The following is a 57,115-nucleotide window of genomic DNA, read 5'->3' as shown; positions in this document are numbered from 1 at the left end:
GAGCACGACCAGCCGCTGGCCGAGGCCGTAGTACGCGCCGACCATCTCCGAGAGGACCGCACCGAGCACGGCGTACACCGCACCGAGGCGCAACGCGCCGACGATGCTCGGCAGCGCCGCCGGAAGCTCGATCTTCAGGAAGCGCTGGACGGGCGACATGGACAGCGACCTGGTCAGCTGCACGACGTCGTGGTCGATCCCGCGCAGCGCGGCGAGCGTCGACGTCAGCAGGACGAAGTACACGACGCTGCCGGCGACGAGCGCCTTCGGCGCGAAGCCGAGGCCGAACCAGAGGATGAAGATCGGCGCCAGCGCTGGCCGGGGCAGGCTGTTGGCGAGGGTCAGGAACGGAGTTGCGGCGCGTTCGAGCACCTCGGACCGCGAGAACACGACACCGGTCACGATGCCCAGGAAGCCACCGGCCGCGAGACCGGCGAGCGCGCCGGCGAACGTCGCGGTCACATCGGTCCAGAACTCCGCCTGCCCGAGCTGGCTGACGAGGCCCTTAGCGACCGCGTCGGGGGAGGAGACGAACAAGGGGTTGATGAGCCCTCGTCGGGATGCGAAGTACCAGCCGCCGATGAACGCGATCGCGACCGCGCAGCGGATCGCCCACACCTGCAGCCGGACCCGGGTCCGGCGCTTGCGCCGTTCGGCGAAGACCGCGAGTTCCATCGCGGAGAGGTCGGTACCGGACAACCCGGCGGCCTTCGCCTCCTCGCCGGCGGCTCCGTCCGAAACGATCGATCGGCTCATTGTTCCTCCCGGATTCCTGCGAGAACGAGAAGCATCGCTACTCCGCCGCCACCGGAGCGCGCACCAGGTCGATGTCGGCGGGGGTGGCCGTGTGCGGCCCGCCGTTGACGATCACGGTCTGCCCGGTCAGGTACGTCGCTGCGGCCGAACACAGGAACAGGCACACGGACGCGATGTCCTCCGGGCGGCCGAGCCGGTTCATGGCGACGAACCGGGCGACCCGGGCTTCGACGTCGTCGGCCGCGAACCGGGACGCCGCGGTGACCACCGCTCCGGGCTCCAGGCAGTTCACCCGCACGTTCAGATCCGACCATTCCCACGCCATGGTCCGGGTGAGCGACGCGAGCCCGGCCTTCGCGGCGGCGTACGCCCCGCGCAGCGGGTGCGCGTGACCGGCGGAGGCGGATCCGATGTTGACCACCGCGCCGCCGCCTCGGCGCCGGAACCCCGGCAGGCATGCGGTGGCCAGGTGGAACGCGCCGCTGAGATTGGCCTCGATCATGGCGTTCCACGCGTTGACCGACAACTCCTCGAGACGCGCGCCGAAGTTGCCGCCGGCGTTGTTGACGAGGATGTCCACCCGGCCGAAGCGATCTTCCGCCGCGGCGGCGATGTCGGCCGCGGTCTGCGGGTCGCGGATGTTGCCGGTGACCGCCACCGCGTCGCGTCCCAGCTCGCGCACGCGCGAGACCACGTCCTGCAGCGCGTCGGCGCGCCGGCCGTGGACGACCAGGTCGGCCCCGGACGCGGCGAACAGGTCGACGACCGCGCCGCCGATGCCGCCGGTCGCGCCGGTGACGATCGCCACCCGGCCGCGAAAGTCGAACTGCACGCCGCCGAACGGCGAAACCGCTTGCTGCGCAGCTGTCATCGTTTTCCCTCCGAAGGTCCGGTTCGGACCAGGCTCGCCACCGGGTGCTCTCCTGGCAACGGCCCGCGGGCTATCGGCGCGATAGTTCCGCGCAGCGCCGTTCTGTATTGACAGCCGCGCGTCGGGGCGCGGAGCATCACCGAACCGGCGTGGCACGGTCGGAAAGCGGTCGATCAGCCGCATTCGACGTACGCGGACTGTTCGATGGCGAACGCGTTCCCGAGAGGCACGAGACGCCGTCCCAGCCGCACCACGGTCCACCTCTCGACCCAGCGGAGTTGCAATGAGGCAGACCAGCACGGCGAATCCGAGGACGGAAGTCGCGGACCAGGCGGCGGATCACCGGCCTCCCAGCAGGCGCCCGGCCGGAGCGCCGATCGAATTCCGCCACGTCAGCCACAACTTCATCCACGGCCGTCGCGCGGTGCTGGTCCTGGAGGACTTCAACCTGGACATCGGCGCGTCGGAGTTCGTCAGCATCGTGGGCCCGTCGGGATGCGGGAAGACGACGGCCCTCTCCATGGCCGGGGGACTGGAGCGGCCGCGGGCCGGAACTGTTGCGCTGGACGGCGAACCGGTCAGCGGCACCTCCGACGACGTCGCCTTCATGTTCGCCCGCGACGCGCTCCTGACGTGGCGGCGGGTCCGCCGGAACGTCGAACTGGGCCTCGAAGTGCGCCACGTCCCGGCGGCGGAACGCAAACGGCGCGCCGACGAGTGGTTGCGCCGCGTGCGGCTGGAGGAGTTCGCCGACTCGGACGTGCTGCACCTGTCGCAAGGCATGCGCCAGCGGGTCGCGATCGCGCGCACGCTCGTGCAGAGCCCCCGGGTCGTGCTGATGGACGAGCCGTTCGCGGCGCTGGACGCCCAGACCCGCGCGAACCAGCAGCAGGAATTCATCAGGCTCTGGGAGGCGGAACGGCCCACGGTCGTCTTCGTCACCCACGACCTGGAAGAGGCGATCCTGCTCAGCGACCGGGTCGTGCTGATGGCCGCCCGCCCGGGCCGGATCGTCGCCGACATCCGGATCGACCTGGAACGGCCGCGCACGCAGGAGATGCGCACCTCGTCCCCGGAATTCGCCGAATACCTGGAAACGCTCTCGGCTCGCCTCCGGGAAGAGGTGGCCGCAGCCGAGGAACGCCGACGGGCGGACGAGGAGGCCTCCGCATGATCGAGCGCATCGTTGCCCCGGACGGCACCAGCCTGGCGTACCGGGTCGTGGGGAGCGGCCCGCGCCCGGTGGTGCTGGTGCACTCGCTCGCGCTCGACGGCTCGTGGTTCGAACCGCTCGCGGCGGAACTCGGGGACACGTTCAGCTGCGTCATCCCCGACCTCCGCGGCCACGGCGCCAGCGGGGGAGCCCCGGATTCGATCTCGCTGGACGTGCTCGCCGACGACATCGCGCTCATCGCCGAGCAGCTCGGCCTGACCCGGTACCCGGTCGTGGGGATCTCGCTCGGGGGCATGGTCGCGCAAGCACTCGCGCATCGCCACCCCGATGCCGTCGAGGCCGGGGTCCTCATCGCGACGGCCGGGGCGTACGACGACAACGCGCGGGCCGGATCTCGTTCGCGCGCGGACGCGGCCCGGGCACCAGGCGGGCTGGCCGCGCTCGCCGACATGACGATGACCCGCTGGTTCGGCGATCCCCAGCGGCCGGATCCGCTGATCACCCGGGCCCGGGACCAGTTCCTCGGCGGCGATCCCGCCATCCACGCCGCGTTCCTCGAGGCGATGACCGCCGTCGGCGACTTCGACGTGCCGCCGTCGGTGCCGACGCTGGTGATCGGTGGCACCGACGACGTGAGCACCCCGCGCACGGTCATCGAGAACCTGCACGCGCGCATCCCGCACTCGCGGCTGCGATTCGCGCCCGGCGGTCACCTCGCCGCCTTCACCCATCCCGTGCCCGTAGCGGCGTTGCTCCGGGAGTTCCTCGATTCCCCCGAGCCGTCCCCGCCGCACAACGACACCTCGAAGGATGCCCGCGTTGTCTGATTCCGCCCAGTCCCCGGAGGAGCTGCTCGATCACCTGCGGGCGGCGCAAACGCCCGCGCTGCTGATGCTCGTCGCGCACCTGACCGATGACCCGTCCGTGCTCCGCCCGCAATGGCGCCCGAACCCGGACCTGCTACCCGCGACCGGTCTCGACGCCGAGACGGACGCGGAGGCCCGGGCGTTCTGCCTGGCGACGCTCGAGCCGTACCTGCAGGACATCGCCGCGTGGCCGGTCGAGCCGTCCGCGGCAGTCCTCGAAGCGATCGCGGAATGGGCGCTCGACCGCTCCGCAGGAGAGGACGCCGCACTGCTGCGCGTCGCCTTCGTCCCACCGGGTACCGATCCCCGCGCTCCGAAGTGGACGAAGGACCGGCTCGCCCCGGATCGGCCGATGCGGGTGGCGATCGTCGGGGCCGGCCTGTCCGGCCTGATGGCCGGGCTGCGGATGAAGCAGGCCGGCGTGGACTTCACGATCATCGAGAAGAACGGCGACGTCGGCGGGACCTGGTACGAGAACAGCTATCCCGACTGCCGGATCGACGTGCACAGCCACATCTACACCTACTCCTTCTTCCCGCACGACTGGCCGTCGTACTTCTGCCGGCAGAACGTGATCTTCGACTACCTGCGGGCGTTCGCCGAGCAGAACGGGCTGCTCGAGCACATCCGGTTCGACACCGAGGTCGTCTCGGCGAGCTGGGACGACTCGCGGCACCTGTGGTCGGTCGCCACCACCGGGCCGGACGACCGCTCCCGGACCGAGGAATTCACCATCGTCGTGTCCGCGGTCGGACAGCTGAACCGCCCGATGATCCCGCGCATCGACGGACTGGACACCTTCGACGGTCCCGTGTTCCACACCGCGCAGTGGGACCACGACGTCGACCTCACCGGCAAGCGGGTGGCGATCATCGGCACCGGCGCGACCGGCGTCCAGGCGGCGCCGGCGATCGCGCGGTCCGCGGCGTCGCTGACGATCTTCCAGCGCAGCGCGCCGTACCTGCAGCCGACTCCCGAGCTCCGGCAGGAGATCCCCGACGACGAGCGCGCACTCCTGCGCGAGGTTCCGCTGTACCGCGCGTACTACCGCTTCTCGATATTCCTGCCGAGGGCCATCGGACGGCTCGCCGCCGCGACCGTCGACCCGGCGTACCCGCCCACCGAACGGGCCGTGTCGGCACCCAACGAGCGGCTGCGCGAACTTCTGACGGACTACCTGCTCGGCCAGGTCGAGGACCGGCCGGACCTCGCGGCGAAGATCGTCCCGGACTACCCGCCCGGCGCCAAGCGGATCGTCCGCGACGACGGGACCTGGATCGGCACGCTCAAGCAGGACCACGTCGAGCTGGTCACCGAACGCATCGCCCGCATCGACGGAAGCGGGATCCACACGGCCGACGGTCATTACGTCCCGGTGGACGTCATCGTCTTCGGAACCGGCTTCAACGCCTCGGACTTCCTGATGCCGATGCAGGTCACCGGGGAGGGCGGGGCGGACCTGCACGAGTCGTGGGGCGTCGACGCGTGCGCCTACCTGGGCCTGACCGTTCCGGGCTTCCCGAACCTGTTCTGCATGTACGGCCCCAACACCAACCTCCTGCTGCACGGAAACCTCGTGCTGTTCATCGAATGCCAGTCGGTGTACATCCTCAGCGCGATCGAGCGGTTGCTGGAGTCGGGCAAGTCCTCCTTGTCGCTGCGCCGCGACGTCTTCGAGAAGTACAAGGACGAAGTGGCCGAGGCGAGCGCGATGCGCGTGTGGGGATGGTCCAAAACGCACAGCTGGTACCAGAACGCGGAGGGCCGCTCCACCATCATGTGGCCGCTGTCGGCGCACCGGTACATCAGCAGCACCCAGGCAGTCGATCCCGAGCAGTACGAATTCCGCTGACCGCACCGTCCTAAGGAGACTTGTCTCGCCGTGATCACCGAGAAGAACACCGTCGTCAACGACCTCGAGACCCGATACCTCATCGGGGGCGAGGACCGGGGCAGCACCGTCGTCTTCCTCCACGACGGCGCGTGGGGCGCGTCCTCGGACGTCACCTGGGGGACGCTGTTGCCGCTCGCGGCGCAGACGCACCGCGTCATCGCGCCGGACCTGCTGGGCTTCGGCGGTTCGGCCAAGGCGGTGCGGCTGGACCAGTCGCCGTTCGGCTTCCGGTTGCGCCACGTGTACGCGCTGCTCGACCAGCTCGATGTGGACGGTCCGATCCACCTGGTCGGGAACTCCTTCGGCGGCTCGATCGCGCTCCGCGCGCTGCTGGACGACCGGTTGAGCGGGCGCCTCGCTTCGGTCACGTCGATCAGCGGTACCGGCGGCCCCTGGCGCAGCGCGGCGAGCGCCGAACTGGCCGGCTACGACGGCACCCGCGAGGACATGGCCCGGATCGTCCGGCTGCTGTGCGACGACTACCCGGGCATCGAGGACCAGGTCGACGCGCGGATGCGGTGGGCCGCGATGCCGGGCCACTACGCCGGGATGCTGGCGCCGCACGCGACACCGCCCGAGCCCTTGCGGACCGCGCGTCCGGCCGATCCGTACCCGGCGCCGTTCGCGGACGTCACGACCCCGGTCCTGCTCTTCGATTGCGCGGGTGATCCGCTGGTCGAACGCGGCTGGGTGAAGCACCTGGCCGACCGGTGCGCGGCGGTGACCGTCGCCCCCGTGCCCTACAAGCACGCGCCGAACATCAGCCATCCCGAGCAGACCTGGCGCCTCATCGCCGACTTCGTGAACGGAGCGTGAGACCGTGTTCGACGATCCCCACGACGCCGTCGCCGCCGCGGACGTCCCCCACGACCGGCTGTTCCGGCTCGACGGCAAGCGGTACGCCGTCCTGGGCGGTGCGGCCGGCATCGGCGAGCACGTCGCACGCACGCTCGCTTCCCGCGGCGCGCGGCTGCTGCTCGTCGACGTCGACGAGGACGCACTGGGCCGCCTCGCCGATGAACTCGACGCCGACCGGTTCGTCGCCGACGTCTCGTCCGAGGACGGTGCGCGGTCCCTGGCCGAGCACGCCGCCGGTGCACCGCTGCACGGATACGTCGACGTCATCGGCCAGATGCAGCGCAAACCGCTGCCGGCCTTCACGCTCGCCGAGTGGGAGAAGGACTTCCGGGTCAACCTGACGCACGCCTTCCTCGCCGCCCAGCACCTGGCTCCGATGCTGGCGCGACCCGGCTCGTCGATCGTCCACGTCTCGAGCATCAACGGCACGCGCGCGGGCAGCTACGCCGCGGGGTACGGCCCGGCGAAGGCGGCGCTCGAGGGATGGGTGCGTCAGCTGGCCGACGAGTACGGGCCGGAGGGGATCCGGGTCAACGCCGTCGCACCCGGGCTGTTCCTGTCGCCCCGCCTCCTCGCCGGAGCGCACGCCCGCACGATGATCGAGCAGTTCAGCGGCAAGACGATGCTCCGGCGGCTGGGCCAGCCGTACGAGGTCGCCGCGACCATCGCGTTCCTGCTCACCCCGGCCGCGGGCTACATCACCGGCGCCACGATCCCGATCGACGGCGGGGCGCGCGCGGTCGACGCGACCGGCCTCGACCTGCTCGCTCGCTGAGACCTAGGCCCGCCGGGATCGTCGGCATACGATGACCGGAATCGACGGCAGCGGCGCCGTCGACCCGGCGGGAGTAGGGGCCGAGCGTGAGATTCGAGCAGTTGCGCTACCTCGAAGCAGCACTTCGCACCGGCTCCTTCCGCCAAGCGGCCCACGAGCTCGGCGTCTCCCAGCCGACCATCACCAACCAGGTGCAGCGGCTCGAAGAAGACCTCGGCGTCGTCCTGGTCATGCGCGGGGCGCACGGCGTGCGCCCGACGGATGCCGCCGAGCGGATCCTGCCGCACGTGAAGTCGGCGATCCGGGCCGAGGACCTGCTCCGCCAGGAAGCCAGCGCGATCGACGGCCTGAAGATCGGCAAGGTGCGCCTCGGCACGGTGGCCATCGGGAGCATGCGGGTGCTGCCGCACGTGGTCCGCGAGTTGCACGAAGGGCATCCGAACATCCGGTTCGAGGTCACCGAAGGCGGGACCTACGTCGTGCGCGACGGAGTCCTGGACGGGAAGCTCGACATCGGCCTGATCACCCGGATCCCGCTGCCCGGCGAGCCGCCGGACGACGAACGACTGCACCACATCGACCTGATGACCGGACGGCTGGTCCTGTGCGTGCCCGACTCGCACCCGCTGGCGCGCGCCGAGACCTTCGACATCGACGACCTGGCCGGCGAACCGCTGATCTTCTTCCGGGAGGGCAGCATCCTGCGGAAGGCGTTCGAAGAGCTCGTCACCGGCATCGACGCGCGCATCGTGTACACCACCGACGGAGCGGAGACCGCGCAGCGGATGGTCCGGGCCGGGGTGGGGATCTCGATCGCGAACACGCTCGCGCCGTCGACGGCCAGCGGCAACGGCGTGACGCTGATCCCGATCAACAAGCCGTGGGCCCAGACGACGCTGTCCGCGATCGTGCGGCTCGGGGAAGTGCGCGGACGGATCGTCGAGACCTTGCTGCGCCAGATCCGGTCGTCCAAGACCTCGGTCGGGCAGGCGTAGCGCGGACAGGCTGCTGCGGTGATAGCTGCCGGCTTCTTCTGCCGCGGCGGCCCGTTCCCTAGAGTCCGAGGGCATGAAAGCCGTGCACATCAAGGATCTCGACGGCCCGTCCACCGTCGCCGTCGTCGACGTCGACCCGCCTTCGCGCAAGGATGACGAGGTGCTCATCGACGTTCACGCGGCGGGGGTGTCCTTTCCCGAGGTGCTCCAGACGCGGGGGTTGTACCAGGTCAAACCGGAGCTTCCGTTCATCCCGGGTGCCGAGGTGGCCGGCGTGGTCGTGGACGCGCCCGCGGGAGCGCCGGTGCGCGCGGGCGACCGGGTCGCCGCCCTGCCGTTCCTGGGCGCCTTCGCCGAGCAGGTCGCCTGCCCCGTGGACGCGACGTTCCCCATCCCGGACGCGTTGGCCTTCGAGCAAGCTGCCGCGATTCCGTTCAACTACCTGACGGCGCATTTCGCGCTGTGCCGGCGCGGCCGCATGTCGGCCGGGGAGACGGTGCTGGTGCACGGTGCCGCCGGAGGCGTCGGCAGCGCGGTGATCCAGGTCGCGAAGGCCTTCGGGGCGGGCTCGGTGATCGGCGTGGTGTCGACGCCGGAGAAGGGCAAGGTCGCGCTCGGGGCCGGGGCGGACCAGTACTTGCTGGCCGACGGTTTCAAGGATGCGGTGCGGGAAGCGACCGGCGGGCGCGGCGTCGACCTGGTCGCGGATACCGTCGGCGGCGACCGCTTCACCGACTCGTTGCGCTGCCTCGCCGCCGACGGCCGGATGCTGGTGATCGGGTTCACGGCCGGATCGATCCCGGAGGTGAAGGTCAACCGCCTGCTGCTGAACAACCTGGACGTCATCGGCGTCGGCTGGGGCGCCTACGCCAAGACGCGACCCGGCTACCTGCGCGGCCAGTGGACCGAGATCCTGCCGAAGCTCGAATCCGGCGCCCTCGCGCCCCCGATCGGCGGCAGCTACGCGGTCGACGACGTCCGGGACGCGCTGGAGGCCATCGAGAGCCGACGGGCATTGGGCAAACTGGTCCTCCGCCTGCGGGGGTAGCCGCTCCGCCTGCCGCCGGAGCACCGTTCTCAGGTCGCTTCGAGCCGTTCCCATTCGTCTTGGGTGAGCAGCCGGGACCGGGTGAGGAAGCGGACACCGTCGGGTGCTTCGAGGGAGAAGCCGCTGCCCCGGCCGGGCACGAGGTCGATGGTGAGGTGCGTGTGCTTCCAGTACTCGAACTGCGGTCTCGACATCCACACCGGGACTGCTTCGCCGTCCACGGTGAGATCGCCGAGGTGCACGTCGGCGTCGCTGGTGGCGAATTCGCCCGCCGGGTAGCACATGGGCGCGCTGCCATCGCAGCATCCGCCGGACTGGTGGAACATCACCGGCCCGTGCCGCGCCCGGAGGCGGCGGATCTGCTCCGCCGCCTCCGGGGTCACCGCGACCCGCTCGCTGCCCATCAGAAGAAGCCCAGCGCGTTGTCGGAGTAGCTGACCAGCATGTTCTTGGTCTGCTGGTAGTGGTCCAGCATCATCTTGTGGGTTTCGCGCCCGATGCCGGACTGCTTGTAGCCGCCGAACGCGGCGTGGGCGGGGTAGGCGTGGTAGTTGTTCACCCACACCCGGCCGGCCTGGATGTCGCGGCCGGCGCGGTAGGCGGTGTTGCCGTCGCGGGACCACACCCCGGCGCCGAGGCCGTAGAGGGTGTCGTTGGCGATCTTCATGGCGTCGTCGTAGTCGTCGAAGCTGGTGACGGAGACGACCGGGCCGAAGATCTCCTCCTGGAAGATCCGCTGCTTGTTGTGGCCCGCGAACACCGTCGGCGCCACGTAGTAGCCGCCGGCCAGGTCGCCTTCGAGCTCGACCCGGTGACCGCCGGTGAGGACCTCCGCGCCTTCCTGCTCGCCGATGTCGATGTAGGAGAGGATCTTCTCCAGCTGGTCGTTGCTGGCCTGGGCGCCGATCTGGGTTTCGGTGTCCAGCGGGTTGCCCTGCTTGATCTTCTTCGTGCGTTCCAGCGCGTCGGCCAGGAATCCGTCGTAGATGCCGGACTGGATCAGCGCCCGCGACGGGCACGTGCACACCTCGCCCTGGTTGAGGGCGAAGAGCGTGAAGCCCTCCAACGCCTTGTCGTAGAAGGAATCGTTGGCCGCCGCGACGTCGTCGAAGAAGATGTTCGGGCTCTTCCCGCCGAGCTCGACGGTCACCGGGATGATGTTCGCGCTGGCGTACTGCAGGATCAACCGGCCGGTGGTCGTCTCACCGGTGAAGGCGACCTTGCGCACCCGCGAGCTGGAGGCCAGCGGCTTGCCCGCCTCCACGCCGAAGCCGTTGACCACGTTGAGGACGCCCGCGGGCAGCAGGTCGGCGATGAGGTCGACCAGGACGTGGATCGATGCCGGTGTCTGCTCGGCGGGCTTGAGCACCACGGCGTTTCCCGCCGCCAGCGCCGGTGCCAGCTTCCAGGTCGCCATCAGCAGCGGGAAGTTCCACGGGATGATCTGGGCGACGACGCCCAGCGGCTCGTGGAAGTGGTAGGCCACGGTGTCGTCGTCGATCTGCGAGATCGCCCCCTCCTGACTCCGCAGGGCCCCGGCGAAGTAGCGGAAGTGGTCGATCGCCAGCGGGATGTCGGCCGCCAGCGTCTCGCGGACCGGCTTGCCGTTGTCCCAGCTCTCGGCGACCGCGAGCTTCTCGAGGTTGGCCTCCATGCGGTCGGCGATCTTGAGCAGGATCCCCGACCGCTCCGCCGCCGAGGTCCGCCCCCACGCGGGCGCGGCGCCCTCGGCAGCGTCCAAGGCGCGTTCCACGTCGTCGGCCGTGCCGCGGGCGATCTCGGTGAACACCTGGCCCGTCACCGGCGTGGGGTTCTCGAAGTAACCACCACCGGCCGGCGCCACGTGCTCGCCGCCGATGAAGTGGTCGTAACGCGAACGGAACTCGACCGCGGAACCCGTCGTCCCCGGAGCTGCATACAGAACCATCGTTCGCCTCTCGTGTGCTGGTACGGCCCTTGCACGAGCAGTGACCTGGGCCACTCGGACCTCTGGTGCGGCCAGAAACTAGGAGCTGCAACGTTGCGGCGACGTTGCACCCGGGAGAACTGGAAGCCGGCGGCACTTGCCTGTAACCGGCGTCACCCCGCACCATGGGCAGTCCAGCGGCGAAACCCGTGCGATTCCGACACGTCCCAGCAGGTGAATGAACACTAGCCACGGCACATCGGTCGATCCGCTCGAGCGCGCCCGGCTGCTCGAGCGGGTGCACGCTGCCGTCCTGTCCGGTGACGAGTCCCCGCACGAGCCGCGGCCGGTCATCGTCGAGTCCTGGCGGCGCTCGCTGGAGGCCCGGATCGACCCCGATCTCAGGGAGCCGCCGCTGTCGTTCGCCGCCGGCAGGCTCGCCGACATCCGCCGGGAGCACCCGTTGGCGCGCTGGGTGCCGATGCTGCGCCAGACGTTGCTGGACGCGGCCGACAGCACCAGCCACGTCATGATCATCACCGATGCCGACGGCAACATCCTCTGGCGGGAAGGCGACCCCCAGGTCTGCCGCGACGCAGACCGCGTTCTGCTCGCCGAGGGCACCAGGTGGGCCGAGAGCGCGATCGGGACCAACGCCATGGGCACCACGCTCGCCACCGGCGCTCCCGTCCAGATCCACTCCGCCGAGCACCTCGTGCGGACCTACCACTCCTGGACCTGTGCGGCGTGCCCCGTCCGCGACCCCGAGACGGGTGCGCTGCTCGGGGCGGTCGACCTCAGCGGGCCGCTGCACACCATGCACCCGGCGCTGCTCGCGCTCGTGACCGCCGGGGCGCGGCTGGTGGAGGGCGAACTCCGCTGGCGCCTGCACGCCTCCGATGACCTCTTCCGCGAACGCAACGCCCACTACCTCAGCGAATCCGGCAGGGGAGCGGCGCTGCTGAGCCCCAGCGGCCGGATCGTCGCGAGCGCGTCTACGACGCAGTTCGTTCCGGGGCAGCGCGTCGGCCTCGACGACAGCGGGATCGTCCGCCTCGACAACGGCGAACACGCCGAGGTCGAACCGCTGGAGGGCGGTTACCTCCTGCGCGTTCCTCAGAGCCGAGCCAACCGGCGCCCGCAGCTGTCGTTGCAGTTGCTGGGCGACGGCATTCCCATGGCCACAGTGGACGGTGTGCGGCACGAGTTGAGCCTGCGGCACGCGGAGATCCTCGCGCTGCTCGCGATGCATCCGGGCGGCCTGAACGCGGAGCGGCTGGCGCTGCTCCTGCACGGGGAGCAGGGCAACCCCACCACGGTCCGGGTCGAGATCCACCGCATCCGCAACGCGCTCGGCCAGGACGTGGTCAAGACCAGGCCGTACCGGATCGCCGCCGATCTCGACAGCGACCTGGACGCCCTCCGCGAGGCGTTGAGCCGGGGTGATGCCGAATCCGCCCTCGACCACGCCGGACTGCTGCTGCCGCGCTCGGAATCCACCGCGATCCGTGCCGAGCGCGACGAACTCCTCGCGTCGTTGCGGGGGTTGGCGCTGGCGGCGAGGAGTCCGGAACTGCTCTGGCGTTTCGCCAACACCGATGCGGGGCGCGACGATCTGGAAGTGCTGGAAAAGGCACGCGACCTGACGGCACCAGACGCCCCACAACGAAAAGTCCTCGAAATCCGGCTGCGCCGACTATCGGAAGAAGAGGCGTAGCGGAGCCGCCCGACCGGACACGCCAGGGGGTCTCACAGCCGAGCCCACTGCACCGGTACGGCGAAGCTCGGAGGACGAGGTTGCGATGGCTGTGGTGGGCACAGTTCGGTTGCGGGCCGTTGGCAGGGGTCCTAACCTGCGCCGATGGTCGTGCAACGATTGCAGGCGGCGGCACTCTTCCTCGGCCCGGTCATCTTCGCTGCATCGCCGTTCTTCTGGGTCGACGGTCATTACGGCGTGAACGGCGGGATGTTGATCGCCCTTTCCATGGTTCCCTGGGTGTACGGGCTGATCGGGGAATACGAACGGTTGCGCGAACGCATCCCCCTCGCGGCCGGGCTGTGGTTGTTGCTGTTGTTGATCGGGATGTTCGGCAGCATCGCATTCGGGCTGCAGGGCTTCTTCGAAGGCGTATTCGGCTTCCACGATCAGGTGGCCCTGGCGCGCTTCGGCGACTACCCGCCGCAGAGCCTTCTGGTGCTGTGGCTACCGGGCCCGACCTTCCCGCTGGCCCTCCTGGTGTTCGGCGTACTCCTCTTCTGGACCCGAATGTCCCCGCCGTGGGTCGCCGTCCTGATCTGCCTCGCCGCTGTCGTCTTTCCGCTGGGCCGAGTTCTTCGCCTCGAATGGGTCGCCTACGTCGTCGACCTGCTGGTGATCGTTCCGTTCGCCCAACTCGCTTGGAGCGCTTGGCATCGGACGCCAGCCGGATCCACGACGTCTTAGAGGGCGGCGTTGCTCGCGCAGGCCTGCGGCGCGGTGTGGTGTGGTTATCAGCCGTGTTCCGGGGGATTTTCGTCCCGCCGGGCCGGCTCGTGTTCGTCGGCGTCGACGAGCTTCGCGAGGACCTGTTCCGCTCGTTCTCGGCGGTGGATCAGGCTGTCGGTTCGCAGGTCCTTGCTCAGGGCCACGCACATCAGCACCATGACGAGTGCGAATGGCACCGAGGCGAGGAACGTCAGGTTCTGGATCCCCTCCAGGGCGTGATCCCCGCCGGACATGAGCATGATCGCCGCGACGGATCCGGTGGCCACGCCCCAGAACACGATCATCCATTTCCTCGGTGAGATCGTGCCCCGCTGGGAGAACTTGCCCATCACGAGTGAAGCCGAGTCCGCCCCGGTGATGAAGAAGATCGCCACCAGGACGATGACCAGCACGGTGATGACCGTCGGGATCGGCAGCGCTCGGATGACGGTGAAGATCTGCACTTCCTCCCCGCCGGAACCGGCCACGTCGACGGCACCGCTGCGCTGCAGGTCGATCGCGGTGCCGCCGAAGATCGCGAACCAGGCCACGCTGACCGCGCTGGGCACCAGGAGCACGCCGCCGATGAACTGCCGGATCGTGCGCCCCCGGCTGATCCGGGCCAGGAACGTACCGACGAACGGCGCCCAGGAGATCCACCACGCCCAGTAGAAGATGGTCCAAGATGAAAGCCATTCATCAAGGGCCTCGCTGCCGGTGGCCCCGGAGCGCGCGGCCATCTCCGCGAAGTCGCTGACGTAGCTGCCGATCGACGTCGGGATCAGGCTCAGGATGAACACCGACGGCCCGGTGATCAGCACGAACAGCGCCAGCAGCGCTGCGAGGGCCACGTTGATGCCGGACAGCCATTGGATTCCCCGGGCAACCCCGGAGGCGGCGGACGCGACGAAGCAGATCGTCAGGACGCCGATGATCAGCACCATCACCGGGGTGCTGACGGCGTCGATCCATCCCGCGCTCCGCATCCCGCTGCTGATCTGCAGCGTGCCGATGCCCAGCGAGGCCGCCGAACCGAACAGCGTCGCGAGCAGCGCGAGGATGTCGATCACTTTTCCCAGCGGCTTGACCGCACCCCGCCGCCCCAGCAGAGGAACGAACGTGGAACTGATCACCTGACGTCGACCGCGGCGGAAGGTGCCGTACGCGATCGTCAAGCCGACGACCGCGTAGATCGCCCACGGATGCAACGTCCAGTGGAACAGCGTTGTCGCGAACGACGTCCGCACAGCGGCTTGGCTCAGCGGCGGGACCGTTTCCGGTGGGGGCTGCACGTAGTGCGCCAGCGGTTCGGCGACGCCGAAGAACATGAGGCCGATGCCCATGCCTGCGATGAACATCATCGCGATCCACGACAGCGTGTGGAACTCCGGCTGCTCGTCGTCACCGCCCAGCGGGATCGCCCCGTAGCGGCTCAACGCGAGCCAAACGACGAAGACCACGAACCCCGTCGCAGCCAGCGCGAACCCCCACCCGATGTCGTCCACCGCCCAGCGCAGCCCGGCTTCGGCGAACGCGCCGAGGGTAGCCGGCGAGGCGATACCCCAACCCAGGAAGAACAGAACCAGCAGTGCAGTGACGCCGAAGATGACGCGGTCGGTCGGCGATCGGGTGGCCTCGGGAGACGGGCTCGCCGCTTGCTCCGCCATGGACGCACCTCGCATTTCCCGAGTTCAACCTGGTCACATGGTCATGTCGCCCATCGCGGTCGGCAACTAGATGGCCGATCCCGCGAAGCCGGCGCCCGTCGCCTCAAGGCCGCCCACGACCAGGGGACACCACGCCGGTTCGAGTGATGCTGAGCCGCCGCCGGCGGTGACACGGCGTTGAGAACGTCGATCAGACGGTTGAGAACTGATGTCGGATCGAGAGCTGGCGGCGGGCGAACTGCTTGCCGGAGAAGAGATCGAACTTCGACTCGAAGTCGCCGTGGTCAGTCGGGTTGGGCTGGGAGGATTCCGGCCGCTGTCTTGGTGATCGCTTGGAGGGCGTGTGCGATCGTTGGATTGTCCCGGGCGCCCATCCTGGTGACTGCCAGGATTCGGCGCGCGGGTGCCGGTTCGCCGTGGAGCGGGATGCGGGCGACCGGCCAATGGCTGTGCAGGCGTGCCAGCCGGGGCACCAGGATGACGCCGAACCCGTGGGCGACGAGTGCGGTTCCGGTGTCCCATTCGTCGGCGTAGTGCGCGACGTTCGGGCTGAAACCCGCTGCCATGCATGCGGTTGTCACCAGCTGGTGGTAGGTGCTGTCCGGCCGGCCCAAGATCCACGGCTCGTTCGCCGCGTCGGCGAGTGTCACCGCCGGGCGGTCGGTCAGCGGGTGGCCGAGTGGCGTGACCAGGTCGAGCGGATCGTCGAGCAGCGGCTGCTGGTCGAACCGCGCGTCCGACAGCGGCGGGGTGTCTGCTGTGACGATCACCAGCGCCAGGTCCGCGTCTCCGGCGAGCAGCAGGTCGAAGCACCGGGCGGGCTCGGCCTCGATCAGCCGCACCTTCAGGTTCGGGAAGTCGTCGCGCAGTTCGGCGGCGGCCGGCGGCAGCAGATGCGTTGCTGCGGTGGAGAAACCGCACAGGGTGAACGGGCCACCAGGTTCGTCGGCGAGAGCGGCCATTTCCGCCTTGGCGCGCTCCCACTGGGCGTGCAGCAGTTCCGCGTGGTGCAGCAGCGCATGAGCGGCGGAGGTCAGCCGGATCCGGCGGCCTTGCGGAACCACCAGCTCCACGCCGAGTTCCGCGGACAGCTGGCGCAGTTGGTAGGACACCGCCGACGGCGTGTAGTGCAGCGCCTGGGCCGCGGCGGTGACGGTGCCGTGCTTGGCGACGAGCTGCAGCACCCGAAGTCGACTGTCAATCATGCAAAGAGTTTGCACGATCTGCTGCATGAACATTTGATTGTCCGGACCGGCTGTGGCGCTCCACGCTGGTGGGCACAGAAGGCCACCTCGGCCGGAATTCTCGAGGAGCGCCATGCATCCGACGGATCCCTTGCTCCAGCCGTTCACCATCAAGCAGCTCACCTTGCGCAACCGCGTGGTCAGCACCTCGCACGAACCCGCCTTCGCCGATGACGGCCTGCCCAAGGACCGCTACCGGCTGTACCACTTGGAGAAGGCGCGCGGCGGAGTCGGGCTGACCATGATCGGCGGCTCCGCGGTCGTCGCCCCCGACAGCCCGCCGGCCTTCGGCAACCTGCTGCTCTACCGCGACGAGGTCGTGCCGTGGCTGCGTCGGCTCGGCGACGACGTGCACGCCGCCGGCGCGGCGGCCATGTGCCAGATCACCCACCTGGGGCGGCGCACGAGCAATTACGCGGGGGACTGGCTGCCGGTGCTGTCCGCGTCCCCGGTGCGCGAACCCGCGCATCGCGCGTTCCCCAAGTCCGCCGAGCCGTGGGACCTGGACCGGATCGTGCGGGACTACGCCGACGCGGCGGCTCGCTGCGAAGCCGGCGGCCTCGACGGCGTCGAGATCCAGGCGTACGGGCACTTCCTGGACAGCTTCCTGTCGCCGACGACGAACCACCGCACGGACTCCTACGGCGGGAGCCTGGCCAACCGGATGTCGTTCCCGCGCCGGGTGATCCGGGCGGTGCGGGCGGCGGTCGGGCCCGGCTTCATCGTCGGCATCCGGATGATGATGGACGAGGTCCGGCCGGGCGGGCTGACCGTCGACGACGCCCTGGCGGCGGCGCGCTGCTTCCTCGACGACGGCATCGACCTCATCAGCACCATCCGCGGCTCGATCGAAAGCGATGCCGCGCTGGCCCGGACCATCCCGTCCATGGGCACGCCGTCGGCGCCGTTCCTCGAATTCAGCGCCGAGATCAAGCGGCGGCTCCAGGTCCCGGTGATGCACGCCGCCCGCATCGCCGACGTCGCGACCGCACGCCACGCCGTGCGGGACGGCCTGCTCGACCTGGTCGGCATGACCCGGGCCCAGATCGCCGATCCGCACCTGGTCGCCAAGGTCGCGGCGGGAGCGGAGGACCGCATCCGGCCGTGCGTCGGGGCCAGCTACTGCCTCGACGCGATCTACGACTCCGGCGACACCAAGTGCATCCACAACCCCGCCACCGGTCGGGAGCAACAGCTCCCGCACACCATCACGCCCGCGTCGGAGCGGAAGAAGGCGGTGGTCGTGGGCGGTGGTCCTGCGGGGCTGGAGGCGGCTCGGGTGCTGGGTGAACGAGGGCACGAGGTGGTGCTGTTCGAAGCGAACGACGTGCCGGGCGGGCAGGTCCGCATCGCGGCCGCGAACCCCCGCCGGCGGGACCTGATCGGCATCGTCGACTGGCGCGTCGAGGAATGCAAGCTGCACGGCGTCGACTTCCGGTTCGGCGTGCTGGCCGAGGCAGCGGAAGTGCGCGCGGAACACCCCGACGTCGTGGTCATCGCCACCGGTGGCACGCCGAACGCGACGTTGCTGGAAGGCGACGAGGTGGCCGATACCTGGGACGTTCTCACCGGTGCTCTGCGTCCCGGAGGCCGGGTGCTGGTCTACGACGACAACGGCGCGTACCCGGGCATGGACGCCGTCGAGGTGCTGGCCCGCCGAGGGGCATCGGTCGAGTACGTGACCCCGGAACGCATGCTCGCGCCGGACGTCGGCAGCATGAATTCGCCGGCATATCTGCAAGTCTTCGCCGAGTACGCGGTGCGCGTCACGCTGGCTCACCGGCTGCGATCGGTGCGCCGCACACCGGACGGGCGCCTCACCGCGACGCTGGGCAGCGAGTACGCCGAGGTGGAGGCCGAGCGGACCGTCGACCACGTGGTGGTCGAGAACGGGACGTTGCCCAACGACGAGCTCTACCAAGAGCTGCTCGCCGATTCGACCAACCTCGGCGAGGTGGACCACCGTGCGCTGCTGGCCCTCGCGCCGCAGCAGGTCGCCCGGAACCAGGCGGGGCACTACCGGCTGTTCCGGATCGGCGATGCCGTGACCAGCCGCAACATCCACGCGGCCGTCTTCGACGCGCTGCGGCTATGCCTGCCCATGTGAACACGAGGAGCGCGGAAGTGACTGCACTGGGAACCATCGAAGCGTCCGAACTCGTCGCCCGGCGGCCGGTCGGCCACAGCCTGGAAGCAGCGTTCTACGCCGGCCGGGAATTCTTCGACCTCGACATCGCGGCGATCTTCGCGAAGCACTGGATCTTCGTGGCCACCGAGGCCGAACTGCCCGAGCCGGGCGACTACCTCACCACGACGCTCGGCGACTACTCGATCGTCGTGTTGCGCGATGATGACGAGAACATCCGGTCGTTCCACAACGTCTGCCGCCACCGCGGCGCCCGCATTCTGGACCGGCCGAGCGGATCAGTCGGGAACATCGTCTGCGGCTACCACAAGTGGACCTACGGCACCGACGGCGCGCTGCGGCACGCGCCGTCCCAACCGCCCGGCTTCGACCCCACCTGCTTCGGGCTCAAGCCCATCCACGCCCGCAGCGTCGCCGGTCTCGTCTTCGTCTGCCTCGCCGACGAACCGCCGAGCGACTTCGCCGACGTGGCCGCGCGCATCGAACCGTACCTGGCGCCGCATCGCCTGCACGAAGCCAAGGTCGCGGCGCAGGTCGACCTGGTGGAGCAAGGCAACTGGAAGCTGGTGATGGAGAACAACCGGGAGTGCTACCACTGCGACGGCCACCCCGAGCTGCTGCGCACGTTCTTCCCCACCTACGGCTACTCCGAAGAGGATCTGCCGGCGCGGCTGCTCCCGGCGCACGAGCGCTACCTGCGAGTCGATGCCGAACTGCGGCAGACCTACAAAGACCTCGGCCTGCCCTACCAGCTCATCGAGGAGCTGGACACCCGCGCGACCGGGTTCCGGATCCAGCGAGATCCGCTCGACCTCGCCGGGGAATCCTTCACCACAGACGGCAAAGCCGCGTGCCGGCGCCTGCTCGGCGACGTCCCGACACCACGGCTCGGGCACCTGTCGCTGCACCTGCAACCCAACTCCTGGTTCCACGTCGTCAGCGACCACGCCGTCACCTTCTCGGCGCTGCCGATCGCCCCGGACCGGACGTTGGTGCGCACCACCTGGCTGGTGGCCCCGGATGCCGTGGAAGGCGTGGACTACGACTTGGAGACGCTGCTCAAGGTCTGGACGGCCACCAACGAGCAGGATGCGCAGCTGGTCGCCCGCGCCCAGCAGGGGATCAGCAGTCCGGCGTACGAGCCCGGCCCGTACGCCCCGACCGAGTACCAGGTCGAGGCCTTCTGCAACTGGTACATCAACCGCCTCCGCGAGCACCTGCGATGACCGGCGTGCGAACCCTCCGGACCGGGCGCGACTGGGCGGACGCGGCGGACCAGCGGCTGGTCTGCAAGCAGGTCCAGCAGCTGACCGCCGACGTGAAGACGTTCGTCCTCGCGCCCGTCGAGCCCGGGCTGTTCCACCACGACCCGGGCCAGTACATCACCATCACGGTGTCGGTCGACGGGCTGGAGGTCGTCCGGTGCTACACGCTGTCGTCGCCGCCCTCCCGCCCGCACCTCGTGGCGATCACCGTGAAGCGCGTGCCGGGCGGGCAGGTCTCCAACTGGCTGCACGACCACCTGGTGCCCGGTGCGGTCCTCCACGCACGAGGCCCGTTCGGCGAGTTCTCGATGCACCGGCGCCCGGCGTCGAAGTACCTGTTCCTCTCCGCGGGGAGTGGCGTGACGCCGCTGATGTCGATGACCAGGACGCTCCACGACCTGGCCAGCCCGGCGGACGTGGTCTTCGTGCACAGCGCGCGCACCCCGGACGACATCATCTTCCGGCGAGAACTGGACTTCATCGAAGCCACCTCGGAGCGCATCCGGGTGACGCACGTCTGCGAGGACGACGGGGCGGAAGAGCGCTGGGCGGGCCGGCGCGGTCGACTGGACATCGACATGCTGCGGAGCATCGCCCCGGACTTCCTGGACCGCGAGGCGTTCACCTGCGGCCCGGCCGGCTACATGACCGCCGTGCGGCTGATGCTCGCGGAAGCCGGTTTCGCCATGGACCACTACCACGAGGAGAGCTTCACCATCGACGCCCCGGTCCCCGAAACATCCGGTGGCGAAGGGAGGTTCGAGGTGAGGCTCGCCCGCAGCGGCCGGACCGTCGAGTGCGATGGGGACACATCGGTCCTGGACGCCGCGGCAAGCTCCGGCATCACCCTGCCGTCGTCCTGCGGACAAGGAATGTGCGGCACCTGCAAAGCAACGCTGCTCAAGGGTTCGGTGGACATGCGGCACAACGGCGGTATCCGCCCCCGGGACCGAGCGGAGAACAAGATCCTCCTGTGCTGTGCGAAGCCACTGGAAGACCTGGTGATCGACGCCTGAGCCCCTTCCGTTCGAGTGCGATTTCGGGGTTTACCAGTGTGTGTGACGGGACAGGGCGGTGTGGCGATGGGGAAGGTGGATCTTGCGGAAAGGAGGCGAAGGTTGAAGTTCGGGAAGGCCGTTGCGGTGGTGGCCGGTGGAACCGTGGCGGCCGGAGCGCTGTTCATCGGTGTGTCGCTGGCGATGGAGCAGCCGAGTACCAGCCGGTCGACCGTCGTCAAAGTCGAGCTGACACCGACGGAGCTGCGGTGCCCGCCGACGGAGCCGCCCAACGCGACGGCGGGGAAGCCCTCGGTGTTCATGCGGCTGTGCGGGGTTCCGATGAATTCCGAGGGCATCCGGCGTCTTGTCGTCCCGCCGTCCGAGGGTGGCTAGGCGAGAGCGAAAACAATTGCAGGATGTTGGTCGGTCGTCGAGCCGCGCTTCGATTGGCAGGGCTTGCTCTGGTGCCCGATGGTGGGAGCGGAACCCGCGGCTGCGGGCGTCTGCAGGGTGAAGTGGGGGGAGCGACATGCCGAAGTACTTGGTGCAGGGCAGCTACACCGCCGGGGGTACGAAGGGGGTGCTCGCCGAGGGCGGAACCGGGCGGCGGGAGGCTGTCGAAAGGGTCGTCGGGTCGTGCGGCGGAACGCTCGAGTCGTTCTACTTCGCGTTCGGAGCCGACGATGTCTACATCGTTGTCGACATGCCCGACGACGTCTCCATGGTTGCCATGGCCATGGCGGTGCGGGCTGCTGGGGCCGTGACGTCCAGGGTGGTGCCGCTCCTCCGCCCCGAGGACGTCGACGAGGCTGCGCGGAAGACTGTCGACTACCGCGCCCCCGGCGCCTGAGCGCGGCTGATGCCGTTGATGGTTCCGTGACCGCTGTCGGTCCGGTGTGGCACGTGCCGTCTTTTGGGTATCTACCGGCGATCCCGGTGTTCGGGGACATCGCTGCAGGCGCCGAGCTCGTGAAGGACGTGCGATCTCTTGACGAACGGCCGTGGTGAGCGATCCGAAGAACGCTCACCACGGTCTCATGGGGTAATCGAGCGTCCGAAACTCGAACGCAGTTTCGTGGCATACCTGCGCAATGCGGTGTTCATGCGACAGGCAATCGCCGTGTCCCGCGATCAATTCCACGCTTCCTGTCGCCCTTGTTCGAACCGCCGTCGGCTGGCGCCGGGCGCGAAGTTCTCGATGTTGCCGAGAATCACGGGCACGAGTGTGGTGGGGCGTTCGCTCCAACGCGGCCTCGTGATGTCGATCTCGCCGACGCAGCGCATGCCGTACTTGTCGAGGTAGGCCCGGATCGCATCCTGCGCCTCGCGCCCGCCCGCGAGTTCGGGCAGTTCGTCCAGGAAACCTTCGTCGTCGACGTCCTGCAGGAAGGCCACCACTTCCGGATGCGGGCGGATCGCATCCGCAACGTCCAAGAGCGCGAGACCCATTTCCGAAGTGACGTTGTTGGGGACGGACTGCGTGAGCGTGTCGGCCGCGTTCTCCTCACCCAACCACGTGCGCAGCTGCTTGTTGAGCCACCACGTCGCGTCCATCGCCGCCACGATCACCTGGAGGCTCTGCGGGGCGAACAAGAGCCGCTTCAGTTCCTGGAGGTCCTCCAGGATGAAGTCGAACAGGTCCGGTCCGGAATATGCCTGGATCTCACGTTCGACGGCGGCCAGGGACGCCTGGCTGCGCGCGATCAGCTCGTCGACGATGGCCGGATCGGTTTCGATCGGAGCCGGCTCGCCACCAGCGGACGGACCGCCGGTACCGTCCTCCGAGGGCGCCGGGATGAAGTCGCCGCGGTCGAGAACGGTCTGCAGCGCGTCCCTGATCAGCGGATCGGACGTCCCCAGGGCCTCCAGGAGTCCGTCGCGGGTGGCCGGCGATGCCAGGCCCTCGGTGACATCGACGAACAGCCTCCCGCCGGCCTCGGACATGGGCCGTGGCGTGGTCAACTGCCAGACGGACAGGCCCAGGGGCTTCATCGGGTCGGTCATCATCTGCTGATGACCGACGGAGACGTAGACGTGGTTGTCACTGTCCCCGGCCGCCGGGATGGGGAACAGCGTGGTGATCGGCCGGCTCTGGACGATCTGGAAGCCACCGTCGACCAGGCACCACTCGATGTCCTGGGGACGGCCGAAGTGCGCCTCGATCCGCCGACCCAGCTGCGCGAGCAGCACTACCTGCGCATCGGTCAGCGCCGGCTGCTGCTGCAACTCCGGCTCGATCGCCTGCTGCCGCGTCCCGCCTTCTGGCGAAGCGTGGATGGCCAACTGCTTGGTGGCGACCGTCTTGTCGACGACTTCGCCGTCCCGCACCTTGTAGACGTCCGCGTTCACCAGACCGGAGACCAGGGCCTCGCCAAGGCCGAAGCCGGCGTCGACGCTGGTGATCTTCCGGTTCGACGTAATGGGGTCGGCCGTGAACAGGATGCCGGATGCGTCCGGCGAGACCATCTGCTGCACGACCACGGCCATGTGGACCTTGCGATGGTCGAAACCGTTGCGCAGGCGGTAGGTCACGGCTCGCTCGGTGAAAAGCGAGGCCCAGCACGACCTGATGTGCTCGAGGATCGCCGCAGGCCCCACGACGTTCAAGTACGTGTCCTGCTGGCCCGCGAAGGAGGCCGTCGGCAAGTCTTCGGCCGTCGCACTGGATCGGACGGCGTAGGCGGCTTCCTCGTTCAGACGGGCGAGCGGGCGAATGATCACGCGGCCAGATCGTCGGGGATGGGGATCCCTTCAACAGCACCGCGGATCTCCGCGCTGAGCGCGCTGATCGCGTCCCGGTCGTCCGGGTCCAGGCGCGACAGCCGATCAAGCCGATCTTCGAGCGACGGCGCGGCTGCCATGACCCGCCGAAAAGCGTCCGTCGTCACGCAGTAGCCGTCCGGCACGTGGATGCCTTCGATCCGCGAAAGTTCCCCCAGGTGCGCGCCCTTGCCCCCGACGACCGCGACCTGGCTCTGATCGATCTCCTGGAAATCCAGCACGTAGCGACCGAGTGAGAAGGACATCGCCGTATCAACCACTACTTCTCCCATGTGCGTCGATTGCGGCCGTCAACGGCCCAGGTGAGCGCGAAGGTCGTCATTTCGGCCAGTTGTGCCGCGCAGTCCGGCGGCACGCCCCGCGGGCACGCATATGCCGCGAATCCCTGATTTCCGCAGGTCCTGGCTTCGGCTGGAGATTCTGCAGCACGACCCGGGTCTTGCCGCAAGGCCCCCAGCGCGCTATATGTTGAAAGGGGCGGGGAGCCGATGCTCTTTCTGCCGTTTCCGTCCGATGTGCACGGACAACCACCTCGCAAAGCCAAAGCCGAACGGCGCGTTCTGCTGTCCCGCCCGGCTGGATGGCGGACGCCGAGCGCTGTTGGAGCTGGGGGAGCGAGCCGTGCGAGAGGACGCGGCGGAGGTGCTCAGCCTCGGATGCACCCTCGAGTCCGGCGTCGCCGACCGCCTCCGGATGAGCTGGGCGTGCCTGTCGTCGACGCCGCACCCAAGTGATCTGGGCGCCGCTGCGTTCTCATCGTGGTGGGCGCACTGATGGGCCCCGAGACACGAGACGTCCGGCTGACCCGCTGAGCATTCCGCGGTCCGCGGGCTGATATCCCGATTTCGCGATTGGTTCCGGCGTCTTCGAAAAATGCGGAGACCGGGTTCGATAATTTCCAATGGTTCTCTCGGAATGGGCGATCTAGGGTGATGTCGTGCGACAAACGATGGAATGGGCATGCTGAGCGGGGCTCTCGCGGGAATCAAGGTTCTGGACCTGTCCCGAATCCTGGCCGGCCCGTGGTGCACCCAGAACCTGGCCGATCTCGGCGCCGAGGTGATCAAGATCGAGAACCCGGACGGAGGCGACGACACCCGGGGCTGGGGGCCGCCGTACTTGCCGGACACCGCGGTTGCGGACGGGTTCTCCGGCTACTACATCTGCTGCAACCGGGGGAAGCGGTCGATCGCGATCAACTTCGCCGAGCCGGCTGGTGCGGCGCTCGTTCGCGAGTTGGCCGCCGAGGCCGATGTCGTCGTCGAGAACTACAAGCCCGGAACCCTCGACCGGTACGGCCTGGGGTATGCCGCGCTGCGGGAGATCAACCCGAAGCTGATCCACCTGGCCATCACCGGCTTCGGTGTCAGCGGGCCGATGGCGGGAAAGCCTGGTTACGACTACGTCTTCCAGGGCATGGGCGGCCTGATGAGCTACACCGGGCCGGCCGACGGCACGCCCGGAGCCGGGCCGTGCAGGACCGGGGTGGCGGTGGTCGACCTGATGTCCGGGATGTATGCGACCAGCGCGATCCTGGCCGCTCTCCTGCAGCGCACGACGACCGGTGCGGGGCAGTCGATCGACATCGCGCTGCTCGACGTCGCGGTGGCGATGAACGCGAACCAGGCGTCGAACTACCTGGTGTCGGACAAGATTCCGCAGCGCATCGGAAACGCCCACCCGAACTGCGCGCCGTACGACGTGTTCGCCTGCGCCGATGGTCACCTGATCCTCGCGATCGGCAACGATGCGCAGTTCCGGCGGTTCTGCGCCACGGCCGGGCTGGCCGAGCTCGCGGCCGATGAGCGGTACGCGACGAATGCCGCCCGCATCGACAACCTGTCCGAGCTGCGTCCGGTCGTGGCCGCCGCGATGGCGTCCCGGAGCCGCCAGGAGTGGTGCCGCGTGCTCGACGAGGCCGGGGTTCCCTGGGGCGCGATCAACACGCTGGACGACGTCTTCCGCGATGCCCAGGTGGTGCACCGGGGCATGCGGATCGAGGCCGAGCATCCCACGCTGGGTGTCGTGCCGATGGTGCGCAACCCACTGCTGGCCGGGGACCAGAAGGCCGAACACCGACCGCCGCCGGCGAAGGGTGAGCATTCGGTGGAAGTCCTCAGTGGACTCGGCCTCGGGGGCGACGAGATCGCGGCTCTGGTGCGCAAGGGCGTCGTCCATTCCGGTTGATGGCGGGTTCTTCGTTGCGGCACCACCAATCCCGCACGCCCGCTGTGGCGTGCCGGTCACAGGCAGAACTGAACCCCGGACTTGGGAGTAGCTTTGGCGGACAGCAGGACTTCCGAACACACCACGACGACCCTGGATGGCGACGGCATCGCAACGGTCACGATCACCGATGCGAAGGTGTTGAACATCCTTAACAGCGCGGTCATCAAGGACGTCACGGCGGCGATCGAGGCGCTCGCAGCCCGCGACGACGTCCGGGTGCTGGTGCTGCGTGGTACGGGCGACCGGGCGTTCATCGGCGGCGCCGATATCGGCGAGATGGTCACGCTGAACCGGAGCAGCGCCGCTGAGTTCATCACAGGTCTCAAGGGCATGTGCGATGCGGTGCGCGACTTCCCGGCGCCGGTGATCGCCCGGCTCGCCGGCTACACCCTGGGTGGCGGCCTTGAAGTGGCGGCCGCCTGCGACCTGCGAATCGGCAGCAGCGATGCGCATTTCGGCATGCCCGAGGTCGCGGTCGGCATTCCGTCGGTGATCCACGCCGCGCTGCTGCCACGGCTGGTGGGCAACGGCCGCGCCACCTGGCTGACCCTCACCGGCGACCAGATCGATGCGCCCACCGCGCTGTCCTGGGGCTTGGTGCACGAGATCTGCGACCTACCCGAGCTGGATGCCGCGGTAGCGCGCAACGCGAAGCGTCTCGCCGAACTGGGCCCGGCCGCGCTGCGCCAGCAGAAGCGGTTGCTGCGCTCGTGGGAGGACCTGCCGGTCGACGAGGCCGTAGCGGCCAGCATCCCGGAATTCGCGGCAGCCTTCGACACCGGTGAACCGCAGCGGTTCATGGCCGAATTCCTGAACCGGAAGCGCTCCCGGTGATCGCGGTTCGATGAGCGGGGAATCGGGCCCGCCCCGGTCGCGGCTCTGAGGGGGGCGATCGCGGAACGAACCGATGATCAAGATCGAAGATGTGCTGCCCTCCTCTCGGAGCGGGGTGGGCAGCGGGGTTGCAGCCACCCGCGCAGTCGCCGACGGCGCGCGGCCGGGACGCCGTGCGACGTTGTGACGGCCGTCTCGTCGGGTCCTCGCCTGGGCTTTGGGCCGTGGTAATTTCGCCGGGTCGATACCGCAGGTGAGGGGCCGCGCGCGCGACCGGTGTGGAGGTGGCGGATTGGGCGGCGGCATGCGGTACGAACTGACCGATCTCCGGCTGTTCCGCGCCATCGCGGAGGCGGAAAGCCTGTCGACCGGTGCGTCGGCGGTGTTCATCACGGCGTCCTCGGCCAGCTACCGGCTGAAGAACCTCGAACACGCGATGGGCACCGCGTTGTTCACCAGGACGGCGCGCGGGATGCGGTTGACCCCGGCCGGTGAGGTGCTGCTGACGCACGTCCGGGAGTTGCTGGCCGGCGTGGACCGGATGCACGGGGACGTGTCCCGGTTCTCGCAGGGGCTCAAGGGCAGCGTGCGGCTGTGGGCCAACAGCAGTTCCCTCAACGGCTTCATCCTGCCCAGCGTCAGCCGATTCCTGCTGGCTCACCCCGACGTCAACCTGGATCTGGAGGAGCGGCTGAGCGGTGCGATCGCGGAAGGCGTGGCCACCGGCGAGGTCGATGTCGGTGTGCTGGCCGGGGAAGTCTCCGACAGCCGCGTTCGGTCGATGCGGTACGCGGTGGACGAGCTGGTGGTGGTCACGCCGATCGACCACCCGCTGGCCCGCCAGCCGGAGATCCGATTCGGCGCGGCGCTGGAGTTCGACTTCATCTGCATGAGCCGGACCAGCAGCAACTACCTGTTCCTGGCCGAGGTCGCGAAGCGGGACCGGCAGACGCTGAACGCACGGTTGCACGTCCACTCGTTCAACGCCGTGCTGCACCTGGTGGAGACGGGCGTCGGGGTGTCGCTGGTGCCGCTGAGCGTGGCCCGGCCGATGGCCGAAAGCGGCCGGGTGGCCGCGCTGCGCATCCTGGAGCCGTGGGCTGCCCGGGAGTTGCACCTGGTCACCTCGGTGGACGCCGCGCTGCCGAGCTTCACGGCGGCGTTCGTGGACTTCCTGCTCACCGACCCCCGGGTGGTGGCGACCCGACAGGCGGCCCAGCCCGGCGCGTGAGTGCCTTCGACATCCACGAATCCTGGGTTCGAATATTTCAAGTCGATTTCCGGGGTCGTTGGGAATAGTATTTCATTTCGTTCGGTAGTGCGCATCGGTGAATCGGATGTCGCGTGCCCCGTGGACCACAAGGTTATTGGAAGTCATGGAATTAAATCGCAACGGAGCGGCGGTCGTAGGCGTCGATGACTATTTCCAGCGGAGTCTCGAAGCCGGAAAGTTCGTGATTCCGCGCTGCGAGGACTGCGGCCGGCCCCATTTCTACCCGCGCATCCTGTGCCCGCACTGCGGCTCGGCGAACCTGCGGTGGGTCGAGCCGTCGGGTCGCGGCACGGTGCACTCCACCACCGTGGTGCATCGCCGGAACGACGAGACCTACAACGTCGCGCTGGTGGACCTCGACGAAGGTCCGCGCCTGATGACCAACGTGACGGGCATCGAGCCGGCCGCGGTCCGGATCGGGATGCCGGTCGTCGCAGTGGTCGGCAAGGCGGCCGGAGCCGGCCCGCTGCTGACCTTCGAACCGGGGGAGGAGCGGTGATGGCCAACTCCTCGATCGCCGTGCTCGGCACCGGAATGGCCGGGCTCGGGCACGCGGGCACCCGCAGCGAGCAGGACATCATCGCGCAGGCCGCGTCGACGGCGGTGGCGGCCAGCGGGCTGCGGATGGAGCAGATCGACGGCATCATCACGGCCAGCCTGACCTCTCCGTGGTGGGTCATGCGGATGGCGGAGTACCTCGGCATCCGCCCGCGCTTCTCCGACAGCACCATGTTCGGCGGCTCGTCGTTCATCGCCGCGCTGAAGATCGCCCAGCTGGCCATCGCCGCGGGCGAATGCGACAACCTGCTGATCTGCTACGGCGCCACTCCGCGCAGTGCGCCGAGCAGCACCGCGGTCAACCAGATGCGCGCCGCGCTGGACCCGCAGCCGTACGAGCACCCGTACCAGCCGTTCAACCCGCCGACCAGCTACGCCCTCGCCGCCGCACGGCACATGCACGAATACGGCACGACGCGTGAACAGCTCGCGAAGGTCGCCGTAGCGGCGCGCAAGTGGGCGCAGCTGAACCCCGCTGCGTTCAAACGCGATCCGCTCACCGTCGACGACGTGGTGAACGCCAAGATGGTCTCGGAGCCGCTGACCGTCCGGGACTGCTGCCTGGTCACCGACGGCGCGGGCGCGTTCGTGGTGACCCGTGCCGACCGAGCCCGAGACCTGCACCCGGCCCCGGTGCACGTGCTCGGCACCGGACATGCTCACTGGCACCGGCAGATCTCCAGCATGCCGGAGCTCACCGTGACCCCGGCGGTCGATTCCGGCCGCGCCGCCTTCGCCCAGGCGGGCCTGACCCCGGCGGACATCGACGTCGTCGAGCTCTACGACGCGTTCACCATCACGCCGATCCTGTTCCTGGAAGACCTGGGTTTCTGCGCGAAGGGGGAGGGCGGCGCGTTCGTCTCGGACGGCCGCATCGAGCCCGGCGGCGGCCTGCCGATGAACACCAACGGCGGCGGCCTGTCCTTCGCGCATCCGGGGATGTACAGCATTTTCCTGGTCATCGAGGCGGTCGAGCAGCTGCGCGGTGCGGCGGGAGCGCGGCAAGTGCCGGAAGCGCGGACCGCTTTGGTGCACGGCAATGGCGGGGTCTTCTCCAGCGAGGCGACCGCGATCCTGTCCACGGCGTCCCCGGCGGAGGTCCGGTCGTGATCAACAAGTTCGTCGAGTCCATCGATCAGGCGGTGGCCGGCATCGCCGACGGATCCACCGTCCTGGTCAGCGGTTTCGGTGTGGCCGGCCAGCCGGTGGAACTGCTGGAGGCGCTGGCCGAGCAGGGCGCCGCTGAGCTCACCGTGGTGTGCAACAACAGCGGCACCGGGGAGGAAGGGCTGGCCCGGCTGATCAAGCTCGGCCGGGTTCGCAAGCTGATCGCGTCCTACCCCAGCGGCACCGGATCCCACGTCTTCGCGGAGGCGTTCGCGGCGGGCCGCATCGAGTACGAATGCGTGCCGCAGGGCACGCTGGCGGAGAGACTGCGCGCCGCCGGCGCGGGCCTAGGCGGTTTCTTCACGCCGACCGGCTACGGGACCGCTTTGGCCGACGGCAAGGAAACCCGGGTCATCGATGGCCGGGGCCACGTCTTCGAAGTGCCGCTGCACGGCGATGTCGCGCTGGTGAAGGCCGAACGCGCCGACCGGTGGGGAAACCTCACCTACCGCAAGACGGGCCGGAACTTCGGGCCGCTGATGTGCATGGCCGCCGCCACGGCGATCGTGCAGGCCGACCGGTCCTGCGAGCTCGGTGCGATGGACCCGGAATCGGTGGTCACGCCGGGCATCTTCGTGCAGCGGGTGGTCGTCGCGGATGGGAGGACCGCATGATCGAGAAGCGGAGTCGATCGGAGATGGCGCGGGCGGTCGCGCGGGACATCCCCTCCGGTTCGTACGTGAACCTCGGGATCGGGCTGCCGGTACTCGCCCTGGAGCACTGGACGCCCGCCGACGAGGTCGTCGTGCACAGCGAGAACGGCATCCTCGGCATGCGCGCCCTGACGCCCGGCGAGGAGCCCGATCCGGACCTCACCAACGCCGCGAAGGCACCGGTGGGCATGCTGCCGGGCGGTTCGTTCTTCCACCACGCCGACTCGTTCGCCATGATGCGCGGCGGACATCTCGACTACTGCGTCCTCGGGGCCTACCAGGTGTCTGCTTCCGGTGACCTGGCGAACTGGTCGCTGGGAGACACCGGCCGGGCCGATGCCGTCGGCGGTGCGATGGATCTCGCGGCCGGCGCCAAGCGGGTGCACGTCGTGATGGAACACCTCACCAAGGACGAACGACCACGCCTGGTGGCGCAGTGCTCGCTGCCGCTGACCGGCGCGGGAGTGGTCGACCGGGTCTACACCGACCTGGCCACGGTGGACGTGACGATGGACGGCTTCGTGGTGCGCGAAATGGTTCCCGGGCTCACCCGCGCGCAACTGCAGGACCGCACCGGTGCCCCGCTGTGCTTCGAGCTGGAGGAGAAGCATGTCTGACAACACGGAACTGGCGGCTTTTCGGGCCGAGGTGCGGGACTTCATAGCCGCCGAGCTGCCCGCGGACCTGCGCCGCAAAGTCATCGAGCACCGGCGCCTGGAGAAGCAGGACTTCCTGCGCTGGCAAGGAATCCTGCAAGCGCGCGGTTGGGCCGCGCCGAACTGGCCGGTGTCCCACGGCGGGGCAGGATGGACTCCGGCTCAGCGGCAGATCTTCGACGAGGAAGCCGCCATTGCCGGGGCGCCCGAAACGCCGCCGTTCGGCCTGCGCATGGTCGGCCCGGTGCTGCTGAAGTACGGCACGCCGCAGCAGCGAGAACGCTACCTGCCCAGGATCCTGACCGGCGAGGACTGGTGGTGCCAGGGCTATTCGGAACCAGGTTCGGGCTCCGATCTGGCGTCGCTGAAGCTGCGCGCGGACCGGGACGGCGACCACTTCGTCCTCAACGGACAGAAGACCTGGACCACCTACGCGCAGTACGCGGACATGATGTTCTGCCTGGCCCGCACCGACAGCGGCGGCAAACCGCAGGAGGGCATCTCGTTCCTGCTCGTCGACATGCGTTCGCCGGGCGTCACGGTGCGGCCGATCCGCACCATCGACGGTGACACCGAGATCAACGACGTGTTCTTCGACGACGTCCGGGTGCCGGTGGACAACCTCGTCGGTGAGCTCGGCGGCGGCTGGACCTGTGCGAAGTTCCTGCTGGCGCAGGAACGCTTCGGCGCCGCACGGGTGGGCCGGGCCAAGCGTGAACTCGCGATCCTCCAGCGGATCGCCGCGCAGCGGGTCGTCGACGGGGTGCCGCTGAGCACGGACCCGGTGTTCGCCGCGAGACTGGCGCGGCTGGAGATCGACGGGCTCGCCTTGCAGGAGACGAACCTGCGGCTGACCGAACGGGTGCTGGCCGACGGAGGGCTGGGCATCGAGGCGTCGGTGCTGCGGCTTCTCGGCGCGGACCTGGCGCAGCGGATCACCGAGCAGCAGGTCGAGGTGGCCGGGGTGCACGGCATCCGGTACCCGGACGGCGCTTTCTCGCTGGACGGCGCCGGAGTCGGCCCGGACTGGGCGGAGCCGCTCGCCGGCTTCCACCTGAACCTGCGCAAGATCTCGATCTACGGCGGGACCAACGAGATCCAGCGCAACATCATCGCCAAGATCCTGCTGGACCAGCGCGAAGGCAGCTGGCAGCACGTGGACCTGCAAGACGAGCAGCGGGCGATCGCCGAGGCCGTCGGCAGCTACCTGGACCGCGAGTACCCGCCGCCGCCGCGGACCACGCTCGAACCCGCGCACTGGAAGTCCTTCGCCGAAATGGGCTTGCTGGGCTTGGCCGCCGAGGATTCCGGCGCGGATGCGAGCACGACGGCCGTAGTCCTGGCGGAGTTCGGCAGCCGGCTGGTCGACGAACCGTACGTGAGCACGGCGGTGCTGGGCGCACGGTTGCTCGCCAGCGGCCTCCCCGGGCAGCGCGCCTGCGACGAAATCCTGCCCGAGGTGGTTGCGGGCGAGCGCATCGTCGCTCTCGCCCACGGCGAGGCGCAGACGGATCACAACCCGCACAGCGTCGAGACCCGAGCGGTGCGCACCGGCGACGGTTGGTCGCTGACCGGGCAGAAGATCGTCGTGATCGACGGCGGCCGAGCCGACCACTTCATCGTCTCGGCCCGCACCTCGGGCGAGGCGGCGGCCGAGGCCGGCATCTCGCTGTTCCTCGTCGACCGCGACCAGACCGGGCTGGACCTCCGCGACTACCCGACCATCGATGGCCGCCGCGGGACCGACCTGCGGTTCGCCGACCTCCACCTGCCGGAGACGGCCCTGATCGGAGCTCCCGATCAGGCCTTCCCGGTGCTGGACGAGGCGCTCGACGCCGCGACCGCCGCGCTGTGCGCGGAAGCGGTCGGGGTCATGAGCGCCGTCCTGGACCTCACCACCCAGTACATCCGGGACCGTCGCCAGTTCGGCTCCAGGCTCGCGGACTTCCAGGTCATCCGGCACCGGTGGGTGGACATGCTGCTGGCGCTGGAACAGGCCCGATCGCTGGCCTGGCTGGCGGCCCGCCACGTCGACGATGCCGACCAGGCGGTGCGTGCCCGGATGGTCTCCGCGGCCAAGGTCGGCTGCGTCGAAGCCGGGCGCCTCCTGCGGCAGCAGGGCATCCAGCTGCACGGAGCCATCGGCATGACCGACGAGCTCGCGCTCGGCCACTACGTCAAGCGCCTGTTCGCCATCGAGCACACCTTCGGCGGCGTTCGCCACCACCTGACCAGATTCGCGGAGAACTCATGACCACCGCCACCTACCAGCGGCGCAACGACGTCGCGGTCCTCCTCCTCGACAACCCGCCGGTCAACGGCCTCGGCGACACCGTCCGAAAAGGACTGTTCGAAGGCATCGCCCGGGCGGTCGCCGACCCGGCGGTGCGGGCCGTGGTGCTCGCCGGGCGCGGCCGCGGCTTCTCCGGCGGCGCCGACGTCCGCCAGTTCAACACCCCCGCGGCGAATGCCGAACCGAAGCTGCGCCAGGTCATCGCCGCGATCGAAGAGTCCGCCAAACCGGTCATCGCGGCGATCCACGGCATGGCGCTGGGCGGCGGGCTGGAGCTGGCACTGGGCTGCCACTACCGCGTGGTGACCGCGGACGCGACCCTCGGGCTGCCCGAGGTCAACCTCGGCCTGGTGCCCGGCGGCGGTGGCACCCAGCGGTTGCCCCGGCTCATCGGGGTCGCCGCCGCGCTGGACATGATCCAGCACGCCCGCACGGTGGACGGGGCCAAGGCGGTGGCACTCGGCCTGGCCGATGCGACCTTCGACGGCGACCCGGTGGATGGCGGCGTCGAATTCGCCCGCACGGTGCTCGACGCGCCGAGCCACCCGGTGATCGGCCGACGCGCCCCAGCAGCCGCCGAAGTCGACTTCGCCGCAGCCCGCGCAGCTGTCTCCCCGCGAGCCCGCAACGCCGACGCGCAGCGCGGCGCCATCGACTGCGTCGAACACGCCACCGAACTGCCCCTGACCGACGGCCTGGACCGGGAGCGAGCGGTCTTCGAACGGCTGGTCGGCGAGCCGACGTCGAAAGCCCTGCGCCACCTGTTCTTCGCCGAACGCAAGGCGGCCAAGGCACCCGGTCCGGGCAACCGCCCGGTCAAGTCGGTGGCCGTGATCGGTGCGGGGACAATGGGCGGCGGAATCGCGATGGCGTTCGCCAACGCCGGATACCCGGTCACCGTCTTCGAACGCGAGCAAGCGCCGCTGGATCGTGGGCTGGCTCTGATCCGCCGCAACTACGAGATCACCGCGAACAAGGGGAAGCTCAGCCAGGACGAGATCACCCAACGGCTGGCGCGCATCAAGCCCACGCTGGACATGCCCGACGTCGCCGACGCCGACCTCGTGATCGAGGCGGTGTTCGAGGAAATGCCCATCAAGAAGGCGGTTTTCCAGCAACTGGACGCGGTGTGCAAGCCGGGGGCGATCCTGGCGACGAACACCTCCCGGCTGGACATCGACGAGATCGCCGCCGCGACCAGCAGGCCGCAGGACGTGATCGGGCTGCACTTCTTCAGCCCGGCCAACGTGATGCGGCTGCTCGAGGTGGTCCGCGGTGCCCGGACGGCCGACGAGGTGATCGACACCAGCATGCGGATCGCCGCCGACATCGGGAAGATCCCGGTGCTGGTCAAGGTGTGCGAGGGTTTCGTCGGCAACCGGATGCTCACCGGCTACTGGCGCGAAGCCTGGTTCCTGCTCGAAGAAGGCGCCTCGCCGCAGCAGATCGACCAGGCCATGAAGGACTTCGGCATGGCCATGGGGCCGCTGACGATGTCCGACCTCGTGGGACTGGACATCAACTGGGCCGCCCGCAAGCGCCTCGCCCCGACTCGCCCCGAGCACCTGCGCTACTCGGCGGTGCCCGACCGCATCTGCGAGCAGGGCAGGTTCGGGCAGAAGACCAACGCCGGCTTCTACCGCTACGAACCGGGCGACCGCACACCGATCCCGGACCCAGCGGTCGAGGAGATCGTCGAGCAGTGCGCACGGGAAGCCGGCATTGAGCGCCGCGAGATCTCCACCGAGGAGATCGTGGACCGCTGCGTGCTCGCGCTGATCAACGAGGGCGCACGGATCGTCGAAGAGGGAATCGTGCAGCGCGCCTCGGACGTCGATGTCGTGTACGTCCAAGGCTACGGATTCCCGGCCTGGCGCGGCGGCCCGATGCACCACGCCCGAACCACCGGTTTGGACGTCACCCTGGCCAAGATCAAGGCGCTGCACGCCGCACATGGCGAGCTCTGGGCACCTGCTCCGCTGCTGGAACACGCCGTGGCCGAAGGCCGCACCAGTCTCTGACCCCGGTCTCACTGAGGTTTTCCAGCCTCGTTTTGCGTGGCGGTGCGGGTGGCGGAACCTCAGAGGCTCCCTGGACTGTGGGTGCCCTGACTTATGTATGTCCATACACGGCGTCAGGGCCGTCCTCGCCAGAAAGCCTCTGAGAACCCGCGGCGGTGCCGGTGTCGTAGGTGGGTTATGCGCCTGCGGCGCATGCGGCACCCCATCGACATGCAGCTTTGCGGCCCGCGGCTGCGGGCCGACCAGGATGAAAAACGCTCATTGCTGGACGAAGGAGTCCGCATGTCCACACGTTCGCTCGATACCGGGAAGTCGGAAGACACCTCCGGCGTCGCGGCTCCGATCGACTCCGCCGCGCGATCCAGGATGGCCCGCCGGGCCGGAATCGCGGCCTTCGTCGGAACCACCATCGAGATCTTCGACTTCTACATCTACAGCACTGCATCCGCGCTCGTGCTGGGCGCGCTGTTCTTCCCGACGGTCTCGCCGGCCATCGGCACGCTGGTCGCCTTCGCCACCATCTGGGTCGGGTTCATCGCTCGCCCCTTGGGCGGCGTCATCTTCGGCCACTTCGGCGACCGGCTCGGCCGCAAGAAGATGCTGATGATCACCCTGACCATGATGGGGATCGCCACCACCCTGGTCGGCCTGCTGCCGACCTACGGCCAGATCGGCATCGCCGCACCGCTGCTGCTGGTCACCGTGCGGATGCTGCAGGGCATCGCGATCGGCGGCGAATGGGGCGGCGCGGTGCTGATCGCCACCGAGCACGCGCCCAAGAAGAAGAGCATCCTCTTCGGCGCGTTCGCCCAACAGGGCTCGCCGGTCGGGAACCTGCTGGGCACGTTGGCGTTCATCGCCATCACCCAGCTTCCCGAGGAGCAGTTCACCTCGTGGGGCTGGCGGATCCCGTTCCTGTTCTCCGCGGTGCTGGTCATCGTCGGCATCGTGATCCGCACCCGGCTGGAGGAGTCGCCGGAGATGGAGAGCCTCCGCCGGTCCAGCGCGGTCGTGCGGCTGCCGCTGGCGGAAGTGCTCCGGTCCACGCCGAAGGTCGTCGTGCTCGGCATCCTGGCCGGCGCGATCGGCATGGCTTCCTCGTACGTCAAGACGACCTTCGCGCTGTCCTGGGCCACCGAGGACATCGGCTTCTCCCGGTCCACCTTCCTGATGGTCATCATGATCGCGCTGATCGCGCAGGTGCTGGCCCAGCCCTTCGGCGCAGTGCTGGCCACCAGGTTCGACACCCGGAAGGCGATCGTCTGGATCCTGGTGCCGGAGATCTTCCTGATGCCGCTGATGTTCTACCTGATCGGCACGGGGTCTACCGCACTGGCCATCGTGGGCATGGTGCTGGCGACCTTCCCGCACTCGATGTTCTACGCGACCCTGGCCGGAATCCTCTCCAACGCCTTTCCCGCCCGGACCCGCTACACCGGCATCTCGGTCTGCTACCAGATGTCCACCACGGTCTTCGCGGGCACCGCGCCGTTCCTGTGCCAGTACCTGCTCACCACGACGGGCTCGATCACTTCGGTGGTGGCGCTGACGATCGGCTACGTCGTGCTGTCGCTGGTCTGCTCCCTGGCCCTCCTGAACCGGACTCCCACACCGCACGGTTCGAGCAACATCGTGGGATGCGAGGTCCAGTAGCATGGGGATCCACCTGGCAGGCGTCGGCCTGCTGCTCGTTTCGTTCGTGCTCGCCACCGTCCTGCCGCTCAACCTCGGGGCGCTCGCGCTGGTGGCGACGTTCGTAGTGGGCCTGCTGGTTTCGGGAACGGACGCGGACACGATCTTCGCTCAGTTCCCGGGCAATCTGTTCGTGGTGCTCGTAGGTGTGACGTTCCTGTTCAACGTCGCCAGTGCGAACGGCACGATCGACTGGCTGGTCGCCGCGACCGCACGGCTGGTGCGAGGACGAGTCCTCGTCGTCCCGTGGATGATGTTCCTGCTCGCCGCCCTGTTCTCAGCGATCGGAGCCCTGTACGCGGTGCCGATCGTCGCCCCGATCGCGCTCGACTTCGCGCGGCGCAACCGGATCCCGATCCTGTTGATGGGGCTGATGGTGATGCACGGGTGGGCGGCGGGCGCCCTGTCGCCGATCAGCGTCTACGGGATTCTCATCGGCGAGCTCTTGGCCTCGAACCAGCTCTCGATCGACCGCGGTGGCATGTTCGCCATCGGGGCCTGCGCGAACGTCGTCATCGCGCTCGTCGTGTTCGGTGTCCATGCCGCGCGCAGGTCGCTGCGAGTTCCCGTGGGGCAAGGTGCGGCGGCGCGACCTGTTGATGGCGAGCCTGCCGACACGGAGAACGAGGGCGGCGGCCCCCGATCCTCCGTCACGACCGCCCTCACTTTGTTGGCGATCGCACTGCTCGTCGTGGCGAGCGTGTTCTTCCGGACCGACATCGGGCTGCTCGCCGTCTCGCTCGCCGTTCTGCTCGGCCTGCTTCGTCCGGCCGACCAGAAGAAAGCGCTGTCCGACGTCCCGTGGTCGGTCGTCATGCTGGTGTGCGGGATCGTCACGTACATCGGTCTGCTGAAGCACCTCGGCACGCTGGACCTGGTCGGCGAGCTCGCAGACCAGGCTGCCGCACCGGCTATCGCGGTCCTGCTGATCTGCTACATGGCTGCTGTCGTGTCCGCCTTCGCGTCCTCGACCGGAGTCATCGCCGCAGTGGTGCCGATCCTGATCCCCGTCCTGGCGGACTCGGGCATCGGTGCCACCGTCGCGGCGGCCGCGGTCGGGGTCTCAGCGACGATCGTCGACGTCAGCCCCCTGTCCATCAACGGTGCGATCGTCATGGCCGCGAGCCCGGAAGCCGAACGCACGACGATCTTCCGCTCCCTCCTCGGCTACGGCGGGGCGATGGCCGTGTTCGGCCCCCTGCTCATCTGGGCCGTCACGGTCCTCCCCAGCTGACCCCGCCACAGAATGAAAGGAGACGTCCATGGGAATCCTCGACGTCCAGCAGCGTGACAACGTCCTGCATGTCGTCTTCGACCGCCCGGAGAAGCTCAACGCGATGCGCCGGGAGGACATCGACGCCGTGCCCGCCCTGATCGCCGGAGCCTCGGACATCCGCGCGATCGTGTTCCGGGGAGCCGGTGAGCGGGCGTTCAGCGCCGGCGTGGACGTCAGGGAGTTCCTGTCCCTAACGACTCCCGACAGCGCGCGGGACTTCATCTCCGCGCTGCGCGACATGCTGGCAAGCGTCCGCCGGGCACCCGTCACGACCATCTGCGCCATTGACGGCTACTGCATCGGCGGTGCCCTGGAGCTGGCTGTCGCCTGCGACGTGCGTCTGGTGACGACGCGGTCCAGCTTCGGCCTGCCGGAGATCAAGCTGGGCATCCCGTCGGTCATCGACGCCGGCCTCCTGCAGCAGTACGTGGGTCTCGGCCACGCGAAGGAGATGATCCTGACCGGCGATCTTTACCCGGCCACCGCACCGCAGCTCGCCGGTCTCTGCAACCGGCTCGTCGAGCCGAGCGGGTTGGAGGAGGTGCTCGAAACCTTCCTGGCGAAGGTCACGTGCCACACCACAACGGTGCTGGCGTCGCAGAAGCGACTCTTCGAGACGTGGCAGAACACGACCACGGACGTGGGCATCGATGTGAGCGTCGGTGAGTTCGCCGGTACCTTCGCCGCCGCCGACACGATGGAAGCGCTGACTCGGTACGGAGCCGAGCTGGGAATCGAGCGCGAGTCGGCTGGCCAGTGATGGCCCGCGACATCCCCAGTAGCGCGAGAACAGGAGAGGACACCCTCGGATGACCAAGCCTCTGGAAGGGATGCTCGTAGTCAGCCTGGAGCAGGCCGTCGCCGCGCCGTTGGCGACGTGCCGGCTTGCCGACGCGGGCGCTCGTGTGATCAAGATCGAGCGCACATCGGGAGATTTCGCCCGGGGATACGACCGTGCGGTCCAGGGCGAGAGCGCCTACTTCGTCTGGCTCAACCGCGGCAAGGAGTCGATCTGCCTGGATTTCACCCGGGAAGAGGACGCTGCCCTGCTGCGAGCCATGATCAGCCGCGCCGATGTCTTCGTGCAGAACCTCGGTCCCGGTGCAGCGGCCCGCGCCGGCCTCGAAGCGGAATCACTGGTCGAGGCGAATCCCCGGCTCGTCGCCTGCACCATCTCCGGCTACGGCCGGACCGGGCCCTACGCGCAGATGAAGGCCTACGACCTGCTGATCCAGGCGGAGTCCGGGCTGGCATCGGTCACGGGAACGCCCGAAGCGCCAGGCCGGGTCGGGGTGTCCGCATGCGACATCGCCGCGGGACTCTCCGCCCACGCCGGGATCGTGGAGGCGCTGCTGAGGCGCGCGACTACGGGCTCCGGGGGCGTTGTGGACGTCTCGATGTTCGCGGCGATGGCAGAGTGGATGGCCGTCCCACTGCTGCATTGGGAGCACCAGCACACGATCTGGCCACGGGTGGGCCTCAACCACCCGATCATCGCCCCGTACGGGGCGTATCCCACCGCTGGCGAGGGGATGGTGCTGGTGGGCATCCAGAACGACGTCCAGTGGCGGCGGTTCGCGGAGCGGCTGCTCGACCGGCCAGAGCTCGCCGGCGACGAGCGGTACGCCACGAACGTCGAGCGGGTCGCCCACCGGGCCGAGATCGACGGTCTTGTCGAAGGCTTTCTCGCGCCGCTCACCGCCGACGAGGCAGTCGCCCGGCTCGCGCAGGTCGACATCCCGTGCGCCCGGATCAACGGGGTTCCGGAGCTCGCTGGCCACCCCCAGCTGAGCCGGCTCGGGGTGGACACGCCTGCCGGCACCGTTTCTGTGACGGCGCCCCCGACGCGGCACTCGACCTGGTCACTCGAGTCCGCATCCGTGCCCGCGCTCGACCAGCACGGTGCGGCGCTCCGCGAGGAGTTCGCGACGACCAAGGCGCCGTGACGCCGAACTGCGCATCCGCGCCAGCACCGAAAAGCGTTCCCGCTGAGCCGTTTTGACGTCAGTGATGCGGAAGGCGGCCACGGGCTCAGGGGTCGAGCCCGAGCCGGCGTGCGGTGACCTCGCGGATCTCGGCATTGCGGATCCTGCCGGTTGCGAACGCCGCATCGTGCGGAACTCGGTCAGGGGCTGGTTTTCCGCTTGGCCCGGCTTCGGGAGATGGACTTGATGAGTGGCGGCAGATAGGTCGTCGCCAGCTCGTCCGGGGCCAGTTGGTCCGGCTCGACGAGGCTTTGCGCCAGGGCGCCCTCGTGCAGGGCGGTGATGAGCCGGGCCAGTGAGTCCAGGTCAACGGTGGCTTGCCGGCCCAGGCGGTCGAACAGCGTGCCCAGCAGTCGCACGATCTCGTCGCGCAGGCGGCGGTCGTGCTCGGCCAGGGCGCGTGCCGTCTCGGGGTTGCGGATGGCGTGGAGCGTGAACTCCGTCGACAGCAGGTACCAGCGGCGCTCGGTGTCGTCGACCGCGCTGGTGCGCGCGATCAGCGTGCTCAGCGGGTCCGGCGCGTCCCGCATCTCTTCGATCGCCTGGGTGAGCCGGTCGATGATCCGTTGGGCGTGCAGGTCGAACAACGCGAAGAACAGGTCTTCCTTCGTGCGGTAGTTGTAGTAGAACGCTCCGCGGGTGAGGTCCGCCCGGTCGCAGATCTCCTCGATCGAGGCGCCGTAGAAGCCGCGGTCGGCGAACGTCTCGAGCGCCGCATCGAGCAGGCGCTCGGTGGTCTTCGGCCGACGTTTGGTCTGTCCCTTCGGCAACGCATTCCTCCACGGGCATTGACATCCGGACGTGACGCGCTTCACCATACAGCACCGTATGACATACAGATCTGTATGTCATACGACCCTGTATGAGAAGCGACTGCGCACTCGTTCCGTTGATCCTCGAGGAGACTTCTGATGGAGACGACAGCTGCCGAAGTGCACATCGGACTCGGACCGACCCCGCCCGGATTCCAGGCGATGCTCCCTCCCGCCTTCGACTCGGTGGAGGAGGAGCGGTTGCACCGCAAGCAGGAACTGGCCGCTGCCTTCCGGCTGTTCGGCAAGCTCGGCTTCTCGGAAGGGGTGGCCGGGCACATCACGGCTCGCGACCCGGAGAACCCCGAGTGGTTCTGGGTCAATCCCTTCGGGATGAGCTTCAGCCAGATCAAGGTCTCCGACCTGATCCTGGTCGATCACGCCGGCAACGTGGTGGAGGGCCGCCGGCCGGTGAACCGCGCGGCGTTCTGCATCCACTCCGAAGTGCACAAGGCCCGCCCGGACGCCGTCGCGGCGGCTCATGCGCATTCCTTGCACGGCAAGGCGTTCGCCACCCTGCGCCGGCATCTGTCCCCGATCACCCAGGACGCCTGCGCGTTCTTCGAAGACCACGGCCTGTACGAGGACTTTCGCGGGGTGGTCAACGACACGGAGGAGGGTAGGCGGATCGGTGTCGCGCTCGGCGGCCACAAGGCGGTCGTCCTGGCCAACCACGGCCTGCTGACGGTCGGCCAGACCGTGGCGGAGGCCGCCTGGTGGTTCGTCACCATGGAACGTTCCTGCCAGGCGCAGCTGCTGGCCATGGCGGCCGGGCATCCGCACGAGATCGACCGCGAGACCGCCCTCCAGGTGCGCGAGCAGATCGGCAGCCCGTTGTCGGGGTGGTTCCAGTTCCGGCCGATGTGGGACCGCATCACCGAGGAGCAACCGGACCTGTTCGACTGAGCGGCTCGGGGAGGACGACATGAGCTCTGCATCCGTCCCCGAGCCCGCCCGGCCGGCACCCCTGGACGAGTCCTCGATCGACAGGGGTGTCGCGCTGGCCAGGCGGCGGCTGTTGCCAGTGCTGGTCCTGATGTACGTGATCTCATACCTGGACCGGCTGAACCTGAGCTACGCCGAACCCTCGATCTCGCGCACGCTCGAATTGAGCGCGACGGTGTTCGGCGCCGCGGCGGGTGCCTTCTTCCTCGGCTACGCGCTCCTGGAAGTTCCGAGCAACCTTCCTCCCCGGCGTTCTGTTCCTGCTCACGCTCGCGCTGAACCCGTGGTCCGACCGGAGCCGTCGCCGATGCCTAGAAAAATCCGACCGAGAAAGGCTGTCCCATGAGCCATCCGTTCGGCTCCTACCAGAACGAGATCTACCTCAACGGCCTTGCCGGGATCCTGCCGCGGTTCCCGATGGTCCACGCCGAGCTGGAAGCCAAGGCGCAGGCTGCGCTGCCGCCGTCGGTGTGGTCGTACGTCGCCGGAGGTGCCGGCGATGAGCACACGCAGCGGGCCAACACCACCGCATTCCAACGTTGGGGTCTCATTCCCCGGATGTTCGTCGGAGCCGCGCAACGCGATCTGTCCGTCGACCTGTTCGGGATGACGCTGCCGGCTCCGCTGTTCATGGCGCCGGTCGGAGTCCTCGGCATCTGCGCGCAGGACGGGCACGGCGACCTCGCGACCGCACGCGCCGCCGCGCACACGGGCATCCCGATGGCCGCCTCGACGCTGTCCGCCGATCCGATGGAGGAGATCGCAGCGGAATTCGGTGCGACACCTGGCTTCTTCCAGCTGTACACACCCACTGACCGGGAGCTGGCCGAGAGCCTCGTGCATCGAGCCGAGCGCGCCGGCTTCAAAGCCATCGTGGTCACCCTCGACACCTGGGTCACCGGGTGGCGGCCGCGGGATCTGGCGACGAGCAACTTCCCGCAGCTGCGTGGGCACTGCCTGGCCAACTACACCAGCGACCCGGTCTTCCGGGCGCGCCTGGACCGGACGCCGGAGGAAGACCCGCAGGCCGCAACCCTGATGTGGGCGCAGATCTTCGGCAATCCGCTGACCTTGGCCGACTTGCCGTGGCTGCGGTCGCTCACCAAGCTCCCGCTGATCGTGAAGGGCCTCTGCCACCCCGACGACGTTCGGCGTGCCAAGGATCTGGGCGTGGACGGCATCTACTGCTCCAATCACGGGGGTCGTCAGGCCAACGGCGGATTGCCCGCCCTCGACGCCCTGCCGGCCGTCGTCGAGGCAGCGGATGGGCTACCGGTGCTCTTCGATTCCGGCATCCGCAGCGGCGCCGACATCGTCAAGGCGATCGCTCTGGGAGCCACCGCCGTCGGTGTCGGCCGCCCCGTCGCCTACGGCCTCGCCCTCGGCGGCACCGACGGAGTCGTTCACGTCCTCCGCTCGCTCCTGGCCGAGGCCGATCTGATCATGGCCGTTGACGGCTACCCGACCCTCGCCGACCTCACACCCGAGGCGCTCCAGCGCGTCACGTGACCGTGCGGAGGTGGTGCCGCTGGCCGGGAATCGGCGATCCCTCCGACCCGCAGCGCCGGCACCACTGGTCAGGTTCAACGACACGGCAGGCGAGGACGGCACGGTCGGGGTCGAGTCGTTGGCCGGTGACCTCGAGTCCGAGTTCGTCGAGTCGGCGGAAGTCAGATCAGCGCGGGCGACGCCCGCGTCGACGGTAGCGTCGGGCACGTCGAGGTCTTCCGGATGGGCGGCGTAGGAACGTCCATCCGCGGGAGACCTCGACCTCTATCCGGCTCTCGACGCGCTGAACCACGACCGCCCGGCTCGACGTCACACTCCGTCCACCCCAAGTGTGAAGAGCCGGACAGGTGATCATCCCGGGGTAAACAAACGTCGCCCGGATTCTCGAGCCTCGGGCGCAACCGCGGTCTGCGGGGGCCGGTGATCGTCCGGTGGCGTTCGGCCTATCAGGCGCGGTCGTGGAGAGTGACCTGGTAGCCGTCGGGGTCGGCGAAGGTGAATGTCCGACCGAAGGGGCCGTCGATCGGTGCGGAGACGATGGTGTGACCGTCGGCGACGAGAGCATCGTGAATGGCCTGGACGTCTGTGGCGTGGAGCCAGATCGCGGCACCGATGCCGGGCTGAGCAACGGATGCGAGATCGGTGCCGGGAACGACGTCGCGGAGTGCGAACGCGATCGGCTTCGTCTCGAAGACGACGGCGTGCGGAGGTCCGGCCTGCGAGCGGACGAGGCCGAGGTACTGCTCGTAGAACGCCCGCGAAGCGTCGAGGTCGCGCGCTTGGAGCGAGATGAAGTCGGGGCCGGTGGCGGGCAAGATGATGCTCCTTCCTTTCATGTCAGTTTTCTGACACGGGTCAATCTATGTCAGAATACTGACATGAGTCAAGACGGTGTCGGCGTCGACCTGAACACATCACTGGGCTACCTGCTGAAAGAGGCGTCGAGCGCCCTCCGCACAGCCATGGAGGAGGTGCTGCGGCCGCTCGGGATGAGCGTGACGCACTACTCCTGCCTCGAGCTGCTGGCTCAACGACCGGGCTTGTCGAACTCCGAGCTCGCCCGGGGCGCGTTCGTGACACGGCAGACGATGAACGTGCTGCTCCAAACCCTGGAACGAGAGGGCCACGTGACCAGGCCTGCGGAGGCACCCGTCGGGAAGGTTCTTCCCGCGCGACTCACGCCTCGCGGCCGGCGGAAGCTCGAGAAGGCGACCGTAGCGGTCCGGTCCGTCGAGGTCAGAATGCTGGCCGGCATGACCGAGACCGAGCAGTCAGGCGCGTTCCGGATCCTGCGGAGCATGATCCATTCCTTGCGCGATGGCAACGACGGTGCATAGCTCGTTCCCCGGCGCACGTCTCGTCGCGCCCGGATAGGAGCGCAGCCGAGCATGAAAATCCGTGCAGGCGACCTCGAAAACCGACAGACCCCGACTGCATCCTCTTCTGCGATGAGCCAGCAAACTGGACGCCTTGGCGATGTTCTCCGGTCCACTGCTACCGGAACCCCTGCGACTGCTGTCCGCCGCGTTGGAGTTCACCGACCCGATCAGCACGGCGCGGAGCAGGTTCCAGGCCCGCCGCGCCCTGACCGCTAGTCCTCGGTCCCGGCCGGGTAGCCCTTGTCGGCCTTGTGCAGCTCCGGCCTCCGCCCGGCGAACTCGTGCACGTAGCCGCACCGGTCGCAGATCAGCCCGAGCGCGGACTGATTCGCCCACGCCAAGCCGAACATCTCGGCCCCGGTGGAGTTCAGCTTGACCTCGCGCGACCAGAACTCCCGCCAGCCGCACACCAGGCAGCGGAAGGCCTTCCCCAGCACGGTGGCGAGCTTCGGCTGCATGTCGAACAAACCCATGGGTGTCGAGCATGCCAGCCGCGCCCGAACGACGTCTCCCGATCACCCGATTTCGGTCGCCTGCCTGGGGTTTTCCCGGTGGGCTGTTCGATCTCCAGCGCAGCCGGGTAAAGCGGATTCCGCGCCGCATCCCGTTACTTCGGGCTCGGGAATGCGGCCGGCGCTTGACGTAGTCGATCGCGACGAACCCGTGTGCCGGGCTGCTCAAGCAGTCGGCGCGAAGTGGTACGGGACGAGGGGTGGGCCTGGAGCGGCGGTTCGGAGAATGTCCGGCGAGGAAACAGCAAGTCGCTTGGTCTGGCGGCTCAGGCGTAGGCACGCGGTGCGGAGCTGGAACTCGTCGTCGCGATCGAACAGGACGTAGCCGAGCATCTGGTTCAAGGCCTTGTCCAGCAGTGCTTCTGGTTGCGCTGCGGTCTTGCTCTCTGCCGAGGTCTGGTCCGGCACTTCCGGAAGGGAGGCGAGTCGCGTCAGCTGAAGGTGCGGCGGTAGGTGTTCGGGCTGACACCGGTCGTGCGTTTGAAGCGGTCGCGGAAGGCGGTGGGCGACCCGAAGCCGACCTGGTCGGCGATGCGCTCCACGGAGTGGCTCGTGGTCTCCAGGAGGTGCTGGGCCTGGCGGATGCGGGCGCGGTGCAGCCACTGGAGAGGGGTGGTGCCGGTCTGCTCGCGGAAGCGTCGGATCAGGGTCCGGGTGCTGGTTCCGGCGCGGGATGCGATGTCGGCGAGGCTGAGGTCGCGACCCAGGTTGTCCTGCAGCCAGGTCAGCAGCGGTTCGAGGGCGGAGCCCTGCGGCACGGGCACGTGGTCGTGGACGATGAACTGCGCCTGACCGCCCTCGCGTTCGAGAGGCATGACGGAGAGGCGCGCCGCGTGGGCGGCCACGGCCGATCCGTAATCGCTGCGGATCATGTGCAGGCACAGGTCCAGGCCCGCGGCGGCGCCGGCAGAGGTGAGCACCTGCCCGTTGTCGACGTACAGGACGTCCGGGTCCACCGTGACGTCCGGGTAGGCGGTGGCCAGGAGGCCGGTCGCGGCCCAGTGAGTGGTGGCCCGCAGGCCGTCGAGGAGCCCGGTGGCGGCCAGGGGGAAGGTGCCCGAGCAGATGGAGGCGATCCGCGTGCCCTCCTCGGCCGCCGCGCGCAACGCGTCCCGGACGGCGGGGGCGAGCGGGGCGGCGGGGGTGGCCGTGCCGGGCACGATGATCGTGTCCGCGCCCTTGAGCCCCTCAAGGCCCCACGGCGCGCGCAGGGTGAAGGCGCCCGCGTCGATCTCCGGCCGTTCGGCGCAGATGCGGATCTGGTAGCCCGGGCGCCCGTCCGGGAGGCGGGTGCGGGGGAAGACCTCGATCGGGGTGGACAGGTCGAACGGGATCACCTGGTCCAGGGCGAGGACGGCGACGGTGTGCATGGCGAGAACATATCTGTCCGCCGGGCGGGAAAACGCGGTACCGACCCCAGGAATGCGTTGTCCGCCCGAGTTCGGAGCCCTCGCGACGAGCCGTGGCACTATCCCGTTGAAGGGTGTCACTCATGCCACTGGGGCAAGGGGAGCAGACCGCATACCTTCGGAGGCGTCCCCGGCACCGGGCCGGTTTTCCCTCACGCGAAGGAACTTTCCATGCACGTCCAGATCGTTCTGTTCGACGGCTTCGACCCGCTAGACGTCATCGCCCCCTACGAAGTGCTGTACGCCGGCGGTATCGCCTCCGCGGGCGCGGTGAGCGTGGAACTGGTCTCCGCGGAAGGGGCGCGCGAGGTGGTCAGCGGCACCGGAGGCCTGGCGTTGCGCGCCACGGCCGTCCTCGACCCCTCGCGCGCGGGCCTGATCGTGGTTCCCGGTGCGTCGGGCCGCGTCGGCGAGCCCGGTGACGTCCCCGACCAGGATGCGAGCGACGAGGGGTGGCGGCAGGACGAGTTCATCCCCGTCCTGCTGGGCCGGACCCTGAACACCGAGCTGCCCGCGCTGCTGAAGGCGGCCATGGAGAACCCGGAGGTGACGGTCAGCACCGTGTGCGGCGGCTCGCTCGTCCTGGCCATGGCGGGCCTGCTGGAGGGACGCCGGGCCACGACGCACCACATGGGCCTCGACATGCTCGACGCCACAGGCGTCCACGTGGTGCAGGCGCGTGTCGTCGACGACGGCGACCTCGTCACCGGTGCGGGCGTCACCTCCGGGCTCGATCTGGGGCTGTACTTGCTGGAGCGCGAAGTTGGGCCTCGTATCGCGCTCGCCGCGGAGGAGTTGTTCGCCCATGAGCGCCGCGGCACCGTCTGGCGCGATCACGGCCCGGTGCCCGCCGGTTTCTGACCGTGCGCCGCGCTTCTCGTTTCGCCCTCATTCGTTCGTGCACACCGCAAGGAAGAACAGCAGCATGTCCGTCGAAGGCATCTGGGACCTGTCCATCTCCACTCCCATCGGCAGGATCAAGGCCGTGGTCGATCTCCGGCGCGAGGCCGGGGTCCTGACCGGCGTAGCCCGCGGAGCGGGTGAGGAGGTCCCGCTCGGCGATGTCGTCCTCGACGGCGACCGGCTGACGTGGCGGCAGGCCATCACCAAGCCCCTGCGGCTGAACCTGGCCTTCGACGTGACGGTCGACGGCGACACCTTGACGGGGACCTCCAAGGCCGGGCGCCTTCCGGTCTCGAAGGCCACCGGCGAGCGGCGCACGGTTCGAGCGGAGGCGGAACGCTGACCGCGACGAAGTTCTTCCGCCTCCGTGCCCCGCGGCTGCTGGCCCCCTCCGACCCCGCTTGTCCGGATCTCGAAAAGGCAACCCCGTCATGATCTACGTCATGCCGATCCTGATCGGCCTCCTGTACGCGCTGCTGATGTCACTGATCCGCGAACCGCACCGGCGCCGTTTCAACGCGATCATGGTGGCGGGAGCGGGCGCCGCCTACCTCAGCGGCGGCGGCTTCGGCGGCTGGGAGTTCCTTTTCACCGTCGTCGCCACGTACGTCGCCTACCGCGGGCTGGAGTCCTGGACGTTCATCGGCGTCGCCTGGCTGATGCACACCGCCTGGGACGTGCTCCACCACCTCAAGGGCAACCCGATCGTGCCCTTCGCGCACACCTCCTCCCTCGGCTGCGCGATCTGCGATCCTGTCATCGCCCTGTGGTGCCTGCGGGGCGGTCCGTCGCTGATCGACCTCGTCCGCGGCTGGTTCACCCGCTCCCGCATCGCGGAGCAGGAGCCCCGCGGTCAGCAGCGGAGTCGGTGACCGGCGACCGCGGGCACTCCCGCGCCAGACGCGAGAAGGCCCGCTGACCAATGCTTTCGCGCGGTCAACGGGCCTGTCCCATGCCTCGGAACCGGTTACGCCCGGCGCATTCCGCTCTCGATGGCGTCGATGATCCGCGGCCGCAGTTCGTCGGCGCGAACGATCGCGTCGACCGAGCCGACTTCGACGGCCCGCTGGATGCTGTGCACCCGGTCGAACTCCGCCGCCACCTCGCTGAGCTTCTCCGCGCGCACCGCCGCCCGGACATCGGCCAGCTTCAGGTTCAGCGTCGCCCGCTCGGTGCCGTCGGCCTCGGCGACGAGCTCTTCGAGCTCGCGCACCGCGGGGTCGTTCGCCGTCCGCGTGTTGACCTCGCCCGCGAAGACCACCGCGGCCGCCGGGGCGCCGCCGATCACCGAGGCGAACGAGCCCTCCACGGCGAGCACCGTCATGTTCGGGTTCAGCGCCTTGGAGAACACCACGAAGGCGCCGCCGTGGTACCGGGAGATCACGCAGAACACGATCGGGCCGCGGAAGTTCACGATGGCCCGGCCGATTTCGGCGCCGTACTCCAGCTGCAGCTTCCGCATCGACTCCGGCGAGCCGTCGAACCCGGACAGGTTCGCCAGCACCACGAGCGGCCGGTTCCCGCTCGCCGCGTTGATCGCCCGCGCCGCTTTCTTCGACGAGCGCGGGAACAACGTCCCGGCGGTGTAGGAGTCCGGCCCGTCGGTGGGCGGGAAACCGCGGCGCGCCACCGGCTGCGATTCGATCCCGAGCAGGCACACCGGCCAGCCGCCGAGGTGCGCGTCCTGCACGACCGCGGTGTCCGCGTCGGCCATCCCCGCCCAGCGCTCCAGAACGGGGTGGTCCTGGTCGGCGACGGCCCGCAGCACCGTGCGGATGTCGAAGGACTTCTTGCGGTCCGGGTTGCTCGCGGCGGAGAAGATCTCGCCCACCGTGGTGAAGTCGCTGCCGGCCAACGCGTGCGGGAAACCGGAGATGTCCCGGTCGTGCGGGTCGGCCGTCCCGGCACGCCGCGGCGCGGCCTCGCCGGGGACGACGTAGGTGTGGTCGTAATGCGCCATCAGCACATCGCGCGCGGCGCCCAGGTTCGGTGCCCAGTACTGGGCCTGGCCGTTCGGTCCCATCACCCGGTCGTAGCCGCCGATGCCGAAGTTGTCCTCGGCCGACACGCCACCGGAGAAGTCCAGCGACTGCTTGCCGGTCAGCACCATCGCCGAATCCGGCGTCATCACCAGGATTCCCTTGGTGTGCATGAGCATCGTGGCCTCGGCGTTCCAGTATGGCTGGGCGCCGACGTTGATCCCCGCCACCACGATGTTGATCTCGCCGCCGTCCTGGGTGAACTGGACGATCCGCTTGAGCGCGGCGGCCACCCAGTCCATGTTCTCCGTGCCGGAGTCCATCGAGATCCGGGCACCCGCCGACAGCGCGAACCACTCCAGCGGCACCTGCAGCCGCTCGGCCAGGTCCAGGGCGGCGATCACCCGCGAGCACTCCGGTTCCGACAGCGCGCCGAGCGCCTTGGTCGGATCGCCCAGCAGCATCACCCGGGTCACGCCCTCGGGATGGCGCTCGGTCGGTGTGCTGATGACGCCGGCGACGATGGCCGCCGAGTTCTGGCCCTTCGGGCGGTCCACCGGCGCCAGCACGCCGGTCTCGTCGAGGTCGTGCTCGACGAACGTGCCGTCGGGCCCGGCGAGCATGCCGGTCAGCTCGTACGGGTAGGCGGTACCGCGCTTGGCGGCGCGCAGCACCTTCTGGCGGTAGCTGTCCAGCGGCTCGATCGGTTCGGTCGGCGGTTCGATGACGGACAGCTGAATCCCGGTACCGGCGTCGTAGCCGATCCGCACGGCGAATTCGCTCAGCTCGCCGGTCTTCCGGTCGCGCCGGCGCCCGAGGAACAGCACTTCCTCCAGCCCGGCACCCGCGGTCGTGGGCAGCACCCGCTGCGCGACGGTGTTCAGCTCGTCCGTGGACAGCTCGTTCGGCGGCCACACGTAGATGGTGATCCGGTTGGTGCCGGACCGGTTGTTCCCGTTGTTCGCGCCGGGTTTCGCCTGCGCCTTGCGGACCGCGTCGAGGCACGCGGTGAGCACGCCTTCCGCGGCGGGCAGCGCGACGAGCCTGCCGTCGTCGTCCCGGAGCGGCGTCAGGTCCCGCACCTGGGCCAGTGCCACGAATCGCTCGTCGGACGGGTTGTCCGGCGCCACGCAGCGGAAGAGGTACACCTCCTCGTCGGCCGACGGCAGGCGGGTGAGGTCGAATTCGCTCAGCCGCTCCAACTGCATCCGCTCGGCGATGAGCGGGTGCAGCCCGCGGATCAGGCGTTCCTCGGCGAAGCCGGCCGGCGACGGCCGGAACGTGAAGTGGTGGTGCATCACCGCGCCGCTGCGGCCCGCCACGGTGGTGGTGATCCGGCTGACCTGGCTCGGCAGCGGTCGGGCCGCGAGCACCTCGGCCAGCTCTGCCGCCATCGCGTCGGTGTCTTCGGGCTGATCGGCCCAGACGAGGTAGATGTCGGCGACCAGATCGCCGTCCGGCGCCAGTTCGCCCAACGCCCGCACGGCGTCGGGCAGGGCCGCGAAGTCCACCGCGGTGGCCACCACGCGCGTGCGCGCGCTCCGGTGCTCGGCGCTGACGAACGTGCAGCCCGCGGCCCGGGTCGTGCGGACGTTTTCGAGCTCCCGGTTGCCGTAGTAGCGGCGGGTGAGCACCTCCAGCAACGGCGCCGGATCGGTGCCCTCGCGGCCGATGCGCTGCCCGACCAGCCGGACCAGCGGTTCGGCGCTGGTGACCATGGCGGAGATCCGCTCCGCCCGGTCCGGTGCGTCCGGGTGTTCGTCGAGGTGGCGCAGGTGCTCGCGCACGCCCGCGTAGACCTCCGCGCGGTGGCGCCGCAGCATGGGCTGGGCGAACCAGCGGAAGACCACGGTGCGAGCCAGGTCGGAGACGGCGGGGAACCGGAGCTGGGTGGCCGCGATCAGGTGTTCCAGCGCCAGGCCCGCGGCCTGGCGGGCCGCGCTGGACGGAGGCGCCTCAGCGAGCCACTGCCGCAGCAGGTCGGTCACCAGCGCCGCGCCCGTCGTGGCGCGCTGCTGGGCGAGGAAGATCCGGAAGACGGCCTCTTCCAGCTCGGGCGCCCGGTCCAGCTCGTGGACCCCGTAGTGACCGAGCACCCGGACGAGGCGCTGCTGGAACGTCTCGGACAGCCCGGCCCGCTCGACGTCCAGGCTCTGCAGGTAGATGTGGAAGTACTCGCGGGGGCTGTGCACCCGCGAGTCCGCCTTCGTCTCTTCCCCGACCGGCCGGTTGCGGCTCAGCTCGGAGAGGTCGGCGAACACCGCCAGCAGTTCGATCTCCTCGGTGAGCGGGCGCTGCCCGGCCTCGGCGAGTTCCGCCCGGGCGGTCAGGTAGTCCGCCAGCACCCGGCGCTCGTCGTGCGGGTCCACGTCGAACCCGAGCAGCAGACTGCGCAGATCCTGCTGACCGCGGGTCGCCCGCTGCCGCGCGCTGAGACCGTCCGGCCGCTGGGGCAGGGCGAGGTCGGCGGCTTCTTCGGAGGGCTGCTCGGGGCCGGCCTCGTCTTGGTCGCCGAGCGGTTCCAGCCGCAGCAGCGGCGCGCCCATCTCGACCTGGCTGCCCGCCCGCACCCGGCATTCCCGCAGCTTCGCGCGGAACGGCGCGCGCACCACGGTCTCCATCTTCATGCTCTCCAGCACGAGCACCGGAGCACCCGCTTCGACCTCGGCGCCGACCTCCAGCGGGGTCGCGACCACCAGGGCAGGCGCCGGTGCGCGCAGCACACCGCCCTCGTCCCGGCTGACCCGGTGGGCGACGCCGTCGACCTCGACGAAGTGCACGGGACCGTGGGTGTCGGTGACCAGCCGGTACCGCTGCCCGTTGACCGAGATCTGCCCGGCGTGCGAGTCGAACCGCTCGACCTCGACGTCCGCGGGGTGGACGTCGCCGCCGCCTGCGGTGCCGATGCCGACCCGGAACCGCTGGTGCCCCACGCGCGCCACCTGCACCCGGTAGCCGACGCCCCGGAGCTTGAGGTCCAGCGGCCGGCCGCTCTCGTGGCGCGCCTGGGGGCGGCCGCCGTGCGCGGCGGCCAGGAACCGCTGTCGTTCGGCGAGTTCGGCGTCCTCGTAGTCCTTGATGGCGGCCGCGGCGAGCGCGATCGCGGAGTGCCGGTGCGCCTGGAGCTCGCCCTGCGCGCGCACCCGGTCGATCCACCCGGTGTCGGCGGTGGCCTCGATCACCTCGGGCCGGTCGAGCAGGTCGAGCACGAAGCTCTTGTTCGTCGCGCCCCCGGCGACGATGACCGTGGTCTGCGCCATCGCCCGGCGCAGCCGGCCCAGCGCCTCGTCGCGGTCCCGGCCGAACGCGATGATCTTGGCGATCATCGAGTCGAAGTCGGCGGGAATGGTGTCGCCCTCGCCGACCCCGGTGTCCACGCGGATGCCGGGACCGGCCGGGAAGTCCAAGCGGACGATCTTGCCGGGGGAGGGGGCGAAGTCGCGGTCCGGGTCTTCGGCGTTCAGCCGGGCCTCGACCGCGTGCCCGCGCTCGGCGGGCGGCTCACCCGCCAGCTTGCCGCCGGACGCCACGTGCAGCTGGGCCTTGACCAGGTCGACGCCGGTGGTGGCCTCGGTGATCGGGTGCTCCACCTGGAGGCGGGTGTTGACCTCCAGGAAGGCGAACAGCCGCTCGCCGGGGTGGTAGAGGAACTCCACGGTCCCCGCGCCCCGGTAGTCCACGGCGAGGGCGAGCCGCTCGGCGGCGGCCTTGAGCTCCCCGCTCTGCTCGGCGCTGAGCACCGGGGAGGCCGATTCCTCGATGACCTTCTGGTTGCGCCGCTGGATCGAGCAGTCCCGCACCCCGAGCGCCCACGCCGTGCCCTGCCCGTCGGCGATCACCTGGACCTCGACGTGCCGGGCGCCGGTGACCAGCCTCTCGAGGAAGACCGCGCCGCTGCCGAAGGCGCGCTCGGCCTCCATCCGGGTGCGCTCGTAGGCGTCGACCAGCTCCTGCTCGTCGTTGATCACCCGGATGCCGCGGCCGCCACCACCTGCGGTCGCCTTGAGCATCAGCGGGTAGCCGATCTCGTTCGCGCTGCGGATCGCCGCGTCCAGGTCGGCGACCTCGCCGCGGCTCCACGGTGCCACCGGGACGCCGACCTCTTCGGCGATCAGCTTCGCGCCGATCTTGTCGCCGAGCTGGCGCATCGCCTCGGGGCTCGGCCCGATGAAGGTCACACCCAGCTTCTCGCAGAGCTCGGCGAACGCCGGGTCCTCGGCGACGAAGCCCCAACCGACCCACGCCGCGTCGGCCCCGGTCTCGGTCAGCGCCCGCTCCAGGACGCCGAGATCGAGGTAGGGGCGCGCCTGCGCCGGGCCGAGGTCGTAGCTCAGATCGGCCTCGCGCACGAAGGCGGCCGCGCGGTCGGCGTCGGTATAGAGGGCCACGGTCTCGATCCGGGACCCGGTTTCCGCCGCGACCTCCCGCACGGCATGGATCAGCCGCATCGCAGCTTCCCCACGATTGACGATCGCAACACGACTGAACACCGAGCAGACCTCCTGCAGCTATCTCTCCTGGGGGCGGCAACGCCCCGCTAAGCACACCATCCTGGCTACCGGTGGGTATGGATATGTCGAAACCCTGGCGTGGTGCGCCCCGAAAATCGTTTGGCATCGCCAAATCGACCCGGCCGGCGCCCCTCCCGACTGCCTCGACGCATCAATTTCAGTGATCCACACCTCATCGGGCGGACGTGAGCGTGGTGGGGACGATATAGGACGGTCCGAGGTCGGCCGATCACCGACTCCGGCACTCGGCGGCAGTGCGCATGCCAGTCGTGGCCTCTGCGGCTGATCATCAGGGCATCCGGCCCCGTCCGCCCACACCCATTGATCAGTTGAGGTAGGCGACTTCACGCTCTGGTCAGAAGCGCCGGGGGCATCGAGGTCATCATCCGCCTATGTACCGGCCGAGGTGCCGTCCGCGTCGGATGGCGACTGCTCCTTCCTGCGTGCGGCAGGCCAGAACGCCATGCGGTCGAGTAGCCCGTCGCGCAGGACGAGGCTGTGGAACAGCACCGCCGACATGTGCGCCAAGAAGGCGAAGAAGAGCAGGTAAGCCAGGACCGCGTGCGTTTGGTGGAGCGCGGCGTACAGGGTGGGGTCGGCCGGTAGGATGCGCGGGAGGCGCAGGCTTCCGAACAGCACGACAGGGGTCCCGGCTGCTGACGTCATTCCCCAGCCGACGAGTGGTTGTACGAGCAGCAGGCCATAAAGAAGCAACTCCGACCCGATTGCCACAACGCGCTCGGGCCGCGACATCGTCGGTGGATGTGGTGGAGGCCGGTGCAGGAGCCGGTTGACGACGCGCACCACAGCGAGAACGAGGACGGCGACCCCCAGCGGACGGTGAACAGACCGCAGCGCGTCGTAGGCGGTGGGGGAGACCACCATGGCGGCTCCGATGAACAGCATCGCGATCACCATGACGGCCATCGTCCAGTGCAGCAGGCGAGAGAGAACGGTGAAACGCTGGTTCTGGAGATTCCTGCTCACCGGGGCTCCTTCGCCACGTCGATCGCACCAGGGTGCTTGGGTTCGCCGGCTCGCCGCGTGAACGACTGGGCGTACACGGCCGAGCGGGCGCTGAGCAATGGGTCATCGGAGGCCGCCAGCCCGTCGGGCAGTACGAGGGGGTCGAAGTTGGTATCCCGGACATTGCTGCCCGCCTCGGTCTGCACGGAGTCGATCGTGAGCATGCCCGCGTCGATCTTCTGGCGGTCGCCTGGCCACGGGATGGTCGGATCGTCCGTGGGATCGTGCGGTTGGCCGACGGTCAGGATCAAACGCCACTGCAACGGGTTCTCCGCCACCTTGTCGACCAGTTCGTCGAACAGGTAGTCCCTCCCCGCAGGGGCAGCAGCTTGCATCGGCGCTGCGAAGTGCGGAGGCACCAGCGACCAGCGAATCGCGGTCGTCACGTCCGCCGCGTTGGTCGCCAGGAACGTGTTCAGGCTGTTGAAGGTGCTGTTGTCGAAGCCGGACGTCGGCGGGTTCGCCTTGATGATCTCCATCGCCTTGGCGGTTTCGGGGTGCTGGGCGAGGAAGCCGGACATCTTCTGCGGGTCCGGTTTGCCCGTACCGGGAAGTGGCTTGGACGCGAGGAGCCGTTCGTAGAATCCCTGCACGGATCTATCCGGAAAGACCGGGATGTTGATCAGGGCGGTGCGCCATTGCTCGCCGTTCGGCACGTGGAAGAGCAGCCCGAGTCCCCGAATCGTGCTGTGCGCATCGGCGGCATAGGGCATCCCGCCGGACAGTGAGAAACGTCCTGTCACCGGGATGCGGCCACCTTGGAACACCGCCGCTCTCGAGACCGCGGCTCCCGAACCGTTGCTGTCGAAGAATCCGGAGACGCTCACGCCCTTGGCATGGTTGCGCCTGAACCCGTCGTGCTTGCCGTTCACCTGCTCGAACCGGTCTGCGATTCGCTTCGGTGTCAACTCGTCGGTGCTCAACCACCCGCCGGAGTAGAGAAATGCGCCGACGCTCGTTGCGCTCGCAGCGGCCACCCCGGTCAGTCCCAGGAGTGCGGATCGACGGTTGACCACCGGGCGGTGTGGCAGGCGGGAGCCTTCCACGTCATCGTTCATGTCTCCTCCTCGAACACGGAAACTCCGGGAGGAATACGCGGATCGAAGCCGCATCGTTCAACCGATCGCAGTGGTGCCGATCACATCGAAAGCCGGTCACGTCCGTTGCTTCGACTGCGGTGCGCTGCACGGATGCGAAGGAACAGGCCGTTCTCGGGCAGGGCCGGCTGCCCGAGAACGGCCCATCGCGGTTCAGCCGGTCGGCGCGGCGGTCTTGATCGCTTCGCCGTTGGGGCTGACGAGGTACCAAGCGTGCATCTTGTCCTGCCCCTTGACGTCTCCGGCAGCCATGTCCTCTGCGAAGTAGTAGAGCGGCTTTCCGGCGAAGGTGATCTGCCGGCTGCCGTCGGGGCGGTTCACGGTTCCGAGCTTCGCCAGGTCCACTCCAGGGCCGGCCTGCGGAGTTCCGCTCAGCGGCGGCCAGTTCGCTGCGCACGGGCCCTCGCACCGGGAGGTGTTGGGTTCGTCCTTGGTGAAGAGGTAGAGAGTCCGGCCCGATGCGTCGACGAGGTAGTCGCCGGTGGGTGCGGTGCGGGTGCTGACCACGGTAGGAGCGGGTGCAGGCGTGCCGGCCGGCTGCGGCTGGGAGCCGGGCTGCTCGCTCGTCCCGCACGCCGCGATGGTGATCATGCAGGCGCTGGTGGCCAGGACCGCGATTCCGCGCATTGGCATGGTGTTCCCTTCCGTTCGTTTGCCTTGACTCCCCGTACGTCTGCGGTCGCGCGGC

Annotated in this window: 52 protein-coding genes and 1 pseudogene (1 of these 53 running past the window's edge); 35 read left to right on the top strand and 18 right to left on the bottom strand. The window is 69.1% G+C overall.

What is annotated here, in order from left to right; genetic code table 11:
- Together AB0H93_RS18345 and AB0H93_RS18340 are read right to left on the bottom strand one after the other, a co-directional pair.
- A protein-coding gene (locus AB0H93_RS18345) for an ABC transporter permease (RefSeq protein ID WP_358573786.1) crosses the window boundary here: on the bottom strand, window positions 1-756 show its 5' portion. It extends 120 nt beyond the left edge of the window; the window shows 756 of its 876 coding nt (coding positions 1-756); the start codon lies at window positions 754-756; its stop codon lies off the left edge, out of view.
- Between the two features lie 37 nt (window positions 757-793).
- Window positions 794-1,627, bottom strand: a complete 834-nt coding sequence (locus AB0H93_RS18340) for an SDR family oxidoreductase (protein ID WP_358573784.1) — start codon at window positions 1,625-1,627, stop codon at window positions 794-796.
- A 283-nt stretch (window positions 1,628-1,910) separates the two neighbouring features.
- Between AB0H93_RS18340 and AB0H93_RS18335 the strand changes: the two genes are divergently transcribed.
- The 7 genes from AB0H93_RS18335 to AB0H93_RS18305 all read left to right on the top strand — a co-directional run bounded on the left by AB0H93_RS18335 (window position 1,911) and on the right by AB0H93_RS18305 (window position 9,237).
- Window positions 1,911-2,801: an ABC transporter ATP-binding protein gene (locus tag AB0H93_RS18335; RefSeq protein ID WP_358573782.1), complete on the top strand. Its 891-nt coding sequence runs from the start codon at window positions 1,911-1,913 to the stop codon at window positions 2,799-2,801.
- Complete coding sequence (locus tag AB0H93_RS18330; protein WP_358573781.1) at window positions 2,798-3,628, top strand: alpha/beta fold hydrolase; 831 nt, start codon at window positions 2,798-2,800, stop codon at window positions 3,626-3,628. Before AB0H93_RS18335 ends, AB0H93_RS18330 begins: the two co-directional genes overlap by 4 nt.
- Window positions 3,621-5,519, top strand: coding sequence for an NAD(P)/FAD-dependent oxidoreductase (locus AB0H93_RS18325; protein ID WP_358573779.1), 1,899 nt, complete (start codon window positions 3,621-3,623; stop codon window positions 5,517-5,519). The genes AB0H93_RS18330 and AB0H93_RS18325 overlap by 8 nt, the downstream gene beginning before the upstream one ends.
- Window positions 5,520-5,549: 30 nt before the next feature.
- Complete coding sequence (locus AB0H93_RS18320; RefSeq protein WP_358573777.1) at window positions 5,550-6,377, top strand: alpha/beta fold hydrolase; 828 nt, start codon at window positions 5,550-5,552, stop codon at window positions 6,375-6,377.
- A gap of 4 nt (window positions 6,378-6,381) precedes the next feature.
- Complete coding sequence (locus tag AB0H93_RS18315) at window positions 6,382-7,194, top strand: SDR family oxidoreductase (protein ID WP_358573775.1); 813 nt, start codon at window positions 6,382-6,384, stop codon at window positions 7,192-7,194.
- Window positions 7,195-7,280: 86 nt separating this feature from the next.
- Complete coding sequence (locus AB0H93_RS18310; RefSeq protein WP_358573772.1) at window positions 7,281-8,189, top strand: LysR family transcriptional regulator; 909 nt, start codon at window positions 7,281-7,283, stop codon at window positions 8,187-8,189.
- A 73-nt stretch (window positions 8,190-8,262) separates the two neighbouring features.
- Window positions 8,263-9,237 carry an NADPH:quinone oxidoreductase family protein gene (locus tag AB0H93_RS18305; protein ID WP_358573769.1) on the top strand — a complete coding sequence of 325 codons (975 nt, stop codon included), beginning with the start codon at window positions 8,263-8,265 and terminating at the stop codon, window positions 9,235-9,237.
- 29 nt (window positions 9,238-9,266) lie between these two features.
- Here AB0H93_RS18305 and AB0H93_RS18300 read toward each other — a convergent pair whose 3' ends face one another.
- Window positions 9,267-9,641: a DUF779 domain-containing protein gene (locus AB0H93_RS18300; protein ID WP_358573766.1), complete on the bottom strand. Its 375-nt coding sequence runs from the start codon at window positions 9,639-9,641 to the stop codon at window positions 9,267-9,269.
- Window positions 9,641-11,164: an aldehyde dehydrogenase family protein gene (locus AB0H93_RS18295; RefSeq protein WP_358573764.1), complete on the bottom strand. Its 1,524-nt coding sequence runs from the start codon at window positions 11,162-11,164 to the stop codon at window positions 9,641-9,643. Before AB0H93_RS18295 ends, AB0H93_RS18300 begins: the two co-directional genes overlap by 1 nt.
- 217 nt (window positions 11,165-11,381) lie before the next feature.
- Here AB0H93_RS18295 and AB0H93_RS18290 point away from each other — a divergent pair, with 217 nt between their 5' ends.
- Together AB0H93_RS18290 and AB0H93_RS18285 are read left to right on the top strand one after the other, a co-directional pair.
- Window positions 11,382-12,860 carry a GAF domain-containing protein gene (locus AB0H93_RS18290; protein WP_358573761.1) on the top strand — a complete coding sequence of 493 codons (1,479 nt, stop codon included), beginning with the start codon at window positions 11,382-11,384 and terminating at the stop codon, window positions 12,858-12,860.
- A gap of 144 nt (window positions 12,861-13,004) precedes the next feature.
- Complete coding sequence (locus AB0H93_RS18285; RefSeq protein WP_358573759.1) at window positions 13,005-13,586, top strand: hypothetical protein; 582 nt, start codon at window positions 13,005-13,007, stop codon at window positions 13,584-13,586.
- 47 nt (window positions 13,587-13,633) lie between these two features.
- On the opposite strand, the gene AB0H93_RS18280 is transcribed toward AB0H93_RS18285, so the two are convergent.
- Both AB0H93_RS18280 and AB0H93_RS18275 read right to left on the bottom strand, forming a co-directional pair.
- Window positions 13,634-15,274 carry a BCCT family transporter gene (locus tag AB0H93_RS18280; protein WP_358573757.1) on the bottom strand — a complete coding sequence of 547 codons (1,641 nt, stop codon included), beginning with the start codon at window positions 15,272-15,274 and terminating at the stop codon, window positions 13,634-13,636.
- Between the two features lie 284 nt (window positions 15,275-15,558).
- The gene (locus tag AB0H93_RS18275; protein ID WP_358573755.1) at window positions 15,559-16,479 is read right to left on the bottom strand and encodes a LysR family transcriptional regulator; all 921 of its coding nucleotides are present in this window, start codon (window positions 16,477-16,479) and stop codon (window positions 15,559-15,561) included.
- A 112-nt stretch (window positions 16,480-16,591) separates the two neighbouring features.
- Between AB0H93_RS18275 and AB0H93_RS18270 the strand changes: the two genes are divergently transcribed.
- From AB0H93_RS18270 to AB0H93_RS18250, 5 genes are all read left to right on the top strand, one after another.
- Window positions 16,592-18,625 (top strand): FAD-dependent oxidoreductase, encoded by a 2,034-nt coding sequence (locus AB0H93_RS18270; protein WP_358573753.1) that lies wholly within the window; start codon window positions 16,592-16,594, stop codon window positions 18,623-18,625.
- Between the two features lie 17 nt (window positions 18,626-18,642).
- Complete coding sequence (locus AB0H93_RS18265; protein ID WP_358573751.1) at window positions 18,643-19,890, top strand: aromatic ring-hydroxylating dioxygenase subunit alpha; 1,248 nt, start codon at window positions 18,643-18,645, stop codon at window positions 19,888-19,890.
- Window positions 19,891-19,895: 5 nt separating this feature from the next.
- Window positions 19,896-20,945 carry a hybrid-cluster NAD(P)-dependent oxidoreductase gene (locus tag AB0H93_RS18260; RefSeq protein WP_358573748.1) on the top strand — a complete coding sequence of 350 codons (1,050 nt, stop codon included), beginning with the start codon at window positions 19,896-19,898 and terminating at the stop codon, window positions 20,943-20,945.
- Window positions 20,946-21,047: 102 nt separating this feature from the next.
- A complete protein-coding gene (locus AB0H93_RS18255; protein WP_358573745.1) occupies window positions 21,048-21,320 on the top strand; it encodes a hypothetical protein in 273 nt (90 codons plus the stop codon).
- A gap of 136 nt (window positions 21,321-21,456) precedes the next feature.
- Window positions 21,457-21,777 carry a GYD domain-containing protein gene (locus AB0H93_RS18250; protein ID WP_358573743.1) on the top strand — a complete coding sequence of 107 codons (321 nt, stop codon included), beginning with the start codon at window positions 21,457-21,459 and terminating at the stop codon, window positions 21,775-21,777.
- A gap of 281 nt (window positions 21,778-22,058) precedes the next feature.
- Here the strand turns inward: AB0H93_RS18250 and AB0H93_RS18245 are convergent, their stop codons facing one another.
- Window positions 22,059-23,648, bottom strand: coding sequence for a phosphoenolpyruvate synthase (locus AB0H93_RS18245; protein ID WP_358573741.1), 1,590 nt, complete (start codon window positions 23,646-23,648; stop codon window positions 22,059-22,061).
- Window positions 23,645-23,968, bottom strand: coding sequence for a PEP/pyruvate-binding domain-containing protein (locus tag AB0H93_RS18240; protein WP_358573739.1), 324 nt, complete (start codon window positions 23,966-23,968; stop codon window positions 23,645-23,647). The genes AB0H93_RS18245 and AB0H93_RS18240 overlap by 4 nt, the downstream gene beginning before the upstream one ends.
- A 361-nt stretch (window positions 23,969-24,329) precedes the next feature.
- Here AB0H93_RS18240 and AB0H93_RS18235 point away from each other — a divergent pair, with 361 nt between their 5' ends.
- The 14 genes from AB0H93_RS18235 to AB0H93_RS18170 all read left to right on the top strand — a co-directional run bounded on the left by AB0H93_RS18235 (window position 24,330) and on the right by AB0H93_RS18170 (window position 40,306).
- Entirely contained in the window at window positions 24,330-24,482 is a 153-nt protein-coding gene (locus AB0H93_RS18235) for a hypothetical protein (protein WP_358573736.1), read from the top strand.
- Between the two features lie 186 nt (window positions 24,483-24,668).
- Window positions 24,669-25,895 (top strand): CaiB/BaiF CoA-transferase family protein, encoded by a 1,227-nt coding sequence (locus tag AB0H93_RS18230; protein ID WP_358573733.1) that lies wholly within the window; start codon window positions 24,669-24,671, stop codon window positions 25,893-25,895.
- Window positions 25,896-25,988: 93 nt separating this feature from the next.
- Window positions 25,989-26,771, top strand: coding sequence for an enoyl-CoA hydratase (locus AB0H93_RS18225; protein ID WP_358573731.1), 783 nt, complete (start codon window positions 25,989-25,991; stop codon window positions 26,769-26,771).
- A 304-nt stretch (window positions 26,772-27,075) separates the two neighbouring features.
- Window positions 27,076-28,002, top strand: a complete 927-nt coding sequence (locus AB0H93_RS18220; protein WP_358573729.1) for a LysR family transcriptional regulator — start codon at window positions 27,076-27,078, stop codon at window positions 28,000-28,002.
- A 145-nt stretch (window positions 28,003-28,147) separates the two neighbouring features.
- A complete protein-coding gene (locus tag AB0H93_RS18215; protein ID WP_358573993.1) occupies window positions 28,148-28,543 on the top strand; it encodes a Zn-ribbon domain-containing OB-fold protein in 396 nt (131 codons plus the stop codon).
- Window positions 28,543-29,712, top strand: coding sequence for a thiolase (locus AB0H93_RS18210; protein ID WP_358573726.1), 1,170 nt, complete (start codon window positions 28,543-28,545; stop codon window positions 29,710-29,712). Before AB0H93_RS18215 ends, AB0H93_RS18210 begins: the two co-directional genes overlap by 1 nt.
- Entirely contained in the window at window positions 29,709-30,383 is a 675-nt protein-coding gene (locus AB0H93_RS18205; protein WP_358573724.1) for a 3-oxoacid CoA-transferase subunit A, read from the top strand. The genes AB0H93_RS18210 and AB0H93_RS18205 overlap by 4 nt, the downstream gene beginning before the upstream one ends.
- Window positions 30,380-31,039 carry a 3-oxoacid CoA-transferase subunit B gene (locus AB0H93_RS18200; protein ID WP_358573722.1) on the top strand — a complete coding sequence of 220 codons (660 nt, stop codon included), beginning with the start codon at window positions 30,380-30,382 and terminating at the stop codon, window positions 31,037-31,039. The genes AB0H93_RS18205 and AB0H93_RS18200 overlap by 4 nt, the downstream gene beginning before the upstream one ends.
- Window positions 31,032-33,332 (top strand): acyl-CoA dehydrogenase family protein, encoded by a 2,301-nt coding sequence (locus tag AB0H93_RS18195; RefSeq protein WP_358573719.1) that lies wholly within the window; start codon window positions 31,032-31,034, stop codon window positions 33,330-33,332. The genes AB0H93_RS18200 and AB0H93_RS18195 overlap by 8 nt, the downstream gene beginning before the upstream one ends.
- On the top strand, window positions 33,329-35,392 hold the full coding sequence (locus AB0H93_RS18190; protein ID WP_358573717.1) for a 3-hydroxyacyl-CoA dehydrogenase NAD-binding domain-containing protein: 2,064 nt from the start codon (window positions 33,329-33,331) through the stop codon (window positions 35,390-35,392). The genes AB0H93_RS18195 and AB0H93_RS18190 overlap by 4 nt, the downstream gene beginning before the upstream one ends.
- Before the next feature lie 282 nt (window positions 35,393-35,674).
- Window positions 35,675-37,045, top strand: coding sequence for an MFS transporter (locus AB0H93_RS18185; protein WP_358573714.1), 1,371 nt, complete (start codon window positions 35,675-35,677; stop codon window positions 37,043-37,045).
- A 1-nt stretch (window position 37,046) separates the two neighbouring features.
- On the top strand, window positions 37,047-38,318 hold the full coding sequence (locus AB0H93_RS18180) for an SLC13 family permease (protein WP_358573711.1): 1,272 nt from the start codon (window positions 37,047-37,049) through the stop codon (window positions 38,316-38,318).
- A gap of 28 nt (window positions 38,319-38,346) precedes the next feature.
- Entirely contained in the window at window positions 38,347-39,120 is a 774-nt protein-coding gene (locus AB0H93_RS18175; protein ID WP_358573709.1) for an enoyl-CoA hydratase-related protein, read from the top strand.
- A 49-nt stretch (window positions 39,121-39,169) separates the two neighbouring features.
- Entirely contained in the window at window positions 39,170-40,306 is a 1,137-nt protein-coding gene (locus AB0H93_RS18170; RefSeq protein ID WP_358573707.1) for a CaiB/BaiF CoA-transferase family protein, read from the top strand.
- A gap of 179 nt (window positions 40,307-40,485) precedes the next feature.
- Here AB0H93_RS18170 and AB0H93_RS18165 read toward each other — a convergent pair whose 3' ends face one another.
- Complete coding sequence (locus AB0H93_RS18165; RefSeq protein ID WP_358573705.1) at window positions 40,486-41,115, bottom strand: TetR/AcrR family transcriptional regulator; 630 nt, start codon at window positions 41,113-41,115, stop codon at window positions 40,486-40,488.
- A gap of 141 nt (window positions 41,116-41,256) precedes the next feature.
- On the opposite strand from AB0H93_RS18165, the gene AB0H93_RS18160 reads away from it, so the two are divergent.
- Genes AB0H93_RS18160 through AB0H93_RS18150 form a run of 3 tightly spaced genes read left to right on the top strand, consistent with a single transcriptional unit; the run spans window position 41,257 to window position 43,611 of the window.
- Window positions 41,257-42,063, top strand: a complete 807-nt coding sequence (locus AB0H93_RS18160; RefSeq protein ID WP_358573702.1) for a class II aldolase/adducin family protein — start codon at window positions 41,257-41,259, stop codon at window positions 42,061-42,063.
- Between the two features lie 19 nt (window positions 42,064-42,082).
- Window positions 42,083-42,448, top strand: a complete 366-nt coding sequence (locus tag AB0H93_RS18155; protein ID WP_358573699.1) for a hypothetical protein — start codon at window positions 42,083-42,085, stop codon at window positions 42,446-42,448.
- Window positions 42,445-43,611: a lactate 2-monooxygenase gene (locus tag AB0H93_RS18150; RefSeq protein WP_358573697.1), complete on the top strand. Its 1,167-nt coding sequence runs from the start codon at window positions 42,445-42,447 to the stop codon at window positions 43,609-43,611. Before AB0H93_RS18155 ends, AB0H93_RS18150 begins: the two co-directional genes overlap by 4 nt.
- Before the next feature lie 34 nt (window positions 43,612-43,645).
- On the opposite strand, the pseudogene AB0H93_RS18145 reads toward AB0H93_RS18150, so the two are convergent.
- Window positions 43,646-43,818, bottom strand: a pseudogene (locus tag AB0H93_RS18145) (ISL3 family transposase); the annotation flags it as partial.
- 239 nt (window positions 43,819-44,057) lie between these two features.
- A complete protein-coding gene (locus AB0H93_RS18140; protein ID WP_071511784.1) occupies window positions 44,058-44,426 on the bottom strand; it encodes a VOC family protein in 369 nt (122 codons plus the stop codon).
- Between the two features lie 63 nt (window positions 44,427-44,489).
- Between AB0H93_RS18140 and AB0H93_RS18135 the strand changes: the two genes are divergently transcribed.
- Window positions 44,490-44,948: a MarR family transcriptional regulator gene (locus AB0H93_RS18135; protein WP_358573694.1), complete on the top strand. Its 459-nt coding sequence runs from the start codon at window positions 44,490-44,492 to the stop codon at window positions 44,946-44,948.
- Between the two features lie 254 nt (window positions 44,949-45,202).
- On the opposite strand, the gene AB0H93_RS18130 is transcribed toward AB0H93_RS18135, so the two are convergent.
- The 3 genes from AB0H93_RS18130 to AB0H93_RS18120 form a co-directional block, all read right to left on the bottom strand.
- Window positions 45,203-45,463, bottom strand: coding sequence for a hypothetical protein (locus AB0H93_RS18130; RefSeq protein WP_358573691.1), 261 nt, complete (start codon window positions 45,461-45,463; stop codon window positions 45,203-45,205).
- Window positions 45,464-45,667: 204 nt separating this feature from the next.
- Window positions 45,668-45,910 carry a hypothetical protein gene (locus AB0H93_RS18125; protein ID WP_358573688.1) on the bottom strand — a complete coding sequence of 81 codons (243 nt, stop codon included), beginning with the start codon at window positions 45,908-45,910 and terminating at the stop codon, window positions 45,668-45,670.
- A 23-nt stretch (window positions 45,911-45,933) separates the two neighbouring features.
- Window positions 45,934-46,872 carry a helix-turn-helix domain-containing protein gene (locus AB0H93_RS18120; RefSeq protein WP_358573685.1) on the bottom strand — a complete coding sequence of 313 codons (939 nt, stop codon included), beginning with the start codon at window positions 46,870-46,872 and terminating at the stop codon, window positions 45,934-45,936.
- A gap of 210 nt (window positions 46,873-47,082) precedes the next feature.
- Between AB0H93_RS18120 and AB0H93_RS18115 the strand changes: the two genes are divergently transcribed.
- From AB0H93_RS18115 to AB0H93_RS18105, 3 genes are all read left to right on the top strand, one after another.
- Window positions 47,083-47,772, top strand: coding sequence for a DJ-1/PfpI family protein (locus AB0H93_RS18115; RefSeq protein ID WP_358573683.1), 690 nt, complete (start codon window positions 47,083-47,085; stop codon window positions 47,770-47,772).
- Between the two features lie 64 nt (window positions 47,773-47,836).
- Window positions 47,837-48,157 (top strand): hypothetical protein, encoded by a 321-nt coding sequence (locus AB0H93_RS18110; RefSeq protein ID WP_358573680.1) that lies wholly within the window; start codon window positions 47,837-47,839, stop codon window positions 48,155-48,157.
- A gap of 88 nt (window positions 48,158-48,245) precedes the next feature.
- Complete coding sequence (locus AB0H93_RS18105) at window positions 48,246-48,686, top strand: DUF6010 family protein (RefSeq protein WP_358573677.1); 441 nt, start codon at window positions 48,246-48,248, stop codon at window positions 48,684-48,686.
- A gap of 95 nt (window positions 48,687-48,781) precedes the next feature.
- Here the strand turns inward: AB0H93_RS18105 and AB0H93_RS18100 are convergent, their stop codons facing one another.
- The 4 genes from AB0H93_RS18100 to AB0H93_RS18085 all read right to left on the bottom strand — a co-directional run bounded on the left by AB0H93_RS18100 (window position 48,782) and on the right by AB0H93_RS18085 (window position 57,060).
- On the bottom strand, window positions 48,782-54,283 hold the full coding sequence (locus AB0H93_RS18100; RefSeq protein ID WP_358573675.1) for a biotin carboxylase N-terminal domain-containing protein: 5,502 nt from the start codon (window positions 54,281-54,283) through the stop codon (window positions 48,782-48,784).
- A 411-nt stretch (window positions 54,284-54,694) separates the two neighbouring features.
- The gene (locus AB0H93_RS18095; protein WP_358573673.1) at window positions 54,695-55,291 is read right to left on the bottom strand and encodes a cytochrome b/b6 domain-containing protein; all 597 of its coding nucleotides are present in this window, start codon (window positions 55,289-55,291) and stop codon (window positions 54,695-54,697) included.
- Window positions 55,288-56,388 (bottom strand): catalase family peroxidase, encoded by a 1,101-nt coding sequence (locus tag AB0H93_RS18090; protein ID WP_358573671.1) that lies wholly within the window; start codon window positions 56,386-56,388, stop codon window positions 55,288-55,290. Before AB0H93_RS18090 ends, AB0H93_RS18095 begins: the two co-directional genes overlap by 4 nt.
- Window positions 56,389-56,580: 192 nt before the next feature.
- Window positions 56,581-57,060, bottom strand: coding sequence for a hypothetical protein (locus tag AB0H93_RS18085; protein WP_358573668.1), 480 nt, complete (start codon window positions 57,058-57,060; stop codon window positions 56,581-56,583).
- Window positions 57,061-57,115: the final 55 nt, after the last annotated feature.

This window comes from Saccharopolyspora sp. NPDC050642, assembly GCF_040654735.1.
Taxonomy (GTDB): domain Bacteria; phylum Actinomycetota; class Actinomycetes; order Mycobacteriales; family Pseudonocardiaceae; genus Saccharopolyspora; species Saccharopolyspora elongata.
Note: the sequence above shows the minus strand (reverse complement) of the source record. Positions and strands in the feature narration are given on the sequence as shown.

Bases quoted from the DNA above. Each gene is read 5' to 3' on its own strand.
- AB0H93_RS18150 (WP_358573697.1), top strand. From the start codon at position 42,445: ATGAGCCATCCGTTCGGCTCCTACCAGAACGAGATCTACCTCAACGGC.
- AB0H93_RS18195 (WP_358573719.1), top strand. From the start codon at position 31,032: ATGTCTGACAACACGGAACTGGCGGCTTTTCGGGCCGAGGTGCGGGAC.
- AB0H93_RS18120 (WP_358573685.1), bottom strand. From the start codon at position 46,872: ATGCACACCGTCGCCGTCCTCGCCCTGGACCAGGTGATCCCGTTCGAC.
- AB0H93_RS18105 (WP_358573677.1), top strand. From the start codon at position 48,246: ATGATCTACGTCATGCCGATCCTGATCGGCCTCCTGTACGCGCTGCTG.
- AB0H93_RS18135 (WP_358573694.1), top strand. From the start codon at position 44,490: ATGAGTCAAGACGGTGTCGGCGTCGACCTGAACACATCACTGGGCTAC.
- AB0H93_RS18295 (WP_358573764.1), bottom strand. From the start codon at position 11,164: ATGGTTCTGTATGCAGCTCCGGGGACGACGGGTTCCGCGGTCGAGTTC.
- AB0H93_RS18215 (WP_358573993.1), top strand. From the start codon at position 28,148: ATGGAATTAAATCGCAACGGAGCGGCGGTCGTAGGCGTCGATGACTAT.
- AB0H93_RS18155 (WP_358573699.1), top strand. From the start codon at position 42,083: ATGAGCTCTGCATCCGTCCCCGAGCCCGCCCGGCCGGCACCCCTGGAC.
- AB0H93_RS18190 (WP_358573717.1), top strand. From the start codon at position 33,329: ATGACCACCGCCACCTACCAGCGGCGCAACGACGTCGCGGTCCTCCTC.
- AB0H93_RS18185 (WP_358573714.1), top strand. From the start codon at position 35,675: ATGTCCACACGTTCGCTCGATACCGGGAAGTCGGAAGACACCTCCGGC.
- AB0H93_RS18220 (WP_358573729.1), top strand. From the start codon at position 27,076: ATGCGGTACGAACTGACCGATCTCCGGCTGTTCCGCGCCATCGCGGAG.
- AB0H93_RS18110 (WP_358573680.1), top strand. From the start codon at position 47,837: ATGTCCGTCGAAGGCATCTGGGACCTGTCCATCTCCACTCCCATCGGC.
- AB0H93_RS18250 (WP_358573743.1), top strand. From the start codon at position 21,457: ATGCCGAAGTACTTGGTGCAGGGCAGCTACACCGCCGGGGGTACGAAG.
- AB0H93_RS18200 (WP_358573722.1), top strand. From the start codon at position 30,380: ATGATCGAGAAGCGGAGTCGATCGGAGATGGCGCGGGCGGTCGCGCGG.
- AB0H93_RS18300 (WP_358573766.1), bottom strand. From the start codon at position 9,641: ATGGGCAGCGAGCGGGTCGCGGTGACCCCGGAGGCGGCGGAGCAGATC.
- AB0H93_RS18170 (WP_358573707.1), top strand. From the start codon at position 39,170: ATGACCAAGCCTCTGGAAGGGATGCTCGTAGTCAGCCTGGAGCAGGCC.
- AB0H93_RS18115 (WP_358573683.1), top strand. From the start codon at position 47,083: ATGCACGTCCAGATCGTTCTGTTCGACGGCTTCGACCCGCTAGACGTC.
- AB0H93_RS18330 (WP_358573781.1), top strand. From the start codon at position 2,798: ATGATCGAGCGCATCGTTGCCCCGGACGGCACCAGCCTGGCGTACCGG.
- AB0H93_RS18160 (WP_358573702.1), top strand. From the start codon at position 41,257: ATGGAGACGACAGCTGCCGAAGTGCACATCGGACTCGGACCGACCCCG.
- AB0H93_RS18130 (WP_358573691.1), bottom strand. From the start codon at position 45,463: ATGGGTTTGTTCGACATGCAGCCGAAGCTCGCCACCGTGCTGGGGAAG.
- AB0H93_RS18335 (WP_358573782.1), top strand. From the start codon at position 1,911: ATGAGGCAGACCAGCACGGCGAATCCGAGGACGGAAGTCGCGGACCAG.
- AB0H93_RS18275 (WP_358573755.1), bottom strand. From the start codon at position 16,479: ATGATTGACAGTCGACTTCGGGTGCTGCAGCTCGTCGCCAAGCACGGC.
- AB0H93_RS18175 (WP_358573709.1), top strand. From the start codon at position 38,347: ATGGGAATCCTCGACGTCCAGCAGCGTGACAACGTCCTGCATGTCGTC.
- AB0H93_RS18280 (WP_358573757.1), bottom strand. From the start codon at position 15,274: ATGGCGGAGCAAGCGGCGAGCCCGTCTCCCGAGGCCACCCGATCGCCG.
- AB0H93_RS18290 (WP_358573761.1), top strand. From the start codon at position 11,382: ATGAACACTAGCCACGGCACATCGGTCGATCCGCTCGAGCGCGCCCGG.
- AB0H93_RS18090 (WP_358573671.1), bottom strand. From the start codon at position 56,388: ATGAACGATGACGTGGAAGGCTCCCGCCTGCCACACCGCCCGGTGGTC.
- AB0H93_RS18270 (WP_358573753.1), top strand. From the start codon at position 16,592: ATGCATCCGACGGATCCCTTGCTCCAGCCGTTCACCATCAAGCAGCTC.
- AB0H93_RS18340 (WP_358573784.1), bottom strand. From the start codon at position 1,627: ATGACAGCTGCGCAGCAAGCGGTTTCGCCGTTCGGCGGCGTGCAGTTC.
- AB0H93_RS18285 (WP_358573759.1), top strand. From the start codon at position 13,005: ATGGTCGTGCAACGATTGCAGGCGGCGGCACTCTTCCTCGGCCCGGTC.
- AB0H93_RS18305 (WP_358573769.1), top strand. From the start codon at position 8,263: ATGAAAGCCGTGCACATCAAGGATCTCGACGGCCCGTCCACCGTCGCC.
- AB0H93_RS18210 (WP_358573726.1), top strand. From the start codon at position 28,543: ATGGCCAACTCCTCGATCGCCGTGCTCGGCACCGGAATGGCCGGGCTC.
- AB0H93_RS18230 (WP_358573733.1), top strand. From the start codon at position 24,669: ATGCTGAGCGGGGCTCTCGCGGGAATCAAGGTTCTGGACCTGTCCCGA.
- AB0H93_RS18085 (WP_358573668.1), bottom strand. From the start codon at position 57,060: ATGCCAATGCGCGGAATCGCGGTCCTGGCCACCAGCGCCTGCATGATC.
- AB0H93_RS18180 (WP_358573711.1), top strand. From the start codon at position 37,047: ATGGGGATCCACCTGGCAGGCGTCGGCCTGCTGCTCGTTTCGTTCGTG.